Origin of the sequence: Variovorax sp. YR216, from assembly GCF_900107745.1 — a bacterium.
Classification (GTDB): domain Bacteria; phylum Pseudomonadota; class Gammaproteobacteria; order Burkholderiales; family Burkholderiaceae_C; genus Variovorax.
Window position 1 is genome coordinate 786,177 of sequence record NZ_FNRO01000002.1, and the last position, 57,152, is coordinate 843,328.

Consider the following 57,152-nt stretch of genomic DNA (forward strand, 5'->3'; position numbering starts at 1 on the left):
TGCATCGATCAGCGGCGAGACGTACAGGCGCGCGTTGAAGACGCTGCCGTTCTTGCGCTTCACACGCACCTGGAAACCGCCGGGCAGGGCGCGGCCGTGCAGCTCTTCTTCGAGGCGCTCGTTCATCACCTCACGGTCGGACTCCAGCCAGTAGGGGAAGGGCGGCGTCTGGCCGACCAACTCGTTCTCGCTCCAGCCAGTCATCGCGCAAAAGGCGGCGTTCACGTAGGTGATGCGGCCTTCGAGGTCGAGCACGCGCATGCCGGTGAGCATCGAGTTCTCCATCGCGCGGCGGAAATTGGTCTCGGCCACCAGCGCCTGCTGCGCCTGCAGACGGCGCCGCGTGTGGCGCCAGGTGCCGATCAGCATCCAACTGGTGAGCACACTGAGCGCGCCGACAAGCCAGAAGAGCCCGTTGCCGACCACACCCTGCGAGGTGCGATAGGCCTGCGCGCGCAACACCAGCCCATTGCCGACCGGCGAGACCGGCACTTCATATTCGTTGGTACGCACGGCCCACGGCAGCAGGCGGTTGGCCGGGCCCTTCGGGCTGGCGACGGTGTTCCCGGCGATCAGGCCGCCCTTCGCGTCGAGCAGCGACACCGCATAGCGCGCCGAGACCTCTGCCGGCATGCCATAACGCAGAAGGCCGTCAACTGAAAATTCGCCGAGCAGCGTGCCTGCGAACAGCCCCTGGTCGAACATCGGAATGTGAAGCTGCAGCATCGGCGCGGGATCGCCGCCCGCGAGCGCTTGCGAATACACCAGTTGCCCGAGTTCGCGCGCCAGGGCGTAGCTGCTTTCCGTGTCGCCGGGCCGCAGCACCTCGTTGATCGCCCGCTGCTGGGCGGGATGCACGCTTGGCGCCGCATAGCTGGCCTTGACGCGGCGACGGTCGTCGATCCATGTCACGGCCTGGAGTTCGGGAAACTGGCTGACCAGCGATTCGGCGCGGCTCGTGAATTCGGCGACGTCGATCTCGCGATTGGATGCGTCGCGCGCCAGCCGCGAGAGCTGCTCCTGCCGCTCGAGCAGGCGCATGCGCACGCGCTGCTGCGCGTATTCGACATCGCGCTTGACGGATTCCTGGACCCGTTCCATTTCCTCCGCACGCAGATACCAGAAGGCCGACACGATGGCCGCGAGAAACAGCAGCACGGCGGCGAGCGGCGCAAGCATCGCCACCGCATCCTGAAGCATGGGCGTCTGCCGGCGCCACCAACGGCGCCACCATGAAAGCGGCGATGCGTGGACCGCGCTGCGCGCGACCGCGATCGGGGAGGAAAAGGGCATCAGTCGAGTTTAGGTGATCACCTTTCGGGCGGGGTGTCAACCGGTCCATTCAATGACGCAGGCAGAAGGGGAAACTCATGAAAAACACGCTGAAGTTTCATTGGTGAATTTCATAATAAGAAATCAGCACGCACTATTTGAAATCGCAGAATTTCTGTGAGAAACTCCCGCTGCACGCCAATCCGGCACTAAATTACTGCCACAACCCCTCAAAAAGGAGACAAGCATGTCGGCGAATCCTCAGAACCTCTTCGGTTCGGCCGCGAACGATCAAGACGCGCAGGAAACGCGCGAATGGATGGATGCCCTATCGGCAGTCATCGAAAGCGAGGGGCCGGAACGGGCTCACTTCCTGCTCGAGCAACTGCTCGAACATGCCCGTCAGAACAGCATCGACAAGCCGTTCTCGGCCAACACGGCCTACGTGAACACGATCGAGGCCGACCAGGAAGAGCGTTCTCCAGGCAACAACGAAATCGAGGAGCGCCTTCGTTCCTACATGCGCTGGAACGCGATGGCGATGGTCGTCAAGGCCAACCGCCACCATCCGCCCGAGGGCGGCGACCTCGGCGGCCACATCGGGTCCTTTGCGTCGCTGGCGACCATGTTCGGCGCCGGCTTCAACCACTTCTGGCACGCCGAGAGCGAGAACCATGGCGGCGACTGCCTCTACATCCAGGGCCACGTCTCGCCCGGCATCTACGCCCGCGCCTACCTCGAAGGCCGCCTGACCGAAGAGCAACTGCTCAACTTCCGCCAGGAAGTCGACGGCAAGGGCCTCTCGAGCTACCCGCATCCGAAGCTGATGCCCGAGTTCTGGCAGTTCCCCACCGTCTCGATGGGCCTGGGACCGCTGATGGCGATCTACCAGGCGCGCTTCCTGAAGTACCTGCACGCACGCGGCATCGCCAACACCGAGAACCGCAAGGTCTGGGTGTTCTGCGGCGACGGCGAGATGGACGAAGTCGAATCGCTCGGTGCCATCGGCCTGGCGGCGCGCGAGAACCTCGACAACCTGGTCTTCGTCATCAACTGCAACCTGCAGCGCCTGGACGGCCCGGTGCGCGGCAACGGCAAGATCATCCAGGAACTCGAAGGCGAATTCCGCGGCTCGGGCTGGAACGTCATCAAGCTGCTGTGGGGCAGCAACTGGGACCCGCTGCTGGCGCGCGACAAGGAGGGGGCGCTGCGCAAGATCATGATGGAAACGAACGACGGCGATTACCAGTCGTTCAAGGCCAACGACGGTGCCTACGTGCGCAAGCATTTCTTCGGCCGCGATCCGCGCACGCTCGAGATGGTCTCGAAGTTGAGCGACGACGACATCTGGGCGCTGCGCCGCGGCGGCCACGATCCGCAGAAGGTCTACGCGGCCTTCCACGCGGCGGTGAACCACAAGGGCCAGCCGACGGTGCTGCTGATCAAGACCGTCAAGGGCTTCGGCATGGGCAAGATCGGCGAAGGCAAGAACACCGTCCACCAGACCAAGAAGCTTGGCGACGAGGACATCAAGGCCTTCCGCGACCGCTTCAACATCCCGATCCCGGACAGCCAGATCGAAGACCTGCCGTTCTACAAGCCGGCCGACGACACCCCGGAAATGAAGTACCTGCACGAGCGCCGCAAGGCCCTCGGCGGTTACCTGCCGCATCGCCGCACCAAGGCGGACGAGAGCTTCACCGTGCCGTCGCTCGAAACCTTCAAGGCCGTGCTGGAGCCGACCGTCGAAGGCCGCGAGATCTCGACAACGCAGGCTTACGTCCGTTTCCTCACGCAACTGCTGCGCGACCAGGCGCTCGGCCCGCGCGTGGTGCCGATCCTCGTCGACGAGGCGCGCACGTTCGGCATGGAAGGCCTGTTCCGCCAGGTGGGCATCTACAACCCCGCGGGGCAGCAGTACACCCCGGTCGACAAGGACCAGGTCATGTACTACAAGGAAGACAAGGCCGGCCAGATCCTGCAGGAAGGCATCAATGAAGCCGGCGGCATGTCGAGCTGGATCGCGGCGGCAACGTCGTACAGCACGAACAACCGGATCATGGTGCCGTTCTACGTGTACTACTCGATGTTCGGCTTCCAGCGCATCGGCGACCTGGCCTGGGCGGCGGGCGACATGCAGGCGCGCGGCTTCCTGCTCGGCGGCACTTCGGGCCGAACCACGCTGAACGGCGAAGGCCTGCAGCACGAGGACGGCCACAGCCACATCCTGGCCAACACGATCCCGAACTGCGTCAGCTACGACCCGACCTTCGCGCACGAAGTCGGCGTGATCCTGCATCACGGTCTGAAGCGCATGGTCGAGAAGCAGGACAACGTCTACTACTACATCACGCTGCTCAACGAGAACTACGCGATGCCTGGCCTCCAGCCCGGCACCGAAGAGCAGATCATCAAGGGCATGTACCTGTGCAAGCAGGCTCCGGCGCTCAAGGCCAAGTCGCCCAGCGTGCAGTTGCTCGGCAGCGGCACGATCTTGCGCGAGAGCATCTTCGCGCAGGAACTGCTCGAGAAGGACTGGGGCGTGAGCGCAGCGGTCTGGAGCTGCCCGAGCTTCAACGAGCTGACCCGTGACGGCCAGGAAGCCGACCGCTGGAACCTGCTGCATCCGACCGACGAGCCGCGCGTGCCTTTCGTCGCACAGCAACTCGCCGCGAGCACGGGCCCCGTGGTCGCATCGACCGACTACATGAAGGCCTACGCCGAGCAGATCCGCCCGTTCGTCCCGAAGGGCCGCAACTACAAGGTGCTCGGCACCGACGGCTTCGGCCGCAGCGACTTCCGCGCCAAGCTGCGCGAGCACTTCGAGATCAACCGCCACTTCATCGTGGTGGCGGCGCTCAAGGCGCTGGCCGAGGACGGCACCATCCCCGCACAGAAGGTGGCCGACGCAATCAAGAAGTACGGCATCAACGTCGACAAGATCAACCCGCTCTACGCATAAAACGACCAACCAACAATCAACTGCGCCCTAGGGCGGGAGACACGATATGGCTACAGTGGAAGTCAAGGTGCCGGACATCGGCGATTTCGATGAAGTCGCTGTCATCGAAGTGCTGGTGAAGGTCGGCGATACGGTCAAGGCCGAGCAGTCGCTGATCACGGTGGAGTCGGACAAGGCCTCGATGGAGATTCCGTCGAGCCAGGCCGGCGTGGTGAAGGAACTCAAGGTCCAGGTCGGCAGCAAGGTGAGCGAAGGCTCCGTGGTGCTGCTGCTCGAGGCCGAAGGCGCGGCCGCCGCCGCACCGGCCGCGGCGGCGCCTGCCACTGCAGCGCCCGCGCCTGCTCCGGCAGCCGCTGCACCCGCGCCGGCCGCAGCCGCAGGTCCGATCGACGTGAAGGTGCCTGACATCGGCGACTTCAAGGACGTCGCGGTGATCGAGGTGCTGGTCAAGCCCGGCGACGCCATCAAGGAAGAGCAGTCGCTCATCACCGTCGAGTCGGACAAGGCGTCGATGGAGATCCCGTCGTCGGCTTCCGGCGTGCTCAAGGAACTGAAGGTCAAGGTCGGCGACAAGGTCAACATCGGTGACCTGATCGCGGTGATCGAGGGTTCCGGCGGCGGCGCGGCTGCTCCGGCTCCCGCGCCCGCCCAGGCTGCCGCTGCACCTGCGGCTGCGACCGCATCGGCGCCCGCACCGGCCGCGGCGCCCTCAGCGTCCGCAGTTGCACCGGCGCCGCATGACCCGACCGTCGCACCCAGCGGCAAGCTGCCGCATGCATCGCCTTCGGTGCGCAAGTTCGCGCGCGAACTCGGCGTGCCGCTCGACGAAGTGAAGGGCAGCGGACCCAAGGGCCGCATCACGCAGGAAGACGTCCAGAACTTCACCCGTGCCGTGATGAGCGGCGCGGTCAGCACCAAGGCCGCGGGCGCTAAGGCACCGGCCGGCGGCGGAGACGGTGCCGCGCTGGGCCTCATCCCGTGGCCGAAGGTGGACTTCACGAAGTTCGGCACCGTCGAGCGCAAGGATCTCTCGCGCATCAAGAAGCTCAGCGGCGCGAACCTGCACCGCAATTGGGTGATGATCCCGCACGTCACGAACAACGACGAAGCGGACATCACCGAACTCGAAGCCTTCCGCGTCTCCACCAACAAGGAAAACGAGAAGTCGGGCGTCAAGGTGACGATGCTGGCCTTCGTGATCAAGGCGGTGGTCTCGGCGCTCAAGAAGTTCCCCGAGTTCAACACCAGCCTCGACGGCGACCAGCTCGTCTACAAGCAGTACTACCACATCGGCTTCGCGGCGGACACGCCCAACGGCCTGGTGGTGCCGGTGCTCAAGGACGCCGACAAGAAGGGCATCATCCAGATCAGCCAGGAGATGGGCGAACTCGCCAAGAAGGCGCGCGACGGCAAGCTCGGCTCGGCCGACATGCAGGGCGGCTGCATGTCGATCAGCTCGCTCGGCGGCATCGGCGGCACGCACTTCACGCCGATCATCAACGCGCCCGAAGTGGCGATCCTGGGTCTCTCCAAGGGCCAGATGAAACCGGTCTGGGACGGCAAGCAGTTCGTGCCACGCCTGACCTTGCCACTGTCGCTGTCGTACGACCACCGCGTCATCGACGGCGCCGCGGCTGCCCGGTTCAATGCGTACCTGGGGCAGGTCCTCGCCGACTACCGCCGAATCATCCTATGACCACGGTCGTGGCCGTCCGCAAAGGCGGTCAGGTCGTGATGGCTGCCGATTCGCTGGTGACGTTCGGCGACACGCGTCTGTCGTTCAACGCCGAGGCGAACCGGAAGCTCTTCATGGTCAACGACGCAGCCGGGCAGACCATCTTCGCGATGGCCGGCGCGGCGGCGCACTACCTGGTGCTGCAGCACGCGCTTGCGGGGCAGCCGGTGGATTCGCTGCGCTTCGGCAGCAAGGACGAGATCTTCCACACCTTCACGCGGCTGCATCCGGTGCTGAAGGACTCGTTCTATCTGCAGACCAAGGAAGACGAGCACGAGCCCTACGAGTCGAGCCAGTTCACCATGCTGATGGCCAATTCGAGCGGGATCTACGGCGTCTACAGCTACCGCGAAGTCTTCGAGTTCAAGCAGTTCTGGAGCATCGGCTCCGGCCGCAGCTTTGCACTCGGCGCGATGCATGCCGCGTACGACAAGGCGCGCTCGGCGCGCGATGTGGCCGAAGCCGGCGTGGCCGCGGCCTGTGAATTCGATCGAAACTCGGCCGGACCGGTCGACGTTCTCTCACTCAAACTGAAGGTGTCCAAATGAGCGAAGTACAAGTCAAAGTGCCGGACATCGGCGATTTCTCGGAAGTCGCTGTGATCGAGGTGCTCGTCAAGGCGGGCGACACGGTCAAGGTCGAGCAGTCCCTCATCACGGTGGAATCGGACAAGGCGTCGATGGAGATTCCGTCGTCGCATGCGGGCGTGGTCAAGGCGGTGGCCGTGAAGGTCGGCGACAAGGTGAGCGAAGGCTCGGTGGTGCTGACGCTCGATGCAGTGGAGGGCGCCGCCGCTGCGCCCGCGCCTGCGGCGGCCCCAGCAGCACCCGCCGCTGCACCGGCAGCGAAGGCGCCGGCCGCACCGGTTGCGGCGCCGGTCGCGTCGACCTATGCCGGCGGTGTCGATGTCGAATGCGACGTCCTCGTGCTCGGCGCCGGCCCCGGCGGCTACTCGGCTGCTTTCCGTGCGGCCGATCTCGGGCTCAAGGTCGTGCTGGTCGAACGTTATGCGACGCTTGGGGGCGTCTGCCTCAACGTCGGCTGCATTCCGTCGAAGGCGCTGCTGCACGTCGCCGCGGTCATGGACGAGGTCAAGCACTTCGCCGATCTCGGCGTGAGCTACGGCGATCCCAAGATCGACCGCGCCAAGCTGCTGGCCCACAAGAACAAGGTGGTCGGCAAGCTCACCGGCGGCCTGACCGCCATGGCCAAGATGCGCAAGGTCACCACCGTGCGCGGCATCGGCGAATTCGTCGATCCGTACCACCTCAAGGTGCAGGAAACCACCGGCGACGGCAAGGACCTGGGCGCCAAGTCGCAGGTGGTGAAGTTCCGCAACTGCATCATCGCGGCCGGCTCGCAGGCGGTGCAGCTGCCGTTCATGCCGAAGGACGATCCGCGCATCGTCGACTCCACCGGCGCACTTCAGCTCGGCATCGAACCCAAGCGCATGCTGATTCTCGGCGGCGGCATCATCGGCCTCGAAATGGGCTCGGTCTACTCGACCCTGGGTGCGCGCCTGGACGTGGTCGAAATGCTGGACGGCCTCATGCAGGGCGCGGACCGCGACCTCGTCAAGGTCTGGCAGAAGATGAATACGCCGCGCTTCGACAACATCATGCTCAAGACGAAGACCGTCGGCGCCGAGGCAACCAAGGAAGGCATCCGCGTGACCTTCGAGGGCGAGCAGGCGCCGAAGGAGCCGCAGGTGTACGACCTCGTCCTGCAGGCGGTCGGCCGCAGCCCCAACGGCAAGAAGATCGGCGCCGAGAAGGCCGGTGTCGCGGTGAGCGACCGCGGCTTCATCCCGGTCGACGTGCAGATGCGCACCAACGTGCCGCACATCTTCGCGATCGGCGACATCATCGGCCAGCCGATGCTCGCCCACAAGGCGGTGCACGAGGCGCATGTCGCCGCCGAAGTCATCGCCGGCGAGCAGAAGGGCGACCACGAACTCGCGAGCGCGGCCTTCAACGCACGCGTGATCCCGAGCGTGGCCTACACCGATCCGGAAGTGGCCTGGGTCGGCCTCACCGAAGACCAGGCCAAGGCGACGGGCGTGAAGGTCGAGAAGGGCCTGTTCCCGTGGACTGCTTCCGGGCGTGCCATCGCCAACGGGCGCGACGAAGGCTTCACGAAGCTGCTGTTCGACGCCGAGACGCACCGCATCGTCGGCGGCGGCATCGTCGGCACCCATGCGGGTGACATGATCGGCGAGATCGCGCTGGCCATCGAAATGGGCGCGGATGCGGTCGACATCGGCAAGACGATCCATCCGCACCCGACGCTCGGCGAGAGCATTGGCATGGCGGCGGAAGTCGCCCATGGAAGCTGCACGGACCTGCCGCCGAGCAAGAAGCGCTGACCCCCAGCCTCGCCCACTTCGTGTGGCTCGGACACCCCCTCTCCGGGGGGCAACCCCAGCGGACCGGCGGAGCCGGTTCCGCGGGGTTTCTGGAACAAAAAAACCCGCCAGCGGCGGGTTTTTTCATGGGAGCGGCTGGTGGCTGTGCGGGTCAGTCGCCCGAGGTCTTGGCGTTGTCGTCCTGTGCGATCACGCGCCGTGCGCCGCTGAAGCGCCGCTGCCAGTAGCTGCCGCTCATGTCTTCCACGCGAACCTGCGCACCGGGCTTGGGCGAGTGGATGAACTTGCCTTCGCCGACATAGATGCCGACATGGCTGAAAGCGCGGCGCATCGTGTTGAAGAAGACGAGGTCGCCGGGCTTGAGTTCGCTGCGGTCGATCTTCTGGGTGGCTGCGGCCTGTTCTTCGGCGCGGCGGGGAAGCAGGTGGCCGACGGTCTGGTTGTACATCGCGCGGACGAAACCGCTGCAATCGAAGCCAGTCTCAACCGTGTTGCCGCCTCGGCGGTAGGGAACGCCCAGGAAACCCATGGTGGTGACCACGAGGTCGGAAGTGCGGTCGACGACGGTCTGGCGCACTTGCTGGAACTGCCCCTTCAGGGTCTTGTCGACGACCTGTGCTTCGGCGGCGGTGTCATCGCCGAAGTCCGGACGCTGCAGCGGCGCGGCATGAACCGAGATCGCGAGCAGCAGGCCGGCGGTGAGTAGGATGAAACGCATGGCGCGTAAGGATATGGATGACACCCCGGGGTGTCAATTTGAAGCGAAGTCGCGATTCTGCACGTAACTTCTTGCTGCTGATGGGTTTTTTTGATCCTCTCATATCAAAAAATGTAAATGTTTCAGTTATCCGCCATAAGCGTCGACCGGCATGTAATGCAAAAGGCTTTGAAATTGGATGGAATGACCAAACGATTGAAAATCCCGCTCCTTCGAAAGATGCGCATGAACTCCCTGTTGATGAACCGCCAAGCAGTGGCACGATGGACTCTTTGGTTTGCAGCGATGGCGGCCGGCGCCGCCGTCGCGGCGCCCCGGCCGGAAGTGATTGCGTCCGGGTTGGAGAACCCCTGGGGCGTGACTTTCCTGCCCGGCGGTCGTTTCCTGGTCACCGAGCGACCTGGCCGGCTGCGCGTGGTCGCAGCCGACGGCAAGGTCGGTGCGCCGGTCAAGGGACTTCCGCCGATCGCGGCCGGCGGGCAGGGCGGTTTGCTGGATGTGCTCGCCGATTCCGGCTTCGAGAAGAACCGGACGATCTACTTCTGCTTCTCCGAGCCTGATGCGGGCAACAGCGCGGCCAACAGCACCGCGCTCGCGCGGGCGGCGCTCTCGGCAGACGGCAGCCAGCTCGACGATCTCAAGATCATCTTCCGCCAGCAGCCGAAAGTCGTGAGCCGCAACCACTTCGGCTGCCGCATCGTCGAGATGCCGGATGGCACGCTGTTCCTCACGCTGGGCGAGCGCTTCAGCCGCAAGGAAGACGCGCAGAAGCTCGACAACCATCTCGGCAAGATCGTCCGCGTGACCAAGGACGGTGCGGTGCCGAGGGACAACCCCTTCGTCGGCCAACCCGGCGCGCTGCCGGAGATCTGGAGTTATGGCCATCGCAACAGCCAGGGCGCGACCCTCGGGCCGGACGGCAGGCTGTGGATGCACGAACACGGCCCGCAGGGCGGCGACGAAATCAACATCCCGCTTCCGGGCCGAAACTATGGATGGCCGGTCATCACCTACGGCGAGAACTACGGCGGCGGCAAGATCGGCGAGGGAATCACCCACAAGGAAGGCATGGAGCAGCCGCTTCACTACTGGGTGCCGTCGATTGCGCCTTCGGGCATGGCATTCCTCACGAGCGACCGCTACGGCGCTGCGTGGAAGGGCAATCTTTTCATCGGCTCGCTCAAGTTCGGGTATCTCGATCGCATCGAGCTCCAGGACGGCAAGGTGGCTGCCGAGCACAAGCTGCTCGAAGAAGCCCGTGCGCGCATCCGCGACGTCAAGCAGGGGCCGGACGGCCTGCTCTACATCCTGACGGACGAGTCCAACGGCAAGCTGATGCGGTTGCTGCCCTAGCCAGAGGGCGAAGAGCAGCGCGGCAGCGCCAGCACCGGCAGCACCTCGTGCCAGAGCCGCCGCCATTCGGGCCAGTCGTGCCCGCCATCGGTGCGGAACACATGGCCGGGCGGCAGCACGGCGGCCAGCAACTCGTGGCTGAATGCGAACCGGTCGTCGCGCCCGAAACCCAGATAGAGCTGCGGCAGTTCCGGCGCATCGGGCTGCGTGCCGTAGCGCTGGAGCCATGCCCACATGCGCTGTTCGCCGTTGTCGCCGGGCAGGGCGTGGGTCGGCGCATGCCAGCGCGCCAGGCCGCCCGCGTTCGCGATGTCGAGGCTGGTGGTGCGCTCGCCGAGGTAGGGGGACAGCGCGACGAGGCCGTCCAGTTGGCCTGGATTCATGGTCGCGTAGGCCAGCGCACCGAGGCCGCCGACCGAAATGCCGGCGATCCAGATCGAGGTGTAGCCCTGCCGCCGTGCGGGCGCGATCACGTCTTCGCCCAGGCGCTTGAGGATCGCCATTCCGCTGGTGTAGTAGCCCAGCGGGGCGTCGGCGCGCAGCACATCGACCGCCAACCCGCGTTCTTCGACTGCGGCGATGAAGCCTTCGCGCAGGAACTCGTCGGGCTCGGAATAGGCGCCGGGCAGCAGCACGAGCAGCGTGCGTGCATCCGCCGCGCATGGGCTCCTGTGGAGGAACGTGTCCATCGGCGTCTTCGGAGGCCGCACCGATGCGCAGCCCGCGATCAGCACAGCAGCGCTCACCGCGGTCAGCAACGCGATCAAGAGGCGCTGGCCGGGCCTGTGAATCTCAGCGGCTCCGGCCTGCGTCGCCGTGCGGCAACGGCAGATCGACCATGACCGGCTGTCCCGGCGTGGTGCAACCGGTGTCGCAGCACTTGCCCGGCTGGCGGTTGCGCGTGATCGGCCGCTTCGGATCATGCGGCGCGGCGGCTGGCGAGCCGTCGCCGGAGATCCCCCGCTCCAGGATGCGCTCGACCAGTTCCACCTTCGAGCCGACCGGGTAGTTGCGATAGATCTCCTGCTTCATCGCCGCCGGCGAGCCGCCGCCATGCAGGCTGATCGTGCTGTACCACCCGCCCTGGTAGCCGGCGGTCAGGTCCTCGATGAATCGCGCCGTCTCGATGCGCTGTTCGTACGGCACGTCCGGGTTCGCGCGCAGCACGTCCGCCAGCCGCGCGGCTGTTGCCGGGTTGTGATCCTCGTCGGGGCCCGGCAGCGCGACGATCAGTCCGCCGCTCACATAGTGCGCGATGCGGTGCATGTCGTAGATCCTGGTCGCGAGCAGCAGCTTGCCGATGTTGCTGAAGACCGGCTCCGGCATGAACACATCGCAATGTTCGTCGGCCTTGGCGTACACGCTCGCGGCCACGCCGCAGGCAAAGAAGCTTTCGGTGATGGTGATGAGCTCCACCATCTGTTCGCGCAGATGCGTCTCGCGTCCGGGGTCGAAGCCGTTCGCCTCGCACATCAGCGCGCCCGCGCCGATCAGCAGATCGCCGAAGCCTGCGCGCGCGCCGATACAGCTGTGCCGGTGGTGCGTCGCGTAGCTGTAGGTGAGATGGCTGCTGTGCTCCCACTCGCCTGCGTAGAAGACGCGGTCCCACGGCACGAACACGCGGTCGAAGATGCACACGGCGGTGCTTTGCCCGTACTTCCGGCTGAAGAGCGCCTCGCCATGCTCGAGCTTCTCGCCCGGCCGGCCCGCCGGGCGCGCGACGATCGTGAGGCCCGGCGCGTCGAGCGGCACCGCACAGCAGACCGCGAAGTCGGCGTCTTCCTGTCCCATGTTGCGGCACGGCATCACCAGCAGTTCGTGCACATAGGGCGCCCCGGTCACGATCGCCTTGGTGCCCGAGATGACGATGCCGCGCACGCCATTGTTCAGCGCATTGCGCTCCACGATGTGCACGTAGCTGTCGGCGTTTGCCTGTTCGTGCGGCCGCTTGCTGCGGTCGCCCTTGGCATCGGTCATCGCGACGCCGAGCGTCAGATCCTGGTCCTGGACGCGGTGCAGGTATTCGGTGAACCGCGCGGTGTGCTCGCGCGTGCCGTGCGCGTCGTCGATTCGGGCCGAGACCTGCGCGATCGCATTGAGCGCATCGTGCGTCAGGTAGCGCTGGGCGCATCCGGTTTCCTGGCATACGAGGCGCACCGCTTCCAGCTTGTTGAGCAGATCGCCCGAGCTGGTGTTGATGTGCGAGAAGCGGTTGACCTGCTTGCCGCTGGTGCGCTGCACCGCGGTCATGATCGGCGCGTACTGCGCTTTCAGGGCGTGGTCGTAGGTCAGCGCGATGGCGTTGATGCCGGGTTGGAAGGCGCGCTCGTCGGCCACGCTGTCGACCTTGCGGCCATCGACATACACGGTCGGGCGATAGCGGCGGAGCGATTCGCGGAAGTCCTGGCCGGACATCAGCGCGGCGGTGCTGAGCGGGGCGTTCATCGTCTCTTCCTTGGTGCTTGCGCAAGGGCTCGTCGGCCCGGGCGCTTGTTCGATAATTTGACCATCGAATCGCCCATGGCGCGCACCGCCGCCATCACCTCCGAAAGAAGACACCCCATGCTGCTCGACGCATCGCAATCCCAACTGGTCCTCGTCGACTATCAGGCGCGCCTGATGCCCGCGATCTTCGAGGCCGACGCCGTCGCGAAGAACGCGGTGCGGCTCGGCAAGCTGGCGCAACTCGTGGGCGTGCCGGTCTTCGGCACGGAGCAGAACCCGTCCAAGCTCGGCGAGAACCTTCCCGACATCCGCGCGCTGTGCCAGCGCACGCTCGCCAAGATGCATTTCAGCGGCGCGGAAGAAGGCCTCGGCGAATGGCTTCGCGCGCCGGCCAAGGCACCGCAAGGCAATGCGCGCAGCCTGCCCAAGCATCTTCAGAAGCCGCAGCCCGCTGCCGAAGAGCGCAACACGATCGTGATCGCAGGATGCGAAGCGCATGTGTGCCTGCTGCAGACCGCGCTCGATCTGCTGGAAGACGAATTCGAAGTGTGGGTCGTGACCGACGCCTGCAGCTCGCGCACCGAGCGCAACCGCGATGCGGCCTTCGACCGGCTGGCTGGCGCGGGCGCCGAACTCGTGACGACCGAGATGGTCGGCTTCGAATGGGTGCGCACCGCGGAGCATCCGCGCTTCAAGGACTTGCAGGCGCTGATCCGCTGATCGCGCGGGCGGCTACTTCTGGAGCCGCCGATACGCGCTGAAATGCCGGATCGCCTCGCGCCGGTGGCCGAGGTGGTCGTAGAGGCGCCCGACATTGAAGTGCGCATCGCCGATGGCCGGGTCCAGCTTCAGGCAGCGCTCATAGGACTGGATCGCCTCGTCGAGCCTCCCCAGGTCCTCCAGCGCCACTGCGCGGTTGAAGTGCAGGAGCGGCACGTCCGGAAGGCGGTGCAGCGCGTCGTCGTAGAGCTGGGCCGCTTCGGCCTGCCGGTCGGATTCGCAGAGGATGGCGCCGAGGTTCAGGTAGGCGTCCGCGTGATCGGGCGCAATCGCGAGCACCTCGCGGTAGGTCGCTTCCGCCGCCTTCGCGTCGTTCGATTCGAGCGCTTCCGCACGTGCGAAAAGCGCCTCGGCGGACACTGCCTGCGGCGGTGCATCGCGCCGACGGTCCACGAAGGCGACCGAGCCGCGCGTCGCTGCCACGTCGAAATCCATCAGCAACTGGCCGGTTTCCGCTTCCCAGCGACTTTCGCGGTCGTGCACCGCGATGGAGTTGCCCACCGCGGTGATGCGCAGCCCGGTCAGCGGCAACTCTTCCGGCAGCGTCGCCTTCAGGCGCTGCAGCGCGCGGAGGATCTTGCGCGTGGGGATGTCGGCCTGCTGCAGATCGTGGGCCGTGCGCAGCAGCACCACGTCGCGGAACGAAAAGCGGTAGGCATTGCGCGGCCCGCGCTTGGGGCTCACGAAGCCGTTGGCGATCAACCCGGCGATGGCGCTCCGCGAGAGGCCCAGCATCTCCTGGATGCTGCGCAGGGTGTGCGGCGTTTCGGGATGGTCGAGCGTCACTTCCTGGATCGCGCCCTGGCAGGGGCCGGCGCCTCGACAGCGGCCTTGGTGGCGCGCTTGGCGCCCTTGCGCTCGTTCGCGACCATCGGTGTGACGACTTCTTCGGCCGGCGCGCGGGCGGGCCGCTTGCCGGCGCCGGACTTCGCCAGGCTGGCTTTCAGCATTTCGGTGAGGTCGATGATCTGGCCCCCGCTCGCGGCCTCTTCGTGGTGCTCGACCGCGACCACCTGCTCGCCAGCAATCTTCGCGTCGATGGCCGCGAGGATGCGCTTTTTCTCCTCGTCGACGAACTGGGTCGGGTCGTAGCTGTCCTGCGAGATCTGGTCGATGAGTTGCAGCGCGAGCTTCACTTCGGCATCGGAGGGCGAGACCTGTTCGATCTGGAGCTCCTTCATCGAGCGCACTTCGTCCGCATACAGGAGCTGCTGGAGCACGAGTCCGTCCTCGTGCGCACGCACCTGCACCACGTATTGCTTGCCTTTCCAGGTCCACTTGGCGAGCGCGCACTGGCCGCTCTTGTGCATGGCCGCGAGCAGCAGGGTGTAGGGCTTCGCGCCGCGCTTGTCGGGGGCGATGTAGTAGGCCTTGTCGTAGTAGATGGGGTCTACCGCGCGCTCCGGAATGAACGCAACGATCTCGATGGTGTGGGTCGCGCTGTCCTCGACGGCCTTGAGCTCGTCGGGCGTGAAGATCACATAGCGGTCCTTCTCGAACTCGTAGCCCTTCACCATCTCGGAGCGCGGCACGACGATCGAGGGGTCCTTCTCCGAAACGTACTGCTGCTTGACGCGCGAACCGTCCTTGGCGAGCAGGTTGAAGCGGACCGTCGCGCTGCTTTCCGTGGCGGAATAGAGCTTGACCGGAATGGAGACCAGCCCAAAGCTGAGCGATAACGAAGCGAGTGAACGAGCTGCCATGCAGACCTCCGGAGATGGCGTGGAGCGACTCCCGACGCAAGAATGCCACGTTCCGCGCCAGCCGCAAAGGCGCGTGGCGAATCGTCCACAACCTAGCGGGATGGGCTTGGGAGTGGTGTCGGACGGGTTCCTAGGGCGCCGTCGATGACGATCGCCAGATCGCGCGCACCGGGCTTCACCGGCCCCGAACTGCCGATCAGGTCGCCTTCCGTGGGCTGCGCCTGGCCGCTTCGTGAGATGCGAGCCTCCACAATGACCTGGCCTGCGCCCGAGAGGCGATGGTCCGCGCGCATGGCGAGGCTGTCGTCGAGCACGAAGCCGAGCGGCAGGTCGCCGGCGCGGGCTTTCATCACGGCCAGCGGGATGCGCGGGCCCTCGGCGGCGCGTGCGTAGATGAAGACGGTCTCGTTCGCGGCGGGTGTTCTCGGGAGATTGCCGGCGAGCGTCACCCGGCCGGTGATCGCCTCCGCGCCCACCTGTTGCGGTGCCGCCTTGGCGGGCGCGGCCGGTGCGCTGATTTGCGCGATGGTCGAGGCCACGCGCGCCGCGGTCTGCGAATCCGGCGGCAGCAGCCGATGCAGGTGTTGCCATTGCCGCAGGGCTTCCTGGGTGTCGCCCCGCTCCATGGCTGCGCTGGCGGACAGCGCAAGCGCCTTGGGCTGGTTGGGGTCCAGTGCGAGCGCGCGCTGGATCTGGGCGAACGCGAGCCCGTTGAGCACGCCTCCATCCACGCTCGCAAGCACGTCCGCATAGTCGGCGCGCAGTGCCGCCTCGTCCGGCGCAAGCGCCACGGCCTTGCCATAGGCCATGGCCGCATCGCCGGGACGCTCCAGCGCGGCGTAGGACCGCGCGAGCATGACCCATCCTTCGAGATCATCGGGTTCGCCGCGCAGGCGCTGGGCGAGCTGGTTGACCATGCCTTCGATCTGCGCGGCGCTGGGTGCGCCGGCAGCGTCATGCCCATGGCCCGGATCGGACGCCTGCCAGAGTGCGATCGGATTGCCGAGGTGCAGGTACAGCACGATCGCCGCGCTGGGCAGCAGCGCGAGCAGCGCTGCGGCAAGGAGTGGAGAAGGGCGACTGGATGCGGACGCCGCCACATCGAGCGAGCCCGCGTCGTCGAGCAGCCGGCGGCCCACTTCGTCACGCGCCTCGCGGCGATGTTCCGGCGCAAGCATGCCTGCGCGGACGTCGGCTTCGAGGTCGTCCAGCTGGCCGCGATAGAGATCGGCGGCGTCGGATTGCCGGGCTTGCATCGGCCGGCCTGCGCGCAAAAGCGGCGGGAGCAGGCCTGCCATCGTGGCCGCGATCAACGCCGCCGCGATAAGCCAGAAGAGCGTCATTGCGGTGGCTCCGGAGGTCGATCGAGCATCGCATCGAGCCGCTGCCGGTCGGCATCGCCCAGCGCGGCAGGCGACGGGGCACCGCGCCGCCGGTTGCGCACGATCGCGGCGACCACGAACGCCAGCAACAGCAGCGGTCCGAACCAGAGCAACCAGGTCGCCGGCTTGAGCGGCGGCTTGTAGAGCACGAAATCGCCGTAGCGCTGCACCAGGAAGTCCTTGACCGCATCGTCGCTCGCCCCTGCGCGCATCTGTTCGCGTATCTGCCTGCGAAGGTCCACGGCGAGTTCGGCCTGCGAGTCGGCGAGCGTCTGGTTCTGGCAGACCACGCAGCGCAGCTGGTGCGACAACGCGTGCACGCGCGCGTCGAGCTGCTCCTCGTCAGCAGGTGCGCAGAACGCGCCTGCGCAAGCGAAGGCCACCAGGGCGGACGCGATGCATCTACGCATGGCCATCCTTCTCGTGCTCGAGATCGCGCAAGAGGGGCGTGATCGTCTGCTCCAGCACCTCGGGCGTCATCGGACCCGCATGGCGGAAGCGGACCCTTCCGGCGCGGTCGATCACGAAGGTCTCGGGCACGCCATAGACGCCGAAGTCGATGCCCGTGCGTCCGTCGATATCGGACATCGTCGCGGCATAGGGATTGCCCAGACGCTGGAGCCAAGCGCGCGCAGCCGCCGGCTGGTCCTTGTAGTTGAGCCCGTAGACCGGCACTCGGGTGCGCGCCGCAAAATCGACCAGCAAGGGATGTTCCGCCTGGCAAGGCGTGCACCACGAGGCCCAGACGTTGAGCACCCACACCTTGCCTTGCATGTCGCTGCTGCGCAGGCTGCGCCCGTCGCTCTCGAGCAGCGGCAGCTCGAAGGCTGGCGCGGGCTTGCCGACCAGCGGCGACGGGAGCGCGCGCGGGTCGCGGCTCAGCCCGGCCGCGAGCGCGACGGCCAGCGCGAGGAACACGCCGAGCGGCAGCAGGAAACGGGTCATACCTGCGCCTCGCCGTGCACGAGGACTGCCGGCGCGGCGCCGCCGGCAACGCTCGCGCGTCTTGCCAGCCGGTAGCGCCGGTCACTTGCGGCAAGCAGGCCGCCGAGGGCCATCAGCAGGCAGCCGGCCCAGATCCAGCCGACGAACGGCTTCACATAAAGCCGCACCGCCCATCCGTGCTCGCCGAGCGATTCGCCGATGGCGACGTAGAGATCGCGCGTCCACCCGACGTCGATCGCGGCTTCGGTCGTCGGCATCTGCTGGCTGCGGTAGACGCGCCGTTCCGGCGAAAGCGTTGCAACGGGGTGGCCGTTGCGTGTCACGGTCAGCGCGCCGACCAGCGCTTCGTAGTTGGGTCCGACGGCCGGCGATACGCCATCGAAGCGGAAGGCATAGCCTGCCACTTCCACCGTGTCGCCGATCTTCATCGGCAACTCGCGCGTGCTCTCCTGGCTGCTGACCAGCGTGACCCCCGCGATGAACACGCCCACACCGGCATGGGCCAGCAGCATGCCGACATAGCCGGCTGGCAACTGGCGAAGTGCGGCGAGCCGTCGGCCGCCTTGATGGTGCAGGCGGTCGCCGAGACTGGCGATCGCGCTGGCGACGGCCCAGCAGGCGAGCGTCAAACCCAGTCCGGTCAGCGCTGAGGCATTGCGCAGCACCGCCAGAAGGCCGAGCGCGACCGCAAGACTCGCGACGGCGGACCAGCGCAGCCGCTGGGTCACATCCGCAAGCTCGCTCCTGCGCCAGCGCATCAGCGGTGCGGCCCCCATCAGCAGCACCGCGGGCGCCATCAGCGGCACGAAGACCTGTTCGAAATACGCCGGCCCGACGGAAATCTTGCCGAGGCCCAGCACGTCGACCAGCAATGGATACAGCGTGCCGAGCAGTACTGTCGCGGCGGCCACCGCGAGCAACACGTTGTTGGCCAGCAGCAGCGCTTCGCGCGACACCACCGCAAACTCGGTGCGCCTTGCGAGCGCGGGCGCGCGCATCGCAAAAAGCAGCAGCGCGCCGCCGGTCACCAGCCCGAGCAATGCCAGGATGAAGGTGCCGCGCAGCGGATCGACAGCGAAGGCATGCACCGACGTCAGCACCCCTGAACGGACGAGGAAGGTGCCGAGCAGGCTCAGCGAGAAGGTGAAGATCGCGAGCAGCACCGTCCAGGCCCGGAACGCGCCGCGCTTCTCGGTGACGGCCAGCGAGTGGATCAATGCGGTGCCGGCGAGCCAGGGCATGAAGGAGGCGTTCTCGACCGGGTCCCAGAACCACCAGCCGCCCCAGCCCAGTTCGTAATAGGCCCAGGCGCTGCCGAGCATGATGCCCGTTGTGAGAAAAGCCCATGCCGCAAGCGTCCACGGCCGCGCCCAGCGCGCCCATGCGGCATCGAAGTGGCCGGAGATCAGGGCCGCGACCGCGAACGCGAAGCTCACTGAAAAGCCCACATAGCCCATGTAGAGCATCGGCGGATGCAGCACCATGCCCGGGTCTTGCAGCAGCGGATTGAGATCGCGTCCTTCCATCGCGGGCGGCAGCAGGCGCAGGAAGGGGTTCGACGCGAACAGCAGGAAAAGCAGGAAGCCGACGCTGATGGCCCCCATCACGCCGAGCACGCGCGCCACCATCACAGGCGGCAATCGCCGGCTGAAGAGCGACACCGCCACCGACCAGAGCGAGAGCATCAGCGTCCACAGGAGCATCGAGCCTTCATGCGAACCCCAGACGGCGGTGACGCGGTAGGCCAGCGGCAGTGCACTGTTGGAGTTGGCCGCCACGTAGCGCACGCTGAAGTCGTTGTCCGCGAAGGCCCAGGTGAGCGAGATGAATGCCGCCAGCACCAGCGTGCCCTGCAGGCGCGCGGCGGGGCGGGCCACGGCCATCCAGCCGCTTCTGCCGGTCGCCGCGCCGGCGAGCGGCAACACGGCTTGCACCGCGGCCACGAGCAGCGCGACGATGAGGCAGAAGTGGCCCAACTCGGCGTTCATGGCTTCTTCGGATCCGGCGTGGTGTCGCTCGCGTCGACCATCTGGCGTCGCACCTGATCGGCCTTCTTCAGCGCATCGGCGGCTTCGGGCGGCATGTAGTTCTCGTCGTGCTTTGCGAGCACCTCCCTGGCGACGAAGACGCCGTCGCCGCCGAGCCTGCCGTTGGCGACCACGCCCTTGCCTTCGCGGAAGAGGTCCGGCAGAAGCCCGTGATAGACCACCGGCACGGTGTGCGCGGTATCTGTCACGACGAACCGCACCGTCAGGCCGTCGCCCTCGCGCCTGAGCGATCCCTTCTCGACCAGGCCCCCGAGCCGGAAGGTGCGCGCGGCCGGTGCTTCATGGGCTGCCACCTGTGAAGGACTGAAGAAGAAGACGAGGTTCGACCGGAAGGCATTGAGCACCAGCGCCACCGCCACGCCCGCGCACGCGAGCGCCGCGATCAGCATGAAGAGACGGCGTTGCCGTACGGTCATGGGCGGTCGACCCTTGCTGCCTTGAAGCGCAGTCGCAATGCGACGAGCTCGACCGCGATCAGCACCGCCGTGATGCCGAAGGCCGCACCCACATAGCTCGTGTGGCCGCCCGATAGAAGTTGTGAGAACCAGTCCATGCGTTCCCCCCTGGATCAACCGCCAACCACGCCGCGCTCTCGCAGGATGCATCGCACCCGCACCAGCGCGACCGCGATCGAATACATCCAGCAGGCCAGCGTCATCAGCAGCATGCCGGCAAGCATCGTCATCGCCATTGACGGCGCGGCAGTGAGGCTGACCGACGCGCCCTGGTGCAGCGTGTTCCACCAGCGCACCGAAAAGTAGATGACCGGCACGTTCAGCGACCCCACGAGCGCGAGCACCGCGCAGGCGCGTTCGGCGCGGCGCGGTTCGTCGATCGCGGCTTCGAGCGCCATGTAGCCGAGGTAGAGGAAGAGCAGGAGCAGCTCCGAAGTGAGCCGCGCGTCCCATACCCACCAGGTGCCCCACGTGGGCTGCCCCCACAGCGCGCCGGTCAACAGGGCGATCGCGGTGAACATCGCACCGGTGGGCGCGAGCGCGGAGGCCATCGTCGACGAGAGCCGGGTGTGGAAGACCAGGGCCAGCGCCGAATACATCGCCATCACGAGATAGATGAACATCGACATCCACGCCGCGGGCACGTGGATGAAGATGATGCGGTACACCTCGCCCTGCTGCGCGTCGGTCGGTGCGACGAGGAAGCCCACGTAAAGGCCCGCGAGCGCGAACACGAGTGCAGCCGCGAAGAACCACGGCGCGAGCCGCCGCGCGATCGGATCGAAACGCCGCGGTGAGGCAAAGGCGAACCATCGCCAGCGAGGAGCGCCTGCCGCTTCGGGCGCATGGGGCGATGCATTCAGCAGATGGCTCATCGATGTGTTCACTCCATCGCGATGCGCAGTCCGGCCGCGGTGGCGATCGGACAAAGGAAAAGGGACAGTGCGAGGCACGCGCCCAGCAGCGAGAGCTGCGGCGCTACATCGAGCCCCGCGTCGGCCGCCGCGCCCGCACCCGCACCGAAGATCAGCACCGGCACGCAAAGCGGCAGCACGAGAATGCACAGCAGCACCGCGCCGCCGCGAAGACCCAGCGTGAGCGCCGCGCCGACACCGCCGATCAGGCTCAGCACCGGCGTGCCGATCAGCAGCGAGACCGCCAGCAGCAGGGCCGAAGACACCGGCAGTCCGTACTGCTGCGCGAGCAGCGGCGTGAGCATCATCAGCGGCAGCCCGCTGGTGACCCAGTGCGCACAGATCTTCGCAAGCACCAGCAGCGCCAGCGGATGCGGGGAGAGCAGGAGCTGGTCGAGGCTGCCGTCCGCGTACTCCTGCGAGAAGAGGCGCGACAGCGAGAGCATCGAGGCGAGCAGCGCCGCGACCCACAGGATGCCCGGCGCGAGCGCGCGCAACTGCTGCGGATCGGGCCCGATCGCCAGCGGGAACAGGCTGCTCGCGATCACGAAGAACAGCAGGCACGACAGGATGCTGCCGCGCCGTCGCCATGCGAGCGAAACGTCGTGCAGCACGATGGCGGCGAAGAGCCTGGTCATGCGCTATCCGCCCAGGTGCAGCGCGCGGCCATCGACCGACAGCGGCTGGTGCGTGGCGACGACCGCGATGCCGCCCGCGCGCAGGTGCGCATCGAGCTGCGCATGGAAGCATTCGCCGGCGCGCTCGTCGAGCGATGTCAGCGGTTCGTCCAGCAACCACAGCGCGCGCGGCAGCAGCGCGAGGCGCGCAAGCGCCACGCGGCGTCGCTGGCCTTGGGAAAGCGTGCGCACCGGCGCGTGCATCGATGGTGTCATGCCGAACGAGGTCAATGCGCCCTCGATGCGCTTGGCGGCGGGCGTTTCGCCAGCCACACGCATCGCGAACTGCAGGTTCTCGATCGCGCTGAGGTCAGGGTCGATGCCATCCGTGTGCCCCACGTAGGCCAGTGATTGCAGGTAGCCTGATTCGCCGGCCCGCACCGGCCGGTCGCGCCAGCGCAACTCTCCTTCCGCCGGCGGCAGAAGGCCGCTCAGCACGCGCAGCAGGCTGGTCTTGCCGCTGCCGTTGGCACCGGTCACCTGAAGAAGCTCGCCGGGGCCGAGCCTGAATTCGATGCCACTGAAAACAGGCCGCCCGGCGCGGCTGAAACCGAGCCCGCTGGCCGAGAGGCCGGATTCGATGACGGGGTCGTCGAAGCGATCGGGCACGCGCTAGGGTTCCTTTGCCTGGGCCACATCGGGCAGGCGGTGGGCGATGCCCTTGTGGCAATCGATGCAGGTCTTGTCGCCCTCCGCGAGGAAGGTCGAGTGCATGGCCTGTGCGCGGGGGCTCTGGCGCGTGAAGTCCATCGACTGGTAGTCGTGGCAGTTGCGGCATTCGAGCGAGTCATTGGCCTTCATGCGCTCCCACTCGTGCTGGGCCAGTACCAGCCGGTGGTCGAGGAACTTCTCGCGCGTGCTGATGGTGCCGAAGATCTTGCCCCATACCTCCTTCGACGCCTGCATCTTGCGGGCGATCTTGCTGGTCCAGTTGTGCGGCACGTGGCAGTCGGGGCATCGTGCGCGCACGCCGCTGCGATTGGTGTAGTGGATCGTGGTCTGCAGCTCGGGATACACGTTGTCGCGCATCTCATGGCAGCCGGTGCAGAAGGCCTCGGTGTTCGTCAGTTCGAGTGCGGTGTTGAACGCACCCCAGAAGATCACCCCGGCGATGAAGCCGCCCAGCGTGAGAAAGCCCAGGCTGAAATAGGCGCTGGGCCGGTTGATGGTGATCCAGTAGCGCTTGATCAGCTTGAACATGGCGGGCCTGCGCTACTTGGTCGAACCCAGCACGCCGGGCTTGCGCTTCAGGAGCTGTTCGACGTCGACGAAGTTGTTGCCGATGAGCGGCTTCGCATCCGCCTGCGCGACATGGCACTGGGTGCAGAAGTAGCGGCGCGGCGAGACGTCCGCGAGCATGTTGCCGTTGCGGTCCTGGTAGTGCGTGATGCTCACCGGGATCGCGCCGGTCTCCTGCGTGCGCGTGCGCGCATGGCAGAACATGCAGCGGTTGAACTCCTTGTCGACCTGGTAGCCTTCGATGGTGTGCGGGATGGTCGGCGGCTGCATCGCGAAGTTGCGGGTGCGCCGGACGTCCTTGTTCTCGGTCGGGAAGATCGGCGGCGGCTTGGTCTGTTCGGGGATGGGCGTCGGGCCGCGCATCGCATCGACAAGGCCCTGCGACAAGGCCGGCGGCGCGAAGAGCAGGGCCGAGAAGGCGACGAGCAGCATCGCCCACACGGTGCGCGCGAGGGTCCAGGATCGGCTGAGCTTCGTCATGGCTGGGCTCCTAGACTTTCGTGATCTTGATCGCGCACTTCTTGAAGTCGGTCTGCAACGAGATCGGGCAGGTCGCATCCAGCGTGACCTTGTTGATCAGCTGGCTCGCGTCGAACCAGGGCACGAACACCAGCCCCTGCGGCGGCATGTTGCGCCCGCGTGTCTCGACCCGCGTGCGCATCTTGCCGCGCCGCGAGGCGATCTCGACCTCGACACCGCGTCGCAGGCCGAGCTTCTTCGCATCCTCGGGATGCATGAAGCACACCGCGTTCGGCACCGCACGATAGAGCTCGGGCACGCGCCGCGTCATCGAACCCGAATGCCAGTGTTCGAGCACGCGGCCGGTCGCGAGCCAGAACGGGTATTCCTTGTCCGGCGATTCCGCAGGCGGCTCGTAGGGCAGCGCGAAGATCACCGCCTTGCCGTCCGGGTTGCCGTAGAACTGGAAGCCGGTGCCGGCCTTCACGTAGGGGTCGCTGCCTTCGCGGTAGCGCCAGAGCGTTTCCTTGCCGTTGACCACCGGCCACCGCAGCCCGCGTGCCTCGTGGTACATGTCGAAGGGCGCGAGGTCATGCCCATGGCCGCGGCCGAACATCGCGTATTCCTCGAACAGCCCCTTCTGGATGTAGAAGCCGAAGGCCTTCGCCTCGGCGTTGGCGTATTCGGGATTGGTGTCCTTCAGCGGGAACTTGTCGACCTGCCCGTTGCGGAAGAGCACATCGAACATCGTCTTGCCCTTGACCTCGGGCTGCTTCTCGATGAGCTCGGCGGGCCAGACTTCCTCGATCTTGAAGCGCTTGGAGAACTCCACGAGCTGCCAGAGGTCCGAGCGCGCCTCGCCCGGGGCGTCGACGAGCTGATGCCAGAACTGCGTGCGGCGCTCGGCATTGCCGTAGGCGCCTTCCTTCTCGACCCACATCGCGCTCGGCAGGATGAGGTCGGCCGCCAGCGCGGTCACCGTCGGATAGACATCCGACACCACGACGAAGTTGTCGGGGTTGCGGTAGCCCGGCCAGCCTTCCTGCTGGAGATTGGCCGCGGCCTGCATGTTGTTGTTGACCTGCACCCAGTAGGCGTTGAGCTTGCCGTCCTTGAGCATGCGGTTCTGCAGCACCGCGTGGTAGCCGGGCTTGTCGGGGATGGTGCCCGCGGGCAGCTTCCAGATCTCTTCGGCGTGCTCGCGGTGCTTGGGGTTGGCCACGAGCAGGTCTGCCGGCAGGCGGTGCGAGAAGGTGCCGACCTCGCGTGCGGTGCCGCAGGCCGATGGCTGGCCGGTGAGCGAGAACGGGCTGTTGCCGGGGGTCGCGATCTTCCCTGTCAGCAGATGCAGGTTGTAGACCATGTTGTTGGCCCAGGTGCCCCGCGTGTGCTGGTTGAAGCCCATGGTCCACAGCGACATCACCTTGATGTTCGGGTCCGCATAGAGCTCGGCGAGCCGGTCGAGGTGCTCTTTCGACACGCCCGAGAGCTTGGTGACGTACGCGGCGTCGTACTTGGAGACGAACTTCGCGAAGTCCTCGTAGGTGATCGGCGTCGACGCGTTCGGGTCGCCCGCGTTCTTGGCTTCCTTCTGCAGCGGGTGCTCGGGCCGCAGGCCATAGCCGATGTCGGTCACGCCCTGCTTGAACACGGTGTGCTTGTTGACGAAGTCCTGGTTGACCTTGTTGTTGCGGATCAGGTAGTTGGCGATGTAGTTCATGATCGCCAGATCGGTCTGCGGCTTGAAGATGATCGGCAGGTCCGCGAGGTCGAAGGAGCGGTGGGTGAAGGTCGACAGCACCGCCACCTTGGTCTTCGGCGCGCTCAGGCGGCGGTCGGTGACGCGGGTCCACAGGATCGGATGCATCTCCGCCATGTTCGAGCCCCACAGCACGAAGGCGTCGGCGGCTTCGAAGTCGTCGTAGCAGCCCATCGGCTCGTCGGCGCCGAAGGTGCGCATGAAGCCGGTGACCGCCGAGGCCATGCAGTGCCGCGCGTTCGGGTCGATGTTGTTGGAGCGGAAGCCGGCCTTGTAGAGCTTCGAGGCGGCATAGCCTTCCCAGATCGTCCACTGGCCCGAGCCGAACATGCCGACCGCCGTCGGCCCCTTCTCCTTGAGCACGCGCTTGAACTGCTGCTCCATCAGGTCGAAGGCCTGGTTCCAGGTGACGGGCTTGAAGTCGCCGTCCTTGTCGTACTTGCCGTTCTTCTGGCGCATGAGCGGCTGGGTCAGCCGGTCGCCGCCGTACATGATCTTCGAGAGGAAGTAGCCCTTGACGCAGTTCAGGCCCTTGTTCACTTCGGCCTGCGGATCGCCTTGCGTCGCGACCACCTTGTTGTCCTTGACCGCGACCGTCACGCCGCAACCGGTGCCGCAGAATCGGCAGGGCGCCTTCGACCATTTGAGCCTGGTCATGTCGCCGTCGGTGACGAAGTTCGCAGCATCAGCCGGCAGCGTCACGCCGGCCACCGATGCCGTGGCGGCGACCGCGGTGCGTTTAATGAAGTCCCGGCGCGTGGTCATCGGTCATCTCCTCCTCCATGGAATCGGCGTCCTCGTTGTGCTGGTAGACGAGGGCGGCGGACAGAACACCGTCCAGCCGATGCAGGCATTCGAGGTGTGCGGCGATCGCGCGCATGGTGGGCGCCTCGAGCGTCACCACCAGCTTGCCGGCATCGTTGCCCGCATGGATCTCCGCGCCTGCCATCGCTTCGATGGCGGCACGCACTTCGCCGAGCCTCGCCGGATTGGCGTGCACGACAACGCCCGCGATATGCCATTCCTCGGCATGCCGTTCGGGCTGGATGGGGATGAGGCGCTTGGCAATTGCCACTGTTGATCTCCTCCTGGCGGGACCATGGGTCTAGAGAGGCAGGGGCACAAGGCTCCTGGCTCCTGTCAATTGCGCCCGCGCACCACCGTTAGTGCGAAGGAGGGCCGCTCACGAGCTGGTACATCCAGACAAGGAATCCGTACCCGCCGACGACGATGACGGACAGCACGGGAACCATGACGGCCGTCAGGAAGAGAAAGCTGCGAAGCTCCTCATTCTTGCGCTGTGGGTCGAGCGCATCCTTGCTTTCCATCGTGGTCGTCCTTCTTGTTGTGGATCAACCTGCCGCAGACGAGCAGTACGGGGCAAATTAAAGGCAAGCGCCATGGGCTTGTCAAGGAAGGAAAGGGAACCGTCTCGCGACTCGTCGAGCTTGCACCAAAGGGCAATTGACGCGCTTGCTCCAAAGCGGCATGGCTATTCGCCGGTCTCCGCCGCGCCGCCCTGCATCTCGTCCACGCGTTGCATGTTCTCGAGCATCTTGAGCAGGTAGTGCAGCGTGTGGCTGATGTCGTTCACCGAGAAGCCTGCGAGCGCTTCCTCGTAGTAGTCGTGGATCTTCGGCTGCGCTTCCTTCAGCCATACATGTCGCCCTGACGCGGTCATGGTGATCAGCCGCGAGCGGCGATCGCGGCCGTCCGGCGCGATGCTCACATGCCCGTCGCGTTCCATGCGGCTGAGCAGGCCCGACAGGTTCTGCCGGCTGACCATCAGGTAGCGCGCCAGATCGCCGACGCTCATTCCGCCCTCGGCCTGTTCCCGCGACAGCGCGCCGAGCACGGCCCATTGCTGCGTCGTCAGCCCCTGGGCTTCGACCGCCTTGGTGCCAGTTTTATGCAACATATTTGCACATTGGTACAGCCGAAAGAACACGCGATTGGCGAGCTCCATGCGCGCGACATCCTTGTTTTCCCTAGGTTGCTTCATGAAATTCTCACAAAAAAGCACTTGCAAAGCGCAGACCGTGCTGCCAATAATATGACAACACATTGACGTATATGCAGACAGCCGACGGCTGAACTGTTCCGACGATAGCAAGCATTCAGACGCAAGGAGAACCGACATGCAGAGATTCGAAGGCAAGACCGTGGTGGTGACCGGTGGCGGCGGCGGAATCGGTGGGGCGACCTGCCGCCGCTTCGCACGCGAAGGCGCGAAGGTCGCGATCTACGACCTGAACCCCGAGGCGGCAGAAAAGGTCGCCGCGCAGATCCGCGAGGAAGGCGGCGAGGCGATGGCCTTCCGTTGCGACATCACCGACCGCGCGAGCGTCGATGCCGCGGTGGAAGCCACGCTGCAGAAGCTCGGCCCGATCGACGTGCTGGTCAATAACGCTGGCTGGGATGTGTTCAAGCCCTTCACCAAGACCGAGCCCGCGCAGTGGGACAAGCTCATCGCCATCAACCTGACCGGTGCGCTGCACATGCATCACGCAGTGCTGCCGGGCATGGTGGCGCGCAAGGCGGGGCGCGTCGTCAATATCGCCTCCGACGCGGCGCGCGTGGGCTCATCCGGCGAGGCGGTCTACGCGGCCTGCAAGGGCGGGCTGGTGGCGTTCTCGAAGACGCTGGCGCGTGAGCATGCACGCCACAACATCACGGTCAACGTGGTCTGCCCGGGGCCGACCGACACCGCGCTTTTCGCCGACTACAAGGAAGGCGCGGGCAACCCCGAGAAGCTGATGGAAGCCTTCACGCGCTCCATTCCGCTCGGTCGGATCGGCCAGCCGGACGACCTGCCCGGCGCGATTCTCTTCTTCGCCAGCGATGACGCCGCCTTCGTCACGGGTCAAGTCCTGAGCGTTTCCGGCGGCTTGACGATGAACGGCTGACCACCGGCCTCCCTTGAACCTTCACCGAAAGAACACCATGGACTACGAAGACATCCTCTACGAAGTGCGCAACCACGTGGCGTGGATCACCATCAACCGGCCCGAGAAGATGAACGCCTTCCGCGGCCAGACCTGCGACGAGATCATCCGCGCGCTCAATCGCGCGGGCTACGACCGCGACATCGGCGCGATCGTCCTGGCCGGCGCGGGCGAGAAGGCCTTCTGCACCGGCGGCGACCAGTCCGCGCACGACGGCAACTACGACGGCCGCGGCACCATCGGCCTGCCGATGGAAGAGCTGCACACCGCGATCCGCGACGTGCCCAAGCCGGTGATCGCGCGGGTGCAGGGCTTCGCGATCGGCGGCGGCAACGTGCTGTGCACCATCTGCGACCTGACCATCTGCTCGGAGAAGGCGATCTTCGGCCAGGTGGGTCCGAAGATGGGTTCGGTCGATCCGGGCTATGGCACCGCCTTCCTCGCGCGCGTCGTCGGCGAGAAGAAGGCGCGCGAGATCTGGTACCTCAACAAGCGCTACTCGGGCCAGGAGGCGGTCGCGATGGGGCTGGCCAACATCTGCGTGCCGCCCGAGAAGCTCGACGAAACCGTGCAGGAGTGGGCCGAGACCATCTGCGAGCGCAGCCCGACCGCGATCGCCATCGCCAAGCGCAGCTTCAACATGGACACGGCGCACCAGGCCGGCATCGCGGGCATGGGCATGTACGCGCTGAAGCTCTACTACGACACCGACGAATCGCGCGAGGGCGTGGCCGCCCTGAAGGACAAGCGCAAGCCCGAATTCCGCAAATACGCCAAGTAACCCTCGACGCTCGCGCCACTCCAGGAGACAAAGAGATGAATCCCTACATCGACGAAGACCTCGCGGCGCTGGCCGAGCATGCGCGCCGCTTCGCCAGCGGCCGGGTGGCGCCGGGCTTTCTTGAGCGCGACAGGACGCGCGTGCTCGACCGCGCGCTCATGCGCGAGATGGGCGAGATGGGCTTCATCGCGCCCGAGCTGTCCGAAGCGCATGGCGGCCAGGGCATGGGCTGCCTCGCGGCTGGTGTGATCCATGAAGAGATCGCGCGCGCCGACCTGAGCCTGAGCTACATCAACCTGCTGGCATCGCTCAACGGGCAGATCCTGTCGCACCACGCGCGGCCCGAAGTGGCGCAGCCGTGGCTCGAGAAGCTCACGCGCGGCGAGGCGCTGTTCGCCATCGCGCTCACCGAGCCGCGCGGCGGATCGGACGCAGCCAACCTGCGCCTGCGCGTCGAGCGTGTGGGCGACGACTACGTCATCAACGGCGAGAAGACCTCCATCTCCGCCGCCGATCAGGCGGATGCGGCGGTGGTCTTCGGCCGCACCGGCACCGTCGAATCCGGCGCACACGGCGTGACCGCGCTGCTGGTGCCGATGGACCTGCCGGGCATCACGCGCAACCGCTTCGACTGCCACGGACAGCGTGCCATCGGGCGCGGATCGCTCTTCTTCGAGAACGTGCGCGTGCCCATCGATCATCGGCTCGGTGATGAGAACAGGGGCTTCGTTCAGGTGATGCAGGGCTTCGACTTCTCGCGTGCGCTGATCGGCATGCAGGTGCTGGCCGTCGCACGCGTGGCGCTCGAAGAGACCTGGGAGTACGTCGCGCAGCGCGAGGCCTTCGGCAAGCCGCTGTCGGCCTTCCAGGGCGTGTCGCATCCGCTCGCCGATTTCGACACGCAGGTCGAGGCCGCGCGCCTGCTGTGCCTGCAGACGCTCTGGCTCAAGGACAAGGGCGCACCCCACACCGCCGAGGCCGCGATGTGCAAGTGGTGGGCGCCGAAGCTCGCCTACGACGTGATCCACCAGTGCCTGCTGATGTTCGGCCACGGCGGCTACGACCGCGGGCCGATGGAGCAGCGCCTGCGCGACGTGCTCGGCTTCCAGATCGGCGACGGCACCGCGCAGATCATGAAAACCATCATCGCCCGCACCCGCGCAGGACGCGAAGCGGTCCCGGCCTGAGTCCTTTCCTTCGACTTTTCACACCAACCACGACGAGGAGACAAAAGCATGGAATTCGACGCCGTACTCATTCCGCCGCGCCGCAAGCGGATGGTCGCGCAGGGCCTCTGGCATGACCGCACCATCAACGACGACCTCGATGCCTGCGTCGCCGCTTGCCCGGACAAGGTCGCGCTCACCGCGCTGCGCGTGGAGGAGGGCGGAACCACGCGCTTCACCTACCGCGAGATGGCGCGCATGGCCGATCGCATCGCCGTCGGGCTCGCGCGCCTCGGTGTGCGCCGTGGCGACGTGGTGGCCTGCCAGTTGCCCAACTGGTGGCAGTTCACGCTGACCTACCTTGCGTGCGCGCGCATCGGTGCGGTGATGAATCCGATCATGCACATCTTCCGCGAGCGCGAACTGTCATTCATGCTCAAGCACGGCGCGGCCAAGGTGATGATCGTGCCCAACCGCTTCCGGGGCTTCGATTTCGAAGCCATGCTGGCCGGCCTGCAGCCGGATCTGCCCGAACTGAAGCACGTGGTCGTGGTCGGCGGCAGCGGCGACAACAGTTTTGAAGCGCTCCTTAGCGGCCCCGCATGGGAAGAAGCCGCCGATGCGAAGGACATCCTTTCGCGCAGCCGACCGGCCCCCGATGACGTGATGCAGCTCATCTACACCTCGGGCACCACCGGCGAGCCCAAGGGCGTGATGCACACCGCCAACACCACGATGGCGAACATCTTTCCGTATGCAGCTCGGTTGCACCTGGGCAGCGATGACGTGGTGCTCATGGCCTCGCCGATGGCGCACCAGACCGGCTTCATGTATGGCCTCATGATGCCCATCATGCTCAAGGCGAGCGCGGTGCTGCAGGACATCTGGGACCCGGCCCGCGCGGTGGCGCTGATCCAGTCCGAAGGCGCGAGCTTCACGATGGCGTCGACGCCGTTCCTCACCGACCTCACGCGTGCGGTGGCCGAAGGTGGCGGCGCGGTGCCGTCGCTGCGAACCTTCCTCTGCGCGGGCGCGCCGATCCCCGGCCCGCTGGTGGAGCAGGCCCGCAGCGTGCTCGGCACCAAGATCGTCTCGGCCTGGGGCATGACCGAGAACGGCGCCGTGACGCTGATCGAGCTCGGCGACGATGACGAACGCGCCTTCAACACCGACGGCCATCCGCTGCCGGGCGTGGAGATCAAGGTGGTGGACGTGGACGGCAACGTGCTGCCGCCGGGCGAGTCGGGCGAGCTGATGCTGCGCGCGTGCTCCAACTTCGGCGGCTATCTCAAGCGGCCGCACCTCAACGGCACGGATGCGGACGACTGGTTCGACACCGGCGACATGGCGCGCATCGACGAGCGCGGCTACCTGCGCATCACCGGCCGCAGCAAGGACGTGATCATCCGTGGCGGCGAGAACGTGCCGGTGGTGGAGATCGAAGCGCTGCTGTACCGCCACCCGGCGGTGCAGATGGCGGCCATCGTCGCCTACCCCGACGAGCGCCTCGGCGAACGGGCCTGCGCGGTGGTCGTGCCGCGGCCGGGCCAGAGCATCGACCTGCCGTCGATCGTCGACTTTCTCAAGGCGCAGAAGGTGGCGCTGCAGTACATCCCCGAACGCCTCGTGGTGCGCGACGCGATGCCTGCGACGCCGTCGGGAAAGATCCAGAAGTTCAGGCTGCGCGAGATGCTGCGCGGCGAATTGGCGTGAACCCATCCCCACAAGAACGAACGGAGACAAGGAACATGAGCAATCGATTCAAGCGTGCTGTCGCGACCTGTGCGGCACTGGCCATCGGCTTCGGCGTCCTCGGCGCGGCCCATGCGCAGAGCGCCTGGCCCACCCGGCCCGTGCGCATCGTCGTGGGTTTCGCGCCGGGCGGCAGCACCGACGTGATGGCCCGCATCCTCGCGCAGCAGCTCACCGAATCGCTGGGGCAGACGGTCCTCATCGACAACAAGCCCGGTGCGAGCGGCAACATCGCCGCCGCCGAGGTGATCCGCGCGGCCCCCGACGGGCAGACCTTCCTGATCGCGCCGACCTCGGTCGAAACCGCGAACCCGTCGCTGTTCAAGTCGAACATCCTGCCGTCGCGCGATCTCACGCCGGTGGGCACCATCGGCCGCACGCAGATGTACCTGGTGTCGAAGCCGCAACTCGCGGTCAAGGACGCGCGGGACCTGGTCGCGCTCGCGAAGTCGCAGCCCGGCAAGATGTCCTACGCATCCGCCGGCACCGGCACGCCTCCGCACCTGGCATGCGAGATGTTCAAGGTGGCGTCGGGCACCTACATCACGCATATCCCGTATCGCGGCGCTGCGCCCGCGCTGCAGGACGTGATGTCGGGCCAGGCCGATTTCGTCTGCGATCCGGGCATCGCGTTTCCGCACATCCGCGCAGGCAAGGTCAAGCTGCTGGGCATCGTGAGCGCCAAGCGCTCGCCGTTCTTCCCGGATGTGCCGACGGTCGGCGAGCTCGGCTTCAAGGAAGCGGATCTCGACATCTGGTTCGGCCTCTGGGCGCCCAACGGCACCGCGCCGGAGATCGTGACCCGACTGAACCGCGAACTCGGCAAGGCCATGACGCAGGCGGCGGTCAAGTCGCGTTATGCCGATCTCGGCGCCGAAACCGCCGCGATGAGCCCCGCCGAATTCAAGGCGCTGCTCGCCGATGAGAGCCAGCGGCTGAGCACGCTGATCCGCGAACAAAAGATCGTCGTCGAATGAACACGCAGGTCCGCATGGAAGAAGAAGCGCCCGTCCTCGTCGCGACGCACGGCCGCGTCGGGCTCATCACGCTCAACCGCCCGCGCCAGATGAACGCACTCAACGACGCGCTGATGGATGCGCTCGGCGATGCTCTGCGCGCTTTCGATGCGGACGAAGCGATCGGCGCCATCGTGATCACCGGCAGCGAGAAGGCCTTTGCCGCCGGCGCCGACATCGCGGCCATGGCTGACTGGGGCTACATGGACGTGGTCAAGTCGGAATTCATCACGCGCAACTGGGAGACCATCCGCAGCGTCCGCAAGCCGGTGATCGCTGCGGTCGCGGGCTTCGCGATGGGCGGGGGCTGCGAGCTCGCGCTCTCGTGCGACATCGTCATCGCGGCCGAGAGCGCGAGGTTCGCGCTGCCCGAGGTCAAGCTGGCGATGCTACCCGGCGCAGGCGGCACGCAGCGTCTGCCGCGCGCGATCGGCAAGGCGAAGGCCATGGACATGTGCCTGTCGGCGCGCGTGCTCGACGCGGCGGAAGCCGACCGCTACGGCCTGGTCTCGCGCGTGGTGCGAGATGACGAACTGATGCCGCAGGCGCTCGCGCTGGCCGCGAAGATCGCCGCCTTCTCGCTGCCGGCACTGATCGCGATCAAGGAGTCCGTCAACCGGGCCTTCGAGGGATCGCTCGCCGAGGGCATCGGATTCGAGCGCCGGCAACTGCATGCGCGCTTCGCGAGCGACGATGCGCACGAGGGCATGAAGGCGTTCCTGGAGAAACGCGCTCCGGCGTTTGCGCATCGCTGAGCGCGGGGCGCTACGGCGTGTGCCCCGGCGCACCGGGTCGCGATGGCGCGCGCATCGACTTGAGCGCCGCCATCGCGAGCTCTACGCGGCGCTGGAACTCTTCGTCGGTCAGCCGCATCAGCTCGCGCGCTTCGGCCGCATCGGCAATGTCGTGGATGCCGGCGACGACGTGATAGGCCGCCCGCACTGATTTGATCTCGCGCAGAGCCTGCATCGTGAGCTCGAAGGGATCGTGCCTCGACTCGTCGGGCGAGTCGGTGCGGGCGGGGGGATCGTTGGGGAGGTGCGCGTGCGCGCAAGTAGGGTGGACCATCAATGGCCTCCAAGCGGGTTAGGTTTGCAAAACCACCGCTCCCAACGCCAATTGAGGGCGGCAGCTCGAACGGGTTGGCGTACCGGTACCCCGCTTGCGCGAACCGGCGAGCCTCGCGGCTCCCCGCCCGAGCCGCCAAAAAATGGGGCACGAACAAAGAAGCCGCAGACTCCCTGCGGAATGCTGCGGCTTGATCGCAGCGGGGTAAGTCGGGACGCCAATCCCGGTCACGCCTTTGTTTGACGCAACGGGATGCAGTATATCGATGGGCACACCGCGGGCGGCCGAACGCCTTAGCGTCCATGGGAGAAAGCACTACCTATATCCGTTTTGACAATTTGTTACGTCCCCTTCTAGAGTCGCCCGACCTCAAATCTGGAAGAAGAAGGATGACGCTGCTGCGAACTGCCGTGCTTGTGATGCTCACTCTCGTCATGGGCGGCTGCGCCACGCCAATGCGGGTCAGCCTGACGCCCGAGCAGCGGGCGAAGATCACCGAACTCAAAGCGCATGTCGTCGTTGTCCAGGACGAAGTGATCGTGGCGGTGCAGCCGTCCAATGTCGGTGTTGCCACCGGCGGTGGATTGATTGGCGCGATGATCGACAGCTCTGTCACCAACTCCCGCGTCAAGGACTCCCAGGAGGTCATGGGGCCGCTCTATGCGCAGATCGAAGACGTGGACTATCGCAAGGAGTTCAATGAAGCGATCCGCCGGGAGCTCGAGAAGTACCCGATCAAGGTCGCTCAGTTCACGACCACGCCTCGGGCGCTCGGCCGGCAGACACTCGCTCAGCTGCGAAGCACCCTCGAGCCCGGTCAGGCGCTGCTGGTGATTTATCCGCGCTACTTCCTGACGATGGACTTCCGCAATCTGGACACCGAGGCGGTCGTCAGCATGTGGATGAAGGACGGACCCGACAACGTGCCGATTCAACGCGGGGTCCTTCACTACCAATCTCAACCCGTCGGACCGGGCGGCAAGGAGTCGATCGCGCTCTGGGGCAGGCAGGATGCGGCGGAGTTCCGCGCTGCAATCAAGGAGTCGATCGTTGAAACGATCGAGCTCGTGTCGATGGACATCAACCTCGCGGCGCCGGGCGACAAACAGGAGAAGTCACGGGAGTACACCTTCAACGCCGGCGGGCAGCAAGCGCAGATCAAGGGGCGGCTCATCAAGGAAGGCGTCAACCGGTGGATCGTGTTGGGGGACGACAAGAAGCTGTACTCCCTGCCCACGACGAGCAAGGCCGTCGCAGCCGCCAACCGTTGAACAGGATGATCATCATGAAACGCAACGTACTGCTGCGGCCGCTCCTCGCCGGTATCACGGCGGCCATCTGCTCGGTCCAGGCCACTGCCGCGCCCGACAACGGCCCGACGTCCCCCATGGACATCACCTACGACCGCAACGCCCGTGAAACACCGCCCATGGCGCTGGGCGGTACGTGCCCGATCCATGTGGTTTCACCACAGGACGATCGCCAGAACAAGGAGACGATCGGCGCCGGCTTCGGCGGCGCCTTGCTCACGGGAGAGGCCGGGCGCTGGGTGTCGGATGGTCTTTCTCAACTGGCAGAGTTCGGTTTCGCGGTCGACCATGTCAAGGCGGGTGACGTCGTCGGTGACGGGCTGACGGTCGAGACATCGCTGACTCGCGCGTACACCTGGCCGATCGGGATCAAGCTGTTCAGCATGGTCGCGCTGAAGGTCCAGTTCCTCGACAAGAGCGGGGCCGTGGTTCAGGAAAAGCACTATCGCGCCCATGGCGACAAGACCAACATGTGGGGTGCGGACTCGGAGTTCGTCACGACCCTGAACTACGGGCTGAACAACCTGCTGCCGGCCATGGCGCAGGATCTCGTGTCCCTGTGCAAAGGGGGCATGGTGGCGCCCTACACCTATTCAGGGCCGTCGCTGGTCACGAAGAAATAGGACCCCTCACAATATCCGGCTACCCGTTGGGAATCCTCATGTCCTTGCAAACCTGGCTGCTGTATGTCGTCGCTGTCTTCGTGTTGACCGTCACACCCGGTCCGAGCGTCCTCATGTGCGTATCCAACGCAGTCAATCACGGGGTCCGGCGCACGTTCTTTTCCGCCATCGGCAGCGTCACCGCCGTCGTCGGCATCATGGCGTGCTCCGCTGTCGGGGTGGGTGCCGTCCTCGCCGCGTCCGAAACCCTCTTTCATGTCATCAAATGGTTTGGCGTCGGCTACCTGCTGTACATCGGCATCACGACACTGCGCTCCACGACTTCCAACTTCGAACTGCCTGCCGGCACTGCCGGTCGCTCGAGCCGGAAGGCGCTCTATGCGAAGGGCTTTCTGGTGGGAGCAAGCAATCCGAAGGCGCTGCTTTTCTTCACCGCGTTCTTCCCGCAGTTCATCAATCCGGCCGCGCCTCAGCTGTACCAGTTCGCCATCCTTGGCGGCACCTTCGTCTGCTTCGAGTTGTTCTGGTTGATGTCCTATGCTGCGTTCGCTTCGCGGCTTTCTCCATGGTTGCGAGTCAAGGGGCGGGCCAAGGCCTTCAACCGGCTGTCGGGGCTCACCTTCATGGGTGCAGGCGCACTGCTGGCCACCGTCAAGCGTGCCGCCAAGGACGCGTAGGCCGGAAGCCTCGGCTCGACCAACTTGCAAAGCTGCGCGGGGCCGACGGGCAACTGCAGTGAAGCTGTACAAGCGCCAGCCCCCGCCCGATGGATCGAAGCAGCCGGACAGCGACCGCTCAAACACCTTCGATGATGCGAATCTCGCGGTCGGCTCCGTCGCCCAGCGCAGCCAGTGCTGCCTGGTACTCCGGGCTGTCATGCGCAGCGATGGCTTGTTCAACGCTGTCAAACTCGATCAGCACGGTGCGTTGCATCAGACCGAGTTCGTAGACCTTGGACGGTTCGCCACGCGCCAGGAAGCGCGCACCGTTGGCAGTGAGTGCCGGGCCGGCCAGCTTCGCATACGCGGCAAGTTTGTCGGAATCGTTGACCGCGCGATACGCGCTGACCCAGTAGGCTTTTGGCATCTGATTTTCTCTTTCGGTGTGACTGAAAACGTCAGCGTGCGACTGTGCCGCGTGTCTTGATTTGCAGCAAGCCCCGCGCAGTGTTTCCTTCCAACGACTCGCCTCTCTCAATAGAGCACTCAACAGGCGTCGTGCACCGGCAGATCGAAATCCGCCGACTCCAGAACCACCGGACGTCCACCACTCATGAAGTGGCGCTCGATCGCGCGTGCATTGATGAGTGGCGCATTCCTCTCATAGGCCTCGACGAGGCTCTCGCCGCCGCCGTCCGCGCCGAAGAAGTCCCTCAAGGGGTCTTCGCTGATTTCCGCGATGACACGGCGGCCGACCGTGGGGTATATCGCGAACCGCACCGTCGCCGTGTCGAAGCAATAGATGGCACCTGCTGCTGACATGGATGTCTCCGAATGAATGACTGTCTCTGAATGGAACACCTCGAATACTCCACCCGGCAGTGCGTGGGAGTGGCAGTCGTCGCGTCCGTGTGTAGGTGGTTTCCTACGGACTCATTCGGGCGCCAGCGGACTCGCCGCCGACCAGCGCGGCTCCCGGAAAGGAGCGCAGCAACTGTGCCACCGGCAGCCTTTCGTCGCGCGCGACATGCCGGATACCCGCGATGCAATCATCGAATTCGAGCGCGCCGGTTCCGGGCGGAAGATGCAGTTCGGTGCCTTCCCACGCCTGGCCGGACCAGCCGCTGCAGGTGCCGCTCGTGCGCCACACGGCGGGCCCATCGAGCGTGGCGAAGAAGCGCACCGCGAGCGCCACCAGCACGCGTCCGCGATGCCGCCGCATGAAGGCCACGAGATGCCGCGCGCGTGGCCCGCGCACTTCGAGCGGCTCGTAGCTGCCTTCGCGGAAGAACTCGGCGTCCTGGTTTCGCAGCGCGAGCAGGCGCCAGATCAGCCAGAGCTTGGCGCGGCCGTCGGTTGCCGTGTCGATGAGCGCACGCACGGCGGATTCCAGGTCATCCCGGGATGCAAGGGACTGCAATTCCTGCAACCGCTTTTCTCGCAGCGCGTAGTCCACCGCGCGGCGGTTGTCCGGGTCGACGAGGCTGCGATCGATGAGTTCGCAGCCCTGGTAGATGTCCGGCACGCCCGGCGAGCAGAACTTGAGCAGCGCGAGGCTGAGGCCATTGAGCGCCCCGTAGCGATCCAGCGCACTTGCCGCGCGGCGCATCTCGCAAAGGAACTGATTCCCGGGATGCGACGCGAGCACCGCATAGACGAAGCGCGAGAGCGACTCCTCGTAGGCCGGGTCGGGATGCGTCCACGATGTGCCGCGCTTGCCTTCGCGCGCGGCCTTCAGCATGTAGCGCTCGATCCGGTCGAGGTACATCTCGTGCGCGCCTACACCCGCGTCCAGGCCGACCGGGTCCATCGTCCCGAGCAGGGTCTGGTAGAGCAGGTATTCGTGCATCGCCGACACCGCGCCGCGATGCGGGGCGTTCATCGCGTGCCAGCGGCGCAGCGCCAGACGCCAGAGTCCGGGGCATTCCGACAGCACGTCGATGCGCAGCCGGACATCCTCCGAGCGCTTGTTGTCGTGGGTGGACGTGGCGAGCATCGTGTGCGGCCAGCGTCGCTGGCGGTCGCCGCCGGCTTCGTGGAACTCGGCGAGCGACATGCCGATGCGGTCGGGATCGCCGCCGACCTCGTTGAGAGAACTGAGCGGAAAGTAGCGATAGAACGCCGTGTCTTCCATGCCCTTGGCGGCGGCGGGCGCACTGAACTGCTGGAAGCGCCGGGCGAATCGCACCGCCATGCGCGACACGGTCGCATCGGCACCGTCCGGCGCGTGGCCGAGCAGGGCATTGCGCACGAAGCCGAAGACCGAATCCTCGGGCAGCTGGAGCTTCTCGCGCGCGTTCTCGACGGCCTGGTCGATGTAGTGGCGGTCCTGCGCGGTCGAGGCATCGGTGTTGTAGGTGCGGTAGACCGAGAGACTCGCGGCGACGGTCGCGATGATCTCGCGCAGCGTATTGAGCGTGTAGTCGCTGCTGTGCCAGTTGCTCTTGGCGATGCGCAGCAGCGCGAGCGCGAGCACTTCGAGGTCGGAGGCGAGCGTCCCGCGCACCACCTCCTGCTTGGCCTGCCGGACGATCTCGTCGAAGCGCTCACGCGAGCCGGTGAATGCGCGCCAGATCCTGTCGAGCCGCCGCGCCGACCTGCGCTCCACCAGCACCGCGTTCGCCACGTTGGCGAAGCGATAGCCGGTGGTGCCGTGGATGGCCCAGGTCTCGGGCACTTCCTCGTGCGGCGCGGCGATCTTCTCCGCCACCACATACAGGGGTCTCGATGGCCGTCCGTCCGCGCCGGCCACGCCCTTGGGCTCGCCGCAGCGCAGCGCGAAGCCGTCCTGCAGGCGCTGGAAGTACTGCGCCGGGTCGAGCAGCCCGTCCGGGTGATCGATGCGCAGCCCGTCGACCCAGCCGCGCGCCGCCAGGTCGAGCGCGAGCGCATGCGTGGCTTCGAACACGGCTTCGCGCTCGGTGCGCAATGCGGCGAGTTCGTTCACGTCGAAGAAGCGGCGGTAGTTGATCTCGTCCGCGGCGGTGCGCCAGTAGGCGAGCCGGTAGGACTGGGCATCGATCAGCGCGTGCAGGGCGACCTTCTGGCGGGGTGCGTTGAAGGCGTCGACCGCCTCGGCGATGGCTTGCGCGATCGCCGGGCGGCCGCTGGCCAGCGTCGCGAGTTCCGCTTTCAGGCGCTGGCGGTCGCGCTCGCGCTCGTCCCATCCGTCGCGCGAGGCGGGCGGTGCGCTGGGCAGCTCGCGGAATGCCCAGGCGATGCCGTTCAGCAGCGACAGGTCGCCGCAGTCCTCCTGGCACAGCTGCACCGCGCGTTCGACGATGGCGGCATGGCTTCTGGGTGCGAGCGGAAAGCGGTGGTCGTGGTAGAGGATGCTGAACGCGCCCTCGGCCGCATTCCATTCGAGACGCAGCTCGCCGCGTTCCAGCACCTCGCCATACGGCGCGCCGAGCACCGGCACGAGCACCTTGCCGAGCAGGCCCGGTGTCGGCGAATGCCAGTCGATGTCGAAGTGCCGCGCATAGCGCGACGACACGCCGTGTTCGAGCACGTCCATCCACCACCGGTTGTCGGTGCCGAGCACGCCCATGTGGTTCGGCACCAGGTCGATGAGCTGGCTCATGCGGTGCTTTCGCAAGGCCTGCGTGAAACGCTCGAACGCCGGCATGCCACCGAGCTCGGGGTTGATCTCGTCGTGCGCCACCACGTCGTAGCCGTGCATGCTGCCGGGCCGCGCGCGGTGGATCGGCGAGCAATAGACGTGGCTGATGCCCAGGCGCGCAAGGTAGGGAACGACGCGCGCCGCCTGGTCGAAGTCGAAGCCGCCATGCAGTTGCAGGCGGTAGGTCGCACGCGGCACGCGTGCGGGTGCGCGGCCGCGCTCCACCCTCGTGCGGTCCGGCTGCGGCCGGATGCGCACCAGCGCAGCGCCGAGCTTGCGCATCGTCTCGGCGTCCCACAGCGTTTCGACGGGCTGTGCGTACTTGCGGCGCCAGTTCGGATGCTCGACCGTCGTGCCGGGGAGGTTGGGCTGCTCGACCTGCGCGAGCGCGTCTTCGAGCTGCGCCATCATCAGGCTGCACGGCGCGCGCGCGAGAAAGGCGTGCAAGGCCGCCACATCGTCGGCGCCGGGCGGCGTCTCGGCGTCGCCGGTGTCGTGCAGCGATTCGTGGCCGTCGGTGCGCACTGCTTCGACCAGTCGCTGCCGGTCGTGGCGGCGTTCGTTGCGCAGGCGCTCGAGCGTGGCGTCGTCGATCAGGCCGAGCACCCGCCTTTCCTTCAGGTCGTGCGCCGACCACCAGCCGGCGAGCGGCGGCAGGTCGTGCGTGCTCACCGCCGCGACGGCCTGGCGCGGGTATTCCGCCGGCCCGCGGAATCGGCCTGCGCCATCGCGTTCGAAATACAGCAGCCGGTAGGACATCACACCGTAGCGGCCCAGCGTCTCGCGCATCGCCTCGGGCACGGTGCCGAGGTCTTCGCCGATCACGAGGCAGCGGTGGCGGCGGCTTTCGAGCGCGAGGATCGCGAACAGCTCGTCGACCGGATAGCCCACGTAGGTGCCGTCGCGGGCGGTCCCCTGCGCGGGGATCCAGAAGAGGCGCATCAGCATCATCACGTGGTCGATGCGGATCGCGCCGGCGCCGCGCATGTTGGCGCGCAGCGCCTCGATGAAGATGCGGTGCTGCGATGCGCGCAGTCGGTCCGGCCGCAAGGGCGGAAGGCCCCAGTCCTGCCCCTGCGGATTGAACGCATCGGGCGGCGCGCCGACGCGCGCGGCGAGCGCGAAGGTGCGGCGGTGCCGCCAGGCATCCGAACCCGCACGATCCACCGACACCGCCAGGTCGAGATAGAGACCGAGGCCCATGCCTGCCGCTTTGGCCCGTTCGCCTGCCGCGTCGAGCTGCCGCGCGGCTTGCCATTGCAGGTACTCGTAGTAGCCGACCTGTTCTGCATGCTCGACGGCGAAGCGGGCTACGGCGGGCGAAGAGGGATCGCCGAACTCGGCCGGCCATGCGGGCCAGCCCCAGACGCCGGCGTCGACCGCATGGAGATGCGCCTGCAGGGCTTCGAAGAGCGCATGCTGGTGCAGCGCTTCGCCGCCTTGTTCGCGGAAGCGCTCGAACGCGGCGGCTTCGGGATCGGCCGGCTGGCGTGCGCGAAAGTGCGCATACAGCAGGCGCAGCACCTCGTGCTTGGCGGCCGACACCCCGGCATGGTCGATCAATGGGGTGGCACGCAGTGCCGACAGCCGCGCCTGAAAGGCGGGCGATTGCGCGCGCTGGCGGGCGGGTGCGCAATCGCGGAAGTCCGGTACCGCCTCGACGTCGATGTAGAGCACGTTCAGGTGCGCGCGCGACGAGGGGCTGTACGGGCTCATGTGCAGCGGGTTGTGCGGGAACAGCGCGTGCAGCGGGTTGAGGCCCACCACATCGGCGCCTTCGCGCGCGGCATGCTCGGCGAAGTCCGCGAGATCGCTGAAGTCGCCGATGCCCCAGTTGCGTCGCGACCGCAGCCCGTAGAGCTGGAGCGTGAATCCCCAGACGCGCGCGTCGCCATGGAGCGCATCCGGCTGGTGGCAGTGCGCGGGAGCGCAGACCAGGAGGGTCTCCCCGGGAAAGCCGACCAGGCTCAGGCGGTGATAGCCCTCCGGCAGTGCGAGCGCGAGCGGCAGGCGGTAGTGCGTGTAGGCCTCGTCGTCGAACGCCGCGCGATCGATCGTTTCGAGCTGGCTGGTCCGGACCGCGCCTTCATGGAAGGCCCCGCTTTCGTCCACCACGCGCCACTTGAAGTGCGCGAGCTGGCTGGGCAGGCGGACATCGACCGCGAACCCCTCGGTGCCGCAGGCGACGACTTGGACCGGTGGCAGCGGATGGCGCCATGCATCCCGCTCGGCGGTCGCCTGCGTCGCGGCAAAGGGCAGATGATCTCCGTCGGAAGTCGTCGCAGATCCCGCATGCGCGACGAAGCCCGCGTCGGCGAGCAGCGCCGCGAGCGCCTCGTGGGACACGGTGTGCCGATGGCCGAACGCATCCACGTAGTCGGTCGCGATGCCATGGCGCCGGCACAGCGCGAGAAGCGCCTCTGCCTCGTGCGGCGGCAGGGGGGCGGATTCATTCATGCCAGGCCTCGTCGATCGATGCGCACACGCCACCCGGCAGCAACTGGATCGCCCCGGTGTCGCCGGCCACTTCCTTCGCTCGCATCATGTGGACGATGCGGCCCGGCGGCCATGCGACGCGATTCGTCGTCCTGCCGAAATTGGCGATCAGGTGCAGGTTGGCGGACGGGCGGCCATCCTGGCGCCTTTCGTCGAGCTGCCACACGATGCGCAGCGCATCGCCCTCGCAGGACCAGCTCCGTACGTAGGTCCCGTTGCCGAAGCGCGGGACGAGCTCGATCTGCCGGAGCACGAGCAGGGCGCTGATTTCGCGCAGCGCCTCGGCGTGCCAGCCGGTGCTGTGCCCGGCCTCGTCGAGGCGCGATGCGAGGAAGGTCGCTTCCGCGTTCGGGTCCGGGATGCTGCGCTTCCTTCCGTCCTTCGAGAACGAGGCGAAGGCGCCGAACTCTTCGCGGCGGCCGGCAGCGACCGCCGTCGCGAGCTCGGGGCCGAAGTCGCAGAAGTACTGGAAGGGCGTCAGCGCGGCGTATTCCTCGCCCATGAAGAGCATCGGCGTGTGCGGCGAGAGCAGTACGCAGGCGCGCGCCGCCAGCAGGCGGACCGGGTCGGTGAGCGCATCGATGCGCTCGCCGAAGGCGCGGTTGCCGATCTGGTCGTGCGTCTGCACGAAGGAGACGAAGGCGGCCGGCGGCAGGTGGTCGCAGGGCTCGCCGCGCGCTTCGCCGCCCCGGAAGGGCGAGGGCTGGCCGGTGTAGACGAAGCCCTGCGCGAGCGCGAGGCCGAACTGTTCCAGCGGCCGCTGCGCGTAGTCGGCGTAGTAGCCGTCGGTCTCGCCGGTCAGCAGCACGTGGGCGGCGTGGTGCAGGTCGTCGTTCCACTGCGCGGTCGCGGCGATGGGCGTGCCGTCCCAGTCGCGTTCGAGCCGGTGCGCCTCGTTGCGGTCGTTCTCCAGCACCACATGGATGTCGCGATGGCGTCCCGGCCCCTGCTGCAGCGCAGCGCAGATCTCTTCGACGATCGGCGTGGCGGAGCGGTCTTGGATTGCGTGCACGGCATCCATGCGCAGGCCGTCGAAGCGGTATTCCTCGATCCAGTAGAGCGCGTTGTGCACGAAGAAGTCGCGCACGGTGCGCGAGCCGGGCCCGTCGAAATGGATCGCCGCGCCCCATGGCGTCTGGCGCGCCGGGTTGAAGAACTCGGGGCAGTAGACGTGCAGGTAGTTGCCTTCGGGGCCGAAGTGGTTGTAGACCACGTCGATCAGCACCATCAGGCCCAGCCCGTGCGCCGCGTCGACGAAGGTCTTCAGTTCCGCCGGGGTGCCATAGCTCGCATCGGGCGCGAAGGGCAGCACGCCGTCATAGCCCCAGTTGCGCTTGCCGGGAAAGTCGGCGAGCGGCATCAGTTCGACCGCCGTGATGCCGAGCGCCGCGAGATCCGCGAGGCGCCGCTGCGCTGCCTTGAAGGTACCTTCGGGCGTGAAGGCGCCGACGTGCAGCTCGTAGATCACGGCTTCCCGCCACGGGCGGCCTGTCCATTCGCCGTCGCGCCATGCGTACCCGCGCGGATCGACGACCTCGCTCGGTCCGTGCACGTCGTCGGGGTTGCTGCGCGATGCCGGGTCGGGAACGCGAAGGCCGTCCGGCAAGCGGTAGCGATAGCGGTCGCCGGCGGCGGCTTCGGCGACGACGCATTCATGCCAGCCATCCGGCAGGCGCGTCATCGCGGCATCGCACCACGATCCGGCCAGCGACCATTCGAGCACCACCGTGGGCACGCCAGGCGCCCAGAGCCTGAAGCGCACGCCGCGTCCGACTGCCAGGGGCTCGGCGCCGAAAGGCATGGCGTGCATGTGTCTCATTGGGGTACCTCCGCGCAGCAGCGCTTCGGTATTCGCCTTCGGAGCGGCCGGGCGGCTCATGGCGTGCCCAGCTTTCTGCGCAGCAGCGCCAGCGAGCGGTCCTGCAGCAGGCACGAGCGTTCGGCGACTTCGGCGGAGGCTTCGGTCTCGTGCGCGGTGTCGATCAGCCGCGTCCAGTGGTGGCCGGAGGTCGGCAGCACGAAGGGCAGGGGCTCGTGATAGGCGTTCAGCAACAGCAGGAAGTCGTTGTCCTGCTGTGGCTCGCCGCGCGGGCCGACGTCGATCAGGCCGGTGCCCGAGAACAGCATGCCGAGACAACGCACATGGGGGCCCCAGTCTGCCGGCGCCATCTCTTCGCCGTCGGGCCGCAGCCACACCACGTCCTTGGAGACGCTTTCGGCGGACGGCTCGCCGCGAAAAAAGCTGCGGCGACGGAAGGACGGGTGCTGCCGCCGTGTGCGAATCAGCTGCGCGACGAAGGCCTGCAGCGCATCGCCTTCCGGCGAAGGCGTCCAGTCGAGCCAGGTGAGCTCGTTGTCCTGGCAGTAGGCGTTGTTGTTGCCGCGCTGGCTGTGGCCGCGTTCGTCGCCGGCAAGGAGCATCGGCACGCCCTGCGACAACAGCAGCGTCGCGAGCAGGTTGCGCTTCTGGCGTTCGCGCAGCGCTTTGATGGCCGGGTCGCCGGTCGGTCCCTCGGCGCCGCAGTTCCACGAGAGGTTGTTGTCGTGCCCGTCGCGGTTGTCCTCGCCATTCGCCTCGTTGTGCTTCTGGTTGTAGGAGACGAGGTCCTGCAGTGTGAAGCCGTCGTGCGCGGTCACGAAGTTGATGCTGGCGTGCGGCCCCTTGCCGGACCAGCCATAGAGATCCTGCGAGCCCGCGAGCCTTTTCGCGACTTCGCCGGCCACGCCCTCGTCGCCCTTCCACCAGCCGCGCATGCCGTCGCGATAGCGGTCGTTCCATTCGGCCCACCCGGGCGGGAAGTTGCCGACCTGGTAGCCGCCATGGCCGAGGTCCCAGGGTTCGGCGATGAGCTTGACGCGGTTGAGGGTCGGGTCCTGCCGGATCGCATCGAAGAAGCCGCCGAGGTTCTCGACCTTGCCGGCCTCGCGCGCGAGCGCGGACGCGAGGTCGAAGCGGAAGCCGTCGACATGCATTTCCTCGGCCCAGTAGCGCAGCGAATCCATCACGAGCTGCAGCGCGCGCGGATGTTCGAGGTTGACCGTGTTGCCGCAGCCGGTGAAGTCGTCGTAGTAGCGCGGCTGCGCGGCGTTGGCGATGTAGTAGGAGGCGTTGTCCACCCCGCGCATCGACAGCGTCGGGCCCAGGTGATTGCCCTCGCAGGTGTGGTTGTAGACCACGTCGAGGATCACCTCGAAGCCCGCCGCGTGCAGGGCCTTCACCATGGTCTTGAATTCCTTCACCTTGGCCGACGCGCTGTAGCGCACCTCGGGGGCGAAATAGCCGAGCGTGTTGTAGCCCCAGTAGTTCTGCAGGCCCTTGTCCGCGAGGTGCCTGTCGTTCAGGTAGGCGTGCACCGGCAGCAGCTCGATGGTGGTCACGCCCAGGCGCTTCAGGTGCTCGATCGCGGGTCCGGTCGCGAGCGCTCCGTAAGTGCCGCGCAGGTGCTCGGGGATGTCCGGGTGCAGCTTGCTGAAGCCGCGCACATGCATCTCGTAGATGACCATGTCCTGCCACGGCACCTCGGGCCGCCGGTCGTCGCTCCAGGTGAATGCGGTTTCGAGCACGCGGCCCTTGGGCATGAAGGCCGCGCTGTCGCGCCGGTCGAAGGACAGGTCCTGCCGCTTGCTGCCGACCGAGTAGCCGTAGAGCGCGTCGCTCCAGCGCAGCTCGCCGATCAGGTCCTTGGCGTAGGGATCCAGCAGCAGCTTGTGCGGGTTGAAGCGATGACCTTCCTCGGGCTTGTAGCGGCCGTGCACGCGATAGCCGTAGGCCATGCCAGGCCGTGCCTCGGGCAGGTAGCAATGCCAGACGTCGTTGGTGCGCTCGCGCAGGCGGATGCGCTGGCGCTCGTGGCGGCCCTTGTCGTCGAAGAGGCACAGCTCGACCCCCTCCGCATGCCTGGAGAAAAGGGCGAAGTTGACCCCGTGTCCATCCCAGGTGGCGCCGAGCGGATACGGCCTGCCGGGCCAGATGGCCGTCAGGGGGACGTGATCGCGCTTCGTCACGGATGCGGCCTGTCGTGGTCGTTGCCGCGATGCGGCCAGGGGGCGACATGCGGCCTCGGCGGGGTGGGCGCCTCGCGCGAAAGTGGCGGCTCGCGCAAGGGACTTCGCGGTGGCGATTGCCGCTCGCGCGGCCACCATTGCTCGATCTGGCGCGCGGCCCAGTCCTTGCCCGCGAGCCCGAAGGCCAGTGCGAGCGCGAACACCACGCCGGCCAGGATGATGAGGAAGCTCTGGCGCACGATATCGCCGCCGATCTTGACCTGGTCGAGCGCGATCAGGATCACGAAGAGAAGGATCGCGTACTGCGCCACCTTGCCCAGGAGCAGGGAGTCCTGCATGCCGGCGTTCCGTCCGTAGGTGGTCACCGCGTCGCCGACGAACTTCGCGAAGTACGAGCCGAAGGCCAGCACCAGCAGCGCCACGATGAGGTTGGGCACGAACCACATCACGCGGCCGAGCAGGTCCGTGACGTAGGCGAGGCCCAGCCCGTTGAACGCCACCACCAGCGAGGCGAGGATCACCATCCAGTACGCGAGCACGCCGAAGACGGCGGTCGCATCAGACACCATGCCACCCTGCCGCAGGAAGTTGTCGAGGCCCGAGCGCTCGGTGAGCACCTGGAAGTTGACCGCATGGAGGCCGCGCACCACCGCGAACCGCACCGCCTTGGCGAGCAGCCATCCGACCGCCACCGCGAGCACCGCGAAGAGCAGTCGGGGAAAGAGGGCGCCGACCTGGAACAGGAACGCGCGCAGCGGTTCCAGATGCATCGAGAGGCTTTCCATGGAACTCTCCTAGTGGGCGAGGCTGCGGCGGGCCTTCATTTTTTGCGGTCCAGCATGGCGAGGATGCCTTGCAGCGGCACGGGCACCCAATCCTGGCGGTTGTCGAGCTCGTAGCGCAGCTCGTAGAACGCCTTCTCGAACTCGAAGAGACTCAGCAGTTGTTCATCGACGGGCCCCAACCCTGGTGCGAGCGCCTCGCCGTAGCCCGAGAGAAAGGCGTCACGGGTCTCGGCCTCCCACTCGCGTGCGGCGGCGTCGAGGCGGGCCAGTTCGCCGACGTTCTGCGCCGCGCGGCGCAGCGCGCTCCAGCGTGCGTAGTTGAAGGAGCGCAGCATGCCGGCGACATCGCGCAAGGGTGACTGCTTGCCGCGCCGCTCCTCGATGGGACGCGCCGGCTCGCCCTCGAAATCGATGATGACGAAGTCGTTTCGGGTGACCAGCACCTGCCCGAGGTGGTAGTCGCCGTGGTAGCGCGTGCGCAGGCCGCTCTTGCCTTCGATCGCCATATGGCTGATGAAGGTGTTGATCGCGTCCTGCTTGCCCAGCAGGCGTTCCGCATCCTCGGCCACCGACCCGGGTGGGTTGGCGCGAATGTATTCGCGCAGCTGCGCGAGGGTGGCGCCAGCCTCCGCACGCACCGAGTCGCGCAGGCGCTGCAGGTCGTGCGCGGCCAGCGGTTCGGGTGCGAAGGCCCTGTTGCCGGTGGGCCGCCCGAGTGCGTTGTGCAGTTCGGCGGTGCGGCGCCCGAGGATCTTCATCAGGGCCATGAAGGCCCCGTGTGAATCCGCGAGCGCGGTGGCGTCGATGTCTCGCATCTCGTCGAGCACCCGCTCCAGGTAGGCGAGCGTGTATTCCCATCCGTCGCCCTGGTTGGGCACGTAGGCCTGCAGCAGGCCGAGCGTCATCTCGGTGCCGTCGCTGCCGGTGTATTCGAGGGCGCCGACCACGGGTACGCCGTGCACGAAGCCGGCATCCTCCGCGAGGTAGCGGCCCATCTCGAGTTCGGGATTGACACCGGCCCGGACATGCCGGTAGCCCTTGAGGAACAGCGTCTCGCCGAGCGTGACCACGGTATTGCTGCTGACCGGGCTGGGCTGGCTCACGCGCAGCTCGTCGATGGCCTTGACCGGGAATTCGCGGCCCAGCGACGTGGGACGAAAGTGCAGGCGGCCGTGGGCGGATTGCAGGGTGGTGTCCGTCACGATCGCGCGGATGACTTCGCGGCAGAAGGGCTCGTCGTAGAGGGCATCCGCCATCACGCCCACGTTGGCCTGCTGGCGCACCTTGGCGATGGCGGCGGGCTGCAGCGATTTCATCCGGTCCTCGTCGTGGTCTTCCCAGGCGAGCGCGAGCGGCATGAAGTAGAGCGCAGGCTCGGGCGGGCCTTCGAGCGAGAGCAGCGGCAGCATCCAGCTGAAGCGACCGATCTGCCAGACGGCCTGATCCCAGAACTGCGCTCGCTGGATCGTCGCGCCCTTGGTCGCGTACCAGCGCTGCGCCTCGATATGGCGCGGCAGCGTGTCGGTCTCGACCTGCTTGCTCAGCCGGTCGGCGAAGCCGATGCGCCACGGCACCACGCGATCGCGGAAGAGGCTGGTCCAGCCGTCGAAGAGCACCAGCACCGGCCGGTCGAGCAGGGCGACGCCTTCCTGGTGCCAGCTCGGCATCGGCGCTTCGTCGGTGAGCTTGAACCAGTAGAAGCCATGCGTCGGCAGCGTGAGCAGGTAGGGCAGCTCGCCGATCGGGGGGAAGGAGGTGCGGCCGAGCATCTCCACCGGGACGCGACCCTTGAAGGCCGAGAGGTCGAGCTCCACCGGCTGCGCCGCGCGCGAGAGGTTGAACACCGAGAGGATCACGTCGTCGCCGTGCTCGCTGATGTAGGCGAGGATCTTGCGGTTGCCCGGCTTGAGGAAGGTGCGCAGGCCGCGGCCGAATGCGCGGCTGGTCTTGCGCACCGCGAGCATGCGGCGCGTCCAGTGCAGAAGCGAGCTCTTGTCGCGCAATTGCGTCTCGACGTTGACCGCCTCGTAGCCGTACATCGCGTCCATGATCGGCTGCAGGTACAGGCGCTGCGGATCCGCGCGCGAGAAGCCGCCGTTGCGGTCCGGGCTCCACTGCATCGGCGTGCGCACGCCGTTGCGGTCGCCGACGAAGACGTTGTCGCCCATGCCGATCTCGTCGCCGTAGTAGATGATCGGCGAGCCCGGCATCGACAGCAGCATGCTGTTCATGAGCTTGATGCGGTCCTTGTCGTTGTCCATCAGCGGCGCGAGCCGCCGGCGGATGCCGAGGTTGATGCGCGCCTGCACGTCCGCCGCGTAGGTCGTGTACATGTAGTCGCGCTCGCGGTTGGTCACCATCTCGAGCGTGAGCTCGTCGTGGTTGCGCAGGAAGATGGCCCACTGGCAGTTGTCGGGGATGTCGGGCGTCTGCTGCATGATCTCGACGATCGGGTCGCGGTCCTCCTGCGCGATCGCCATGTACATGCGCGGCATCAGTGGGAAGTGGTAAGCCATGTGGCACTCGTCGCCTTCGCCGAAGTAGCCGCGCACGTCCTCCGGCCACATGTTGGCCTCGGCCAGCAGGAAGCGGTTCTTGTAGTTGGCGTCGATCGCGGCGCGCAGCTTCTTGATGACCTCGTGCGTTTCGGGCAGGTTCTCGTTGGTGGTGCCGTCGCGCTCGATGAGGTAGGGGATTGCGTCGAGCCGGAAGCCGTCCACCCCCATGTCGAGCCAGAAACGCATGGTGCGGAACACCGCTTCGAGCACCTGCGGGTTGTCGAAGTTGAGGTCGGGCTGGTGGCTGAAGAAGCGGTGCCAGTAGTAGGCCTTGGCGACCGGGTCCCAGGTCCAGTTCGACTTCTCGGTGTCGGTGAAGATGATGCGCGTGCCGCTGTAAAGCGTGTCGGTGTCGCTCCACACGTAGAAGTCGCGTTCTGGCGAACCGGGCGGCGCAGTGCGCGCGGCCTGGAACCACGGATGGTCGGCCGAGGTGTGGTTGATGACCAGCTCGATGATCACGCGCAGCTCGCGGCGGTGCGCCTCGCCCAGCATCTCGCGGAAGTCGTCCAGCGTGCCGTAGGGCGGATGGACGTCCTCGTAGGCGGCGATGTCGTAGCCGTCGTCGCGCAGCGGCGAGGGGTAGAAGGGCATCAGCCAGATGGTGTTGACGCCCAGATCCTTCACGTAGTCGAGCTTGCTGGTGAGTCCCTTGAAGTCGCCCACCCCGTCGGCATTGGAGTCCATGAACGCCTTGATGTTGACCTGGTAGATCACGGCATCGCGGTACCACGTCGGATCACCCGTGGTGTCGATCTCGGTGGTCTCGAGGACCAGTGCCGGCAAGGGAGCGTTCATGGGGGCACTCTCATGCGTAGTAGTCGAAGTCCCGCTCGTCGCGCAGGCGCCGCCGGACCGCCATCACGTGGGCCGGCATGCGATGCGGGTCGAGCTCGATGTAGTGGTGCGTGCCGTGCCAGACGAAGCGCTGGTCGGTCAGCAGGTCGTGCATCTGGAAGCTGCGCTCGCGCGGCACGCCGATCAGGTCCGGGTCGAGATGCAGCCAGCCGATCTGCGTGTGGTGCGGATCGAGATTGACCACGGTGACCACCGCGCGGGATTCGTCCGGCGAGGTCTTGATGTAGGCGATGAGATGGTCGTTGTCGATGTCGAGGAAGCGCAGGCTGTGGTCGAACTGCAGGGCGTCGTTGGCGCGGCGGATCTGGTTGATGCGCGTGATGAAGGGACGCAGACCCGCGTCGGCGCTCCAGTCCCAGTGGCGCAGCTGGTACTTCTCGGAGTCGAGGTACTCCTCGCTCGACGGCCCGCGCGGAAGGTGCTCCAGCAGCTCGAACGCCGGCCCGTACATGCCGTAGTTGGCCGCCAGCGTGGCGGCGAGCACCAGGCGCGCCCTGAACACCGGCTCCTCGCCGGTCTGCAACGCGGCATGCAGGATGTCCGGCGTGTTGGGCCAGACGTTGGGGCGGAAATACTCCTTGCCCGGTGCCTTGTTCAGTTCGGTGAAGTACTCGGTCAGCTCCTCCTTGCTGTTGCGCCAGGTGAAGTAGGTGTAGGACTGGGTGTAGCCCAGCTTGGCGAGCCGCTGCATCACCTTGGGTCGCGTGAAAGCCTCGGCGAGGAAGATGGCTTCGGGGTGCACGCGCTTGACTTCGGTGATCACCCATTCCCAGAACGCGAAGGACTTGGTGTGCGGGTTGTCGACGCGGAAGACGGTCACGCCCTCGCCGATCCAGTGGTCGAACACCGACTTGAGTTCGCTCCACAGCCCTTCCCAGTCACCACTTTCGAAATGAAAGGGGTAGATGTCCTGGTATTTCTTCGGCGGGTTCTCGGCGTATTGCACCGTGCCGTCCGGGCGCCAGCGGAACCAGGTCGGGTGCTCCTTGACGTAGGGATGGTCCGGCGCGCACTGGAAGGCGATGTCCATCGCGATGTCGATGCCCAGGCGCGACGCGGCCGCGACCAGATGGCGGAAGTCCTCGGGTGTTCCGAGCGCCGGCAGCAGCGCCTTGTGGCCGCCTTCCGTCGCACCGATGGCCCACGGGCTGCCCACGTCGCCGGGCTCGGGCGTGAGCGTGTTGTTGCGTCCCTTGCGCTGCACGCGGCCGATGGGGTGGACCGGCGGCATGTACAGCACGTCGAAGCCCATCGAGGCGATCAGCGGCAGGCGTTCTTCCACGTCGCGGAAGGTGCCGTGCGCGCCCGGCGTCGACGAAGCCGATCTGGGAAAGAGCTCGTACCAGGTGCTGAAGCGCGCGCGTTCGCGATCGACCACCAGCGGGAGCTCGGCGGCGAAACGCGATTCGAGATGACGGTCCGGATGGCGCGAGGCGAGTGCGGCGAAGTCGTCGTCGAGCGCGAGCGCCTTCAGCGCGGCGACGTCCATCGCGCCGTCGTTCGCGCCTTCTTCCAGCGAACGCGCCCAATGCGCGAGCGTGTCGCGATCGTCACCCTTGGCGCGTTCGGCAGCGGCGGCGATTTCCATCGCGCCGGTGCGCGCGGCGATGCGGATGTCGTCCGCGTCGACGCGGCGCACCAGTTCGTGCCGCCACGATTCGAAAGCATCGACCCATGCCACCACCGTGTAGTGGTAGCGGCCGATGACCGGCGGCGTGAACTCGGCGTGCCACTCGTCGTTGTAGCGCAGCTTCATCGGCACTTCGTGGCTGCGTTCGTCGCCGTCCTTCCACCACTGGAGCATCACGCGCGGCACGTCGTGCCCATCGGTGAACACGTGCGCGGTCACGCGCATGCTTTCGCCGACGGTGCGCTTCACCGCGAAGCGCCCGCCATCCACGATCGGCAGGACCGCATCGACCACGGCACGGCTTCGCCCGTCGACCACGTCGACCGGCACGGGAGCGTCGTCACGCAGCAGGAGTTTGCTGATCATCGGCAACGACCTTCAGGAAGAGGGTGGACAGGGGCGGCAGCGTCAGGCACACCGAATGCGGCTGCCCGTGCGAGCGCATCGGTGACGCACGCACCGCGCCGAGGTTGCCCCAGCCCGAGCCGCCGAACGCGCGCGCATCGCTGTTGAGGATCTCGGCCCAGGTCCCGTCGGTCGGAACGCCCACGCAGTAGTTCTGGCGCGGCACCGGCGTCATGTTGCAGACCACCAGCAGCGCGCCGGCCGAGCGCGAGCGTCGCAGGAAGGCGACAACGCTCTGCTCGTGGTCGTTGGGTTCTAGCCACAGGAAGCCGTCGGACGAGAAGTCGAGCTCGTGGAGCGCCGGCTCGTCGCGCAGCAGGCGGTTGAGTTCGCCCACCAGGTGCTGCACGCCGCGGTGCTTTTCGGACTGGAGCGAGCCCCATTCGAGTTCGCCTTCGTGCGTCCATTCGCGCCGCTGCGCGAATTCGCCGCCCATGAAGAGCAGCTTCTTGCCCGGGTGCGCCCACATGTACGACAGCAGAAGCCGCAGGTTCGCGAACTGCTGCCATTCGTCGCCGGGCATCTTGTTGATCAGCGAGCCCTTGCCGTAGACCACCTCGTCATGCGACAGGGGCAGGACGAAGTTCTCGCTGAAGGCGTACACCATCGAGAAGGTCAGCCGGTGGTGGTGATAACGCCGGTGCACCGGGTCCTCGCGCATGTAGGCGAGCGTGTCGTGCATCCAGCCCATGTTCCACTTCATGCCGAAGCCGAGCCCGCCCATGTCCGTGGGGCGCGAGACCTGCGGCCAGGCGGTCGATTCCTCGGCGACGGTGAAGGTGTCCGGGTGGTCGCGGTAGGTCGCCCGGTTGAGGTCCTGCAGGAACTGGATCGCCTCGAGGTTCTCGCGTCCGCCGTGCCGGTTGGGAATCCAGCCGCCGCCCTGGCGTGCATAGTCCAGGTAGAGCATCGACGCGACCGCATCCACCCGCAGCCCGTCGATGTGATAGCGGTCGAGCCAGAAGAGGCCCGAGGACATCAGGAAGCTGCGGACCTCGTTGCGGCCGTAGTTGAAGATGGCCGAGTTCCATTCCGGATGAAAGCCCTGGCGCGGGTCCGCATGCTCGTAGAGATGCGTGCCGTCGAAGGAGGCCAGCCCGTGCGCATCGGTGGGGAAGTGCGAGGGCACCCAGTCCAGCAGCACGCCGATGCCGCGCTGGTGCAGGTGGTCCACGAAGTACATGAAGTCCTGCGGCGTGCCGTAGCGCGAGGTCGGCGCGAAATAGCCCGTGGTTTGATAACCCCACGACCCATAGAACGGATGCTCGGTCACCGGCATCAGCTCGATGTGCGTGAAGCCGATGGACGCCACATAGTCGCCCATCGCGTGCGCGAGATCGCGCCAGCCCATCGGGCGGCCGTCCTGGCGGCGCCAGGATCCGACGTGCACTTCGTAGATGGCGACCGGTGCATCGGCGGCGTTGCGTTCGGCGCGCTGCCGCATCCAGCCGGCGTCGCTCCAGGTGTAGTCCAGCGACCAGATCCGCGATGCGGTGGCCGGTGGCTGCTCGGCGAAGCAGGCGAGCGGGTCGGCCTTCTCCAGCACGCGGCCGCCTTGGGCGGTGATGCGGTACTTGTAGGCCTGCCCGTGGCGGGCGCGCTGGCAGTGGCCCTGCCAGATGCCGGTCGAATCGGCGCGCGGCGCCAGCGGGTCGACGTGCCCGTTCCAGTCGTTCCAGTCGCCGATGACCGAGACGGAGGTGGCGTTCGGCGCCCACACCGCGAACGATGCGCCTTGCCCGTCGGCGGCCAGATGGGCGCCCAGCCTTTCATGCAGACGCGAATGCGTGCCTTCGCGAAAAAGGTAGGCATCCATGTCGTCGAAGGCCTGGAATGCCTGGACAGCCTGGGGAAGGGGTGCAGCGCTCACGAAGTGTTCTTTCCACGTTGAGTGCCCCGTGGCAGGGCCGAACGTCCTTTCTAAGACGCCACGCTGCGTTCGAGCAGGTATCGACCGCTCGTCCCGCTGTCGGACAGCGGCTTACTGTAGAGCGGCTTGGGCCGGCGTTCAACTCGCCGGCTTCGGCGTGCGCTCCGGCAGGCGCACCGGCACGTAGGCCAGGCGCCTGTCGCGCATGACCAGCAGCGCGACGCTGCGGCCCGGCGCGACGGCCGAGAGGCTGCGCTGGAAGTCCTCGATGCGCTCGAGCCGGGTGTCGTTCACCGCGACGATGAGGTCGCCCGGGCGGATGCCTTCGCTGCGGGCCGCACCCGAGGCTTCGCGCACCATGAGACCGCCGTCGACGCCCAGTTGCAGGCGCTGGCTGGACGAGAGCTCGCCCAGGCTCAGGCCGAGGCCGTCGCCCCATTCGCCCGCGACGCTTGGCCGCAGGATGCCGCGCGGCGCGGGCTCTTCGGACAAGACGACCCAGAGCGTGTGCGCGGCGCCGCGCCGCCAGACCTCCATCGCATTGCGGCTGCCCGGCCGGCCCTGCGAGATCCGCTGCTGCAGATCGGTGGAGCGCGCGACCGGCTTGCCGTCGAAGCCGGTCACCACGTCGCCGCGAAGCAGCCCGGCGGATCGCGCGGGGCCGTTCGCATCCACGCCGACCACGAGGGCGCCTGCCGGCTGCTTCAGGCCGAAGGACTGCGCCAGCGCGGGTGTCATTTCCTGGAAGTCGGCGCCGATGCGAGCGCGCTGGACGCGCCCGGCGGACTTGAGCTGCCCCGCGATCCGCATCGCCAGGTTGATCGGCACCGCGAAGGACAGGCCCATGTAGCCGCCGCTGCCGCTGTAGATCATGGAGTTGATGCCGACCACTTCGCCGCGGCTGTTGAACAGCGGGCTACCCGAACTGCCGGGGTTGATCGCCACATCGGTCTGGATGTAGGGCACCTCGCCGCCGCCGGCGACATAGCGGTCGACCGCGCTCACCACGCCGGCCGTGACACTTCCGTGAAAACCGAAGGGCGCGCCGATCGCCGCGACCCAGTCGCCCGGCGCGAGGCCGGTCGAATCGCCGATGACCGCCGGCGAGAGGCCGCTCGCGTCGATCTTCATGAGCCCCACGTCGGTGCGCCGGTCCACGCCGAGCACGCGGCCCGGGAAGCGGCGCCCGTCGTCCAGGCGGACCTGCGCCTCGTCCACGCCGGCGATCACGTGCGCGCTGGTCAGGATCAGGCCGTCGCTCGTGAGGATCAGGCCCGAGGCGAGGTCGCGGGTCTGGCCCAGACGCACGCTGGCGGGCAGCGGCGAGGCGAGCCGGTCGGCGAAGTCCATCTCGGGCGCGATCTCCAGTTCGACCGCCCGGTCGTCCACGCCCCCGATGCGCAGCGTGCTGATGTCGACGATGCTGGCGCTGCGGCCGGCGACGAGGGAAGAGAAGGTGGGCGTGGCAGTGGTCGCCTGAGGGGAGGGTGCAACGACGGTGGCCTGCGATGGTGGCGTGGACGCGCACGCGGCCAGCAGCAAGGCAATGCCCAACACGGCGAGCCGGCCGAACGGGCGGCTCGCTGCGCGAGGTTTCCGGCTGGCGCGCCGGACTGACGAGGCGGCGGCACTGCGCATGGCGATGCGTTGGATCGTCGGCGTCGTCGGCTGGTTCCTGCCGTAGTGGTCAGTCGACACTGGATACTCACGATATGACCTCGTCCGCGCGAAGAAGCGCGCTGCGCGGGATGGTCAGGCCCATGGCCTTCGCGACCTTCAGGTTGATGATGAACTCGACCTTTGTCGGCTGCTCGAGCGGGAGGTCGCCGGGCTTGGCCCCATTGAGTATCTGCGCGGAAATCTCTGCCACCCGACGGAACATCGCCGCATAGTCGGGACCGTACGACAGGAGGCATCCGAAGCCTCGGTAGTCCACCATCAAGGGAATCCGGTGCGCTGCCTCGAATGCGATCCAGTCGTCCCGCAGCTTCGCGTTGATCTGGTTGGGCGACAGGAGCACGGCGTCCGCCTGCTCACGCTCGATTGACGCAACCGCGGCCGGGAAGTCGTCCGCAGCGTTGATCGGTAGCAGGAACAGGGTGACGCCGAGCATTCGCGCGCTTTCCCGGTAGCGTTCGAAAGCCGCATCGAGGCTCGCGCTGCTCAGGCCCGACAACCGCGCGCATTCCGGGCAGCGGGCAAATGCGATCCGGGTGACGGCGGGGACCGCGATCTTGAACAGTTCGATTCGCTTCGCCACCAGGTCGTCAGTGAAGTTGGACATCCCGGTGACCTGGCCGCCTGGATGCGCGAAGCTCGCGATGAGACCGGTGCGCAGCGGGTCGCTGATTCCGAACGTGACGACCGGGATGTTGCCGCCGGCATCGACCAC

Annotated in this window: 48 protein-coding genes (2 of these 48 cut by a window edge); 15 read left to right on the forward strand and 33 right to left on the reverse strand. The window is 66.9% G+C overall.

Annotation, left to right across the window (positions count from 1 at the left end; translation table 11 throughout):
• On the reverse strand, positions 1–1,293 hold the 5' portion of the coding sequence (locus tag BLW05_RS08705; RefSeq protein ID WP_093161787.1) for a PAS domain-containing sensor histidine kinase. The gene continues 1,251 nt to the left of window position 1, outside the view; the window shows 1,293 of its 2,544 coding nt (coding positions 1–1,293); it begins with the start codon at positions 1,291–1,293; the stop codon falls past the left edge of the window.
• A gap of 226 nt (positions 1,294–1,519) precedes the next feature.
• Between BLW05_RS08705 and aceE the strand changes: the two genes are divergently transcribed.
• From aceE to lpdA, 4 genes are read left to right on the forward strand one after another with little or no spacing between them, the layout of a single operon-like run.
• Positions 1,520–4,234 (forward strand): pyruvate dehydrogenase (acetyl-transferring), homodimeric type, encoded by a 2,715-nt coding sequence (gene aceE, locus BLW05_RS08710; protein WP_093161789.1) that lies wholly within the window; start codon positions 1,520–1,522, stop codon positions 4,232–4,234.
• Between the two features lie 46 nt (positions 4,235–4,280).
• Complete coding sequence (gene aceF / locus BLW05_RS08715; protein ID WP_093161790.1) at positions 4,281–5,930, forward strand: dihydrolipoyllysine-residue acetyltransferase; 1,650 nt, start codon at positions 4,281–4,283, stop codon at positions 5,928–5,930.
• Positions 5,927–6,517 carry an Ntn hydrolase family protein gene (locus BLW05_RS08720; protein ID WP_093161791.1) on the forward strand — a complete coding sequence of 197 codons (591 nt, stop codon included), beginning with the start codon at positions 5,927–5,929 and terminating at the stop codon, positions 6,515–6,517. The genes aceF and BLW05_RS08720 overlap by 4 nt, the downstream gene beginning before the upstream one ends.
• On the forward strand, positions 6,514–8,334 hold the full coding sequence (gene lpdA / locus BLW05_RS08725; RefSeq protein ID WP_093161793.1) for a dihydrolipoyl dehydrogenase: 1,821 nt from the start codon (positions 6,514–6,516) through the stop codon (positions 8,332–8,334). Before BLW05_RS08720 ends, lpdA begins: the two co-directional genes overlap by 4 nt.
• A gap of 151 nt (positions 8,335–8,485) precedes the next feature.
• On the opposite strand, the gene BLW05_RS08730 is transcribed toward lpdA, so the two are convergent.
• A complete protein-coding gene (locus BLW05_RS08730) occupies positions 8,486–9,052 on the reverse strand; it encodes a C40 family peptidase (protein ID WP_093161794.1) in 567 nt (188 codons plus the stop codon).
• 285 nt (positions 9,053–9,337) lie between these two features.
• On the opposite strand from BLW05_RS08730, the gene BLW05_RS08735 reads away from it, so the two are divergent.
• Positions 9,338–10,405 (forward strand): PQQ-dependent sugar dehydrogenase, encoded by a 1,068-nt coding sequence (locus BLW05_RS08735; protein ID WP_256330150.1) that lies wholly within the window; start codon positions 9,338–9,340, stop codon positions 10,403–10,405.
• Here BLW05_RS08735 and BLW05_RS08740 read toward each other — a convergent pair.
• On the reverse strand, positions 10,402–11,094 hold the full coding sequence (locus BLW05_RS08740) for an alpha/beta fold hydrolase (protein ID WP_143044798.1): 693 nt from the start codon (positions 11,092–11,094) through the stop codon (positions 10,402–10,404). The two genes, BLW05_RS08735 and BLW05_RS08740, sit on opposite strands and share 4 nt — an antisense overlap.
• A 103-nt stretch (positions 11,095–11,197) precedes the next feature.
• Positions 11,198–12,850, reverse strand: a complete 1,653-nt coding sequence (locus BLW05_RS08745; RefSeq protein WP_093161796.1) for a 4-hydroxyphenylacetate 3-hydroxylase family protein — start codon at positions 12,848–12,850, stop codon at positions 11,198–11,200.
• 117 nt (positions 12,851–12,967) lie between these two features.
• Between BLW05_RS08745 and BLW05_RS08750 the strand changes: the two genes are divergently transcribed.
• Positions 12,968–13,570 carry an isochorismatase family protein gene (locus BLW05_RS08750; RefSeq protein WP_093162147.1) on the forward strand — a complete coding sequence of 201 codons (603 nt, stop codon included), beginning with the start codon at positions 12,968–12,970 and terminating at the stop codon, positions 13,568–13,570.
• Positions 13,571–13,582: 12 nt separating this feature from the next.
• On the opposite strand, the gene BLW05_RS08755 is transcribed toward BLW05_RS08750, so the two are convergent.
• The 17 genes from BLW05_RS08755 to BLW05_RS08835 all read right to left on the reverse strand — a co-directional run bounded on the left by BLW05_RS08755 (position 13,583) and on the right by BLW05_RS08835 (position 27,213).
• Positions 13,583–14,416 (reverse strand): tetratricopeptide repeat protein, encoded by an 834-nt coding sequence (locus BLW05_RS08755; RefSeq protein WP_256330116.1) that lies wholly within the window; start codon positions 14,414–14,416, stop codon positions 13,583–13,585.
• Positions 14,413–15,333, reverse strand: a complete 921-nt coding sequence (locus tag BLW05_RS08760) for a non-homologous end joining protein Ku (protein ID WP_093161797.1) — start codon at positions 15,331–15,333, stop codon at positions 14,413–14,415. The genes BLW05_RS08755 and BLW05_RS08760 overlap by 4 nt, the downstream gene beginning before the upstream one ends.
• A 92-nt stretch (positions 15,334–15,425) precedes the next feature.
• Positions 15,426–16,676: a c-type cytochrome biogenesis protein CcmI gene (ccmI, locus tag BLW05_RS08765; protein ID WP_093161798.1), complete on the reverse strand. Its 1,251-nt coding sequence runs from the start codon at positions 16,674–16,676 to the stop codon at positions 15,426–15,428.
• Positions 16,673–17,125, reverse strand: a complete 453-nt coding sequence (locus BLW05_RS08770; RefSeq protein WP_093162150.1) for a cytochrome c-type biogenesis protein — start codon at positions 17,123–17,125, stop codon at positions 16,673–16,675. Before BLW05_RS08770 ends, ccmI begins: the two co-directional genes overlap by 4 nt.
• On the reverse strand, positions 17,118–17,660 hold the full coding sequence (locus BLW05_RS08775; RefSeq protein WP_093161799.1) for a DsbE family thiol:disulfide interchange protein: 543 nt from the start codon (positions 17,658–17,660) through the stop codon (positions 17,118–17,120). Before BLW05_RS08775 ends, BLW05_RS08770 begins: the two co-directional genes overlap by 8 nt.
• On the reverse strand, positions 17,657–19,648 hold the full coding sequence (locus BLW05_RS08780) for a heme lyase CcmF/NrfE family subunit (RefSeq protein WP_093161800.1): 1,992 nt from the start codon (positions 19,646–19,648) through the stop codon (positions 17,657–17,659). The genes BLW05_RS08775 and BLW05_RS08780 overlap by 4 nt, the downstream gene beginning before the upstream one ends.
• Positions 19,645–20,124 (reverse strand): cytochrome c maturation protein CcmE, encoded by a 480-nt coding sequence (ccmE, locus tag BLW05_RS08785; protein WP_093161801.1) that lies wholly within the window; start codon positions 20,122–20,124, stop codon positions 19,645–19,647. Before ccmE ends, BLW05_RS08780 begins: the two co-directional genes overlap by 4 nt.
• Positions 20,121–20,261, reverse strand: a complete 141-nt coding sequence (locus tag BLW05_RS08790; protein ID WP_093161802.1) for a heme exporter protein CcmD — start codon at positions 20,259–20,261, stop codon at positions 20,121–20,123. Before BLW05_RS08790 ends, ccmE begins: the two co-directional genes overlap by 4 nt.
• Positions 20,262–20,276: 15 nt before the next feature.
• Complete coding sequence (gene ccmC, locus BLW05_RS08795) at positions 20,277–21,038, reverse strand: heme ABC transporter permease CcmC (protein WP_093161803.1); 762 nt, start codon at positions 21,036–21,038, stop codon at positions 20,277–20,279.
• A gap of 8 nt (positions 21,039–21,046) precedes the next feature.
• On the reverse strand, positions 21,047–21,715 hold the full coding sequence (ccmB, locus tag BLW05_RS08800) for a heme exporter protein CcmB (protein ID WP_093161804.1): 669 nt from the start codon (positions 21,713–21,715) through the stop codon (positions 21,047–21,049).
• 3 nt (positions 21,716–21,718) lie between these two features.
• Complete coding sequence (gene ccmA / locus BLW05_RS08805) at positions 21,719–22,363, reverse strand: cytochrome c biogenesis heme-transporting ATPase CcmA (protein WP_371126923.1); 645 nt, start codon at positions 22,361–22,363, stop codon at positions 21,719–21,721.
• Between the two features lie 3 nt (positions 22,364–22,366).
• Positions 22,367–22,954, reverse strand: a complete 588-nt coding sequence (locus BLW05_RS08810) for a cytochrome c3 family protein (RefSeq protein WP_093161805.1) — start codon at positions 22,952–22,954, stop codon at positions 22,367–22,369.
• Between the two features lie 12 nt (positions 22,955–22,966).
• The gene (locus tag BLW05_RS08815) at positions 22,967–23,473 is read right to left on the reverse strand and encodes a nitrate reductase cytochrome c-type subunit (RefSeq protein WP_371126924.1); all 507 of its coding nucleotides are present in this window, start codon (positions 23,471–23,473) and stop codon (positions 22,967–22,969) included.
• A 10-nt stretch (positions 23,474–23,483) separates the two neighbouring features.
• Entirely contained in the window at positions 23,484–25,976 is a 2,493-nt protein-coding gene (gene napA, locus BLW05_RS08820) for a periplasmic nitrate reductase subunit alpha (protein ID WP_093161806.1), read from the reverse strand.
• Positions 25,951–26,286, reverse strand: a complete 336-nt coding sequence (locus BLW05_RS08825; protein ID WP_093161807.1) for a chaperone NapD — start codon at positions 26,284–26,286, stop codon at positions 25,951–25,953. The genes napA and BLW05_RS08825 overlap by 26 nt, the downstream gene beginning before the upstream one ends.
• An 88-nt stretch (positions 26,287–26,374) precedes the next feature.
• The gene (napE, locus tag BLW05_RS08830; RefSeq protein WP_093161808.1) at positions 26,375–26,539 is read right to left on the reverse strand and encodes a periplasmic nitrate reductase, NapE protein; all 165 of its coding nucleotides are present in this window, start codon (positions 26,537–26,539) and stop codon (positions 26,375–26,377) included.
• Positions 26,540–26,703: 164 nt separating this feature from the next.
• The gene (locus BLW05_RS08835; RefSeq protein WP_093161809.1) at positions 26,704–27,213 is read right to left on the reverse strand and encodes a MarR family winged helix-turn-helix transcriptional regulator; all 510 of its coding nucleotides are present in this window, start codon (positions 27,211–27,213) and stop codon (positions 26,704–26,706) included.
• 136 nt (positions 27,214–27,349) lie between these two features.
• Between BLW05_RS08835 and badH the strand changes: the two genes are divergently transcribed.
• The 6 genes from badH to BLW05_RS08865 are packed head-to-tail and all read left to right on the forward strand — an operon-like array spanning position 27,350 to position 33,626.
• A complete protein-coding gene (badH, locus tag BLW05_RS08840) occupies positions 27,350–28,117 on the forward strand; it encodes a 2-hydroxycyclohexanecarboxyl-CoA dehydrogenase (protein ID WP_093161810.1) in 768 nt (255 codons plus the stop codon).
• 37 nt (positions 28,118–28,154) lie between these two features.
• Positions 28,155–28,937 (forward strand): 2-ketocyclohexanecarboxyl-CoA hydrolase, encoded by a 783-nt coding sequence (badI, locus tag BLW05_RS08845; RefSeq protein ID WP_093161811.1) that lies wholly within the window; start codon positions 28,155–28,157, stop codon positions 28,935–28,937.
• A gap of 35 nt (positions 28,938–28,972) precedes the next feature.
• Positions 28,973–30,124: a cyclohexanecarboxyl-CoA dehydrogenase gene (aliB, locus tag BLW05_RS08850; protein ID WP_093161812.1), complete on the forward strand. Its 1,152-nt coding sequence runs from the start codon at positions 28,973–28,975 to the stop codon at positions 30,122–30,124.
• Positions 30,125–30,172: 48 nt separating this feature from the next.
• Entirely contained in the window at positions 30,173–31,816 is a 1,644-nt protein-coding gene (gene aliA, locus BLW05_RS08855) for a cyclohexanecarboxylate-CoA ligase (protein WP_093161813.1), read from the forward strand.
• Positions 31,817–31,851: 35 nt separating this feature from the next.
• Positions 31,852–32,832 carry a Bug family tripartite tricarboxylate transporter substrate binding protein gene (locus tag BLW05_RS08860; protein ID WP_093161814.1) on the forward strand — a complete coding sequence of 327 codons (981 nt, stop codon included), beginning with the start codon at positions 31,852–31,854 and terminating at the stop codon, positions 32,830–32,832.
• Positions 32,833–32,846: 14 nt separating this feature from the next.
• The gene (locus BLW05_RS08865) at positions 32,847–33,626 is read left to right on the forward strand and encodes an enoyl-CoA hydratase (RefSeq protein ID WP_093162154.1); all 780 of its coding nucleotides are present in this window, start codon (positions 32,847–32,849) and stop codon (positions 33,624–33,626) included.
• Between the two features lie 10 nt (positions 33,627–33,636).
• Here BLW05_RS08865 and BLW05_RS08870 read toward each other — a convergent pair whose 3' ends face one another.
• Positions 33,637–33,939: a hypothetical protein gene (locus BLW05_RS08870; RefSeq protein WP_093161815.1), complete on the reverse strand. Its 303-nt coding sequence runs from the start codon at positions 33,937–33,939 to the stop codon at positions 33,637–33,639.
• Positions 33,940–34,328: 389 nt separating this feature from the next.
• Between BLW05_RS08870 and BLW05_RS08875 the strand changes: the two genes are divergently transcribed.
• From BLW05_RS08875 to BLW05_RS08885, 3 genes are read left to right on the forward strand one after another with little or no spacing between them, the layout of a single operon-like run.
• The gene (locus BLW05_RS08875) at positions 34,329–35,210 is read left to right on the forward strand and encodes a hypothetical protein (protein WP_093161816.1); all 882 of its coding nucleotides are present in this window, start codon (positions 34,329–34,331) and stop codon (positions 35,208–35,210) included.
• A gap of 14 nt (positions 35,211–35,224) precedes the next feature.
• Positions 35,225–35,872, forward strand: coding sequence for a hypothetical protein (locus BLW05_RS08880; RefSeq protein ID WP_143044799.1), 648 nt, complete (start codon positions 35,225–35,227; stop codon positions 35,870–35,872).
• 38 nt (positions 35,873–35,910) lie between these two features.
• The gene (locus tag BLW05_RS08885) at positions 35,911–36,549 is read left to right on the forward strand and encodes a LysE family translocator (RefSeq protein ID WP_093162156.1); all 639 of its coding nucleotides are present in this window, start codon (positions 35,911–35,913) and stop codon (positions 36,547–36,549) included.
• Positions 36,550–36,667: 118 nt separating this feature from the next.
• On the opposite strand, the gene BLW05_RS08890 is transcribed toward BLW05_RS08885, so the two are convergent.
• The 11 genes from BLW05_RS08890 to BLW05_RS08940 form a co-directional block, all read right to left on the reverse strand.
• Positions 36,668–36,958 (reverse strand): DUF1330 domain-containing protein, encoded by a 291-nt coding sequence (locus BLW05_RS08890; protein WP_093161818.1) that lies wholly within the window; start codon positions 36,956–36,958, stop codon positions 36,668–36,670.
• 119 nt (positions 36,959–37,077) lie between these two features.
• Positions 37,078–37,353 (reverse strand): hypothetical protein, encoded by a 276-nt coding sequence (locus BLW05_RS08895; RefSeq protein WP_093161819.1) that lies wholly within the window; start codon positions 37,351–37,353, stop codon positions 37,078–37,080.
• Between the two features lie 103 nt (positions 37,354–37,456).
• Positions 37,457–42,610 carry a malto-oligosyltrehalose synthase gene (gene treY, locus BLW05_RS08900; RefSeq protein ID WP_093161821.1) on the reverse strand — a complete coding sequence of 1,718 codons (5,154 nt, stop codon included), beginning with the start codon at positions 42,608–42,610 and terminating at the stop codon, positions 37,457–37,459.
• Complete coding sequence (gene treZ, locus BLW05_RS08905; protein WP_093161822.1) at positions 42,603–44,468, reverse strand: malto-oligosyltrehalose trehalohydrolase; 1,866 nt, start codon at positions 44,466–44,468, stop codon at positions 42,603–42,605. The genes treY and treZ overlap by 8 nt, the downstream gene beginning before the upstream one ends.
• A 56-nt stretch (positions 44,469–44,524) precedes the next feature.
• Positions 44,525–46,654 (reverse strand): glycogen debranching protein GlgX, encoded by a 2,130-nt coding sequence (glgX, locus tag BLW05_RS08910; RefSeq protein WP_177142564.1) that lies wholly within the window; start codon positions 46,652–46,654, stop codon positions 44,525–44,527.
• Positions 46,651–47,439 (reverse strand): mechanosensitive ion channel family protein, encoded by a 789-nt coding sequence (locus BLW05_RS08915; protein ID WP_093161825.1) that lies wholly within the window; start codon positions 47,437–47,439, stop codon positions 46,651–46,653. The genes glgX and BLW05_RS08915 overlap by 4 nt, the downstream gene beginning before the upstream one ends.
• 35 nt (positions 47,440–47,474) lie before the next feature.
• The gene (gene treS / locus BLW05_RS08920) at positions 47,475–50,795 is read right to left on the reverse strand and encodes a maltose alpha-D-glucosyltransferase (RefSeq protein ID WP_093161827.1); all 3,321 of its coding nucleotides are present in this window, start codon (positions 50,793–50,795) and stop codon (positions 47,475–47,477) included.
• A gap of 10 nt (positions 50,796–50,805) precedes the next feature.
• Entirely contained in the window at positions 50,806–52,851 is a 2,046-nt protein-coding gene (locus tag BLW05_RS08925; RefSeq protein ID WP_093161829.1) for an alpha-1,4-glucan--maltose-1-phosphate maltosyltransferase, read from the reverse strand.
• On the reverse strand, positions 52,826–54,706 hold the full coding sequence (glgB, locus tag BLW05_RS08930) for a 1,4-alpha-glucan branching protein GlgB (RefSeq protein ID WP_093162157.1): 1,881 nt from the start codon (positions 54,704–54,706) through the stop codon (positions 52,826–52,828). The genes BLW05_RS08925 and glgB overlap by 26 nt, the downstream gene beginning before the upstream one ends.
• A gap of 192 nt (positions 54,707–54,898) precedes the next feature.
• Complete coding sequence (locus tag BLW05_RS08935) at positions 54,899–56,458, reverse strand: trypsin-like peptidase domain-containing protein (protein ID WP_256330120.1); 1,560 nt, start codon at positions 56,456–56,458, stop codon at positions 54,899–54,901.
• A gap of 7 nt (positions 56,459–56,465) precedes the next feature.
• On the reverse strand, positions 56,466–57,152 hold the 3' portion of the coding sequence (locus BLW05_RS08940; protein WP_177142596.1) for an ABC transporter substrate-binding protein. Its footprint extends 312 nt past the window's final position; 687 of the gene's 999 nt are visible here — the last part of the coding sequence; the start codon falls outside the window, past its right edge — the gene reads right to left on this strand; its stop codon occupies positions 56,466–56,468.

What these genes read in the sequence shown, in the direction of transcription:
- aceE (WP_093161789.1), top strand. Translation starts at nt 1,520, where the DNA reads ATGTCGGCGAATCCTCAGAACCTCTTCGGTTCGGCCGCGAACGATCAA.
- aceF (WP_093161790.1), top strand. Translation starts at nt 4,281, where the DNA reads ATGGCTACAGTGGAAGTCAAGGTGCCGGACATCGGCGATTTCGATGAA.
- BLW05_RS08720 (WP_093161791.1), top strand. Translation starts at nt 5,927, where the DNA reads ATGACCACGGTCGTGGCCGTCCGCAAAGGCGGTCAGGTCGTGATGGCT.
- lpdA (WP_093161793.1), top strand. Translation starts at nt 6,514, where the DNA reads ATGAGCGAAGTACAAGTCAAAGTGCCGGACATCGGCGATTTCTCGGAA.
- BLW05_RS08730 (WP_093161794.1), bottom strand. Translation starts at nt 9,052, where the DNA reads ATGCGTTTCATCCTACTCACCGCCGGCCTGCTGCTCGCGATCTCGGTT.
- BLW05_RS08735 (WP_256330150.1), top strand. Translation starts at nt 9,338, where the DNA reads ATGGCGGCCGGCGCCGCCGTCGCGGCGCCCCGGCCGGAAGTGATTGCG.
- BLW05_RS08740 (WP_143044798.1), bottom strand. Translation starts at nt 11,094, where the DNA reads ATGGACACGTTCCTCCACAGGAGCCCATGCGCGGCGGATGCACGCACG.
- BLW05_RS08745 (WP_093161796.1), bottom strand. Translation starts at nt 12,850, where the DNA reads ATGAACGCCCCGCTCAGCACCGCCGCGCTGATGTCCGGCCAGGACTTC.
- BLW05_RS08750 (WP_093162147.1), top strand. Translation starts at nt 12,968, where the DNA reads ATGCTGCTCGACGCATCGCAATCCCAACTGGTCCTCGTCGACTATCAG.
- BLW05_RS08760 (WP_093161797.1), bottom strand. Translation starts at nt 15,333, where the DNA reads ATGGCAGCTCGTTCACTCGCTTCGTTATCGCTCAGCTTTGGGCTGGTC.
- ccmI (WP_093161798.1), bottom strand. Translation starts at nt 16,676, where the DNA reads ATGACGCTCTTCTGGCTTATCGCGGCGGCGTTGATCGCGGCCACGATG.
- BLW05_RS08770 (WP_093162150.1), bottom strand. Translation starts at nt 17,125, where the DNA reads ATGCGTAGATGCATCGCGTCCGCCCTGGTGGCCTTCGCTTGCGCAGGC.
- BLW05_RS08775 (WP_093161799.1), bottom strand. Translation starts at nt 17,660, where the DNA reads ATGACCCGTTTCCTGCTGCCGCTCGGCGTGTTCCTCGCGCTGGCCGTC.
- BLW05_RS08780 (WP_093161800.1), bottom strand. Translation starts at nt 19,648, where the DNA reads ATGAACGCCGAGTTGGGCCACTTCTGCCTCATCGTCGCGCTGCTCGTG.
- ccmE (WP_093161801.1), bottom strand. Translation starts at nt 20,124, where the DNA reads ATGACCGTACGGCAACGCCGTCTCTTCATGCTGATCGCGGCGCTCGCG.
- BLW05_RS08790 (WP_093161802.1), bottom strand. Translation starts at nt 20,261, where the DNA reads ATGGACTGGTTCTCACAACTTCTATCGGGCGGCCACACGAGCTATGTG.
- ccmC (WP_093161803.1), bottom strand. Translation starts at nt 21,038, where the DNA reads ATGAGCCATCTGCTGAATGCATCGCCCCATGCGCCCGAAGCGGCAGGC.
- ccmB (WP_093161804.1), bottom strand. Translation starts at nt 21,715, where the DNA reads ATGACCAGGCTCTTCGCCGCCATCGTGCTGCACGACGTTTCGCTCGCA.
- BLW05_RS08810 (WP_093161805.1), bottom strand. Translation starts at nt 22,954, where the DNA reads ATGTTCAAGCTGATCAAGCGCTACTGGATCACCATCAACCGGCCCAGC.
- BLW05_RS08815 (WP_371126924.1), bottom strand. Translation starts at nt 23,473, where the DNA reads ATGACGAAGCTCAGCCGATCCTGGACCCTCGCGCGCACCGTGTGGGCG.
- napA (WP_093161806.1), bottom strand. Translation starts at nt 25,976, where the DNA reads ATGACCACGCGCCGGGACTTCATTAAACGCACCGCGGTCGCCGCCACG.
- napE (WP_093161808.1), bottom strand. Translation starts at nt 26,539, where the DNA reads ATGGAAAGCAAGGATGCGCTCGACCCACAGCGCAAGAATGAGGAGCTT.
- BLW05_RS08835 (WP_093161809.1), bottom strand. Translation starts at nt 27,213, where the DNA reads ATGAAGCAACCTAGGGAAAACAAGGATGTCGCGCGCATGGAGCTCGCC.
- badH (WP_093161810.1), top strand. Translation starts at nt 27,350, where the DNA reads ATGCAGAGATTCGAAGGCAAGACCGTGGTGGTGACCGGTGGCGGCGGC.
- badI (WP_093161811.1), top strand. Translation starts at nt 28,155, where the DNA reads ATGGACTACGAAGACATCCTCTACGAAGTGCGCAACCACGTGGCGTGG.
- aliB (WP_093161812.1), top strand. Translation starts at nt 28,973, where the DNA reads ATGAATCCCTACATCGACGAAGACCTCGCGGCGCTGGCCGAGCATGCG.
- aliA (WP_093161813.1), top strand. Translation starts at nt 30,173, where the DNA reads ATGGAATTCGACGCCGTACTCATTCCGCCGCGCCGCAAGCGGATGGTC.
- BLW05_RS08860 (WP_093161814.1), top strand. Translation starts at nt 31,852, where the DNA reads ATGAGCAATCGATTCAAGCGTGCTGTCGCGACCTGTGCGGCACTGGCC.
- BLW05_RS08865 (WP_093162154.1), top strand. Translation starts at nt 32,847, where the DNA reads ATGGAAGAAGAAGCGCCCGTCCTCGTCGCGACGCACGGCCGCGTCGGG.
- BLW05_RS08870 (WP_093161815.1), bottom strand. Translation starts at nt 33,939, where the DNA reads ATGGTCCACCCTACTTGCGCGCACGCGCACCTCCCCAACGATCCCCCC.
- BLW05_RS08875 (WP_093161816.1), top strand. Translation starts at nt 34,329, where the DNA reads ATGACGCTGCTGCGAACTGCCGTGCTTGTGATGCTCACTCTCGTCATG.
- BLW05_RS08880 (WP_143044799.1), top strand. Translation starts at nt 35,225, where the DNA reads ATGAAACGCAACGTACTGCTGCGGCCGCTCCTCGCCGGTATCACGGCG.
- BLW05_RS08885 (WP_093162156.1), top strand. Translation starts at nt 35,911, where the DNA reads ATGTCCTTGCAAACCTGGCTGCTGTATGTCGTCGCTGTCTTCGTGTTG.
- BLW05_RS08890 (WP_093161818.1), bottom strand. Translation starts at nt 36,958, where the DNA reads ATGCCAAAAGCCTACTGGGTCAGCGCGTATCGCGCGGTCAACGATTCC.
- BLW05_RS08895 (WP_093161819.1), bottom strand. Translation starts at nt 37,353, where the DNA reads ATGTCAGCAGCAGGTGCCATCTATTGCTTCGACACGGCGACGGTGCGG.
- treY (WP_093161821.1), bottom strand. Translation starts at nt 42,610, where the DNA reads ATGAATGAATCCGCCCCCCTGCCGCCGCACGAGGCAGAGGCGCTTCTC.
- treZ (WP_093161822.1), bottom strand. Translation starts at nt 44,468, where the DNA reads ATGAGACACATGCACGCCATGCCTTTCGGCGCCGAGCCCCTGGCAGTC.
- BLW05_RS08915 (WP_093161825.1), bottom strand. Translation starts at nt 47,439, where the DNA reads ATGGAAAGCCTCTCGATGCATCTGGAACCGCTGCGCGCGTTCCTGTTC.
- treS (WP_093161827.1), bottom strand. Translation starts at nt 50,795, where the DNA reads ATGAACGCTCCCTTGCCGGCACTGGTCCTCGAGACCACCGAGATCGAC.
- BLW05_RS08925 (WP_093161829.1), bottom strand. Translation starts at nt 52,851, where the DNA reads ATGATCAGCAAACTCCTGCTGCGTGACGACGCTCCCGTGCCGGTCGAC.
- glgB (WP_093162157.1), bottom strand. Translation starts at nt 54,706, where the DNA reads ATGGATGCCTACCTTTTTCGCGAAGGCACGCATTCGCGTCTGCATGAA.